We start from the raw sequence: 55,421 nt of genomic DNA, 5'->3' as shown, positions 1-55,421 counted from the left end.
CCGCCAGGAGCGCTCGGGTCTGGGCGAGCGCGAGCGCGCTCCCCCGGGTGCCGACGCGCAGCGTCACGGGGCCAGCCCGGCGGCGGCCGGCTTGAACCCCGCCCGCACGTTCTCGCAGCACCCCGGCCGGCACACGTCGAACCACGGCCCGAGCTCGGTCACCGCGGGCCGCTCGGCCGTCGGCGTGCCGTGCACGCGCTCGAGGACGAGGTCGACCAGGCCGCTCACGTAGACCGGGTCGACGCCCGGGGTCGGCGTGCGCACGGCCCGCAGGCCGTGCTCGGCGGCCGTCTCCATGGCCTCCTCGTCCAGGTCCCACATGACCTCCATGTGGTCCGAGACGAACCCGAGCGGCACGATGACGACGGCGCGCACGCCCTCGCCGGGCAGCTCGGCGATCCGGTCGTTGACGTCGGGCTCGAGCCACGGCTGGCTCGGGGGCCCGGAGCGGGACTGGTAGACGAGGTCCCACCCCGGCTCCAGCCCGGTCGCCGCGGTGACCTGCTCCACCACGTACGCCGCGACCGCGCGGTGCTGCGCGGCGTAGGAGCCGCCGTCGCCGTGGCCGAGCCGCTCGTTGAGGTCGGCGGGTCCGGACCGGAGGGCGTCCGCCGTCGGGATCGAGTGGGTCGCGAACAGCACCCGCACCGCCTCGACCGGCACGGCGTCCTCGCCCGTGGTGAGATCGAGCACTGCGTCACGCACACCGGCGACGAACGCGTGCACGAAGCCGGGGTGGTCGAAGAACGGGCGCACCTTGTCGATGGTGACGCTCTCGCCCAGGCCGGTCGCCTCGAGCACGCGCGCGAAGTCCTCGCGGTACTGGCGGCAGGAGGAGAAGCTCGAGTACGCGCTCGTCGCGATCGCGATGAGGCGGGTGTCCCCCGCGTCGGCGGCCTCGCGCACGGCCTCCTCGAGGTAGGGCGCCCAGTTCCGGTTGCCCCAGTAGACGGGCAGGTCCAGGCCGCGGGCGTCGAGCTCGGCCTGCAGCGCGGCACGCAGCTGGCGGTTGTGCTCGTTGATCGGGCTCACCCCGCCGAAGTGGCGGTAGTGGTGGGCCACCTCCTCGAGGCGCTCGTCCGGGATCCCGCGCCCGCGCGTGACGTTGCGCAGGAAGGGGATGACGTCGTCCTGCCCCTCGGGTCCGCCGAAGCCGGCGAGCAGGATCGCGTCGTAGGCGACGGGCTCCTCGACGTGCTCCGGACCGGCGGCGGCCGCGGGCGAGGCGTACGGCACGACGGCGGGGCGGCCCGCGTCATCGCGGCCTCCGGCCGGGCTGGCGCCGTCGTGGTGGGTGACCGTGGTCATGAGACGACCTCCTCGATCTCGTCGACCCGCAGGAGCCGACCGGTGAAGAAGGGGAGCTCCTCGCGCACGTGGCGCCGCGCCTCGGTGGCGCGCAGGTGGCGCATGAGGTCCACGAGGTGCACGGGGTCCTCGGCCTCGAGGGCGAGGAGCCACTCGTAGTCGCCGAGCGCGAAGCTCGCGACCGTGTTGGTCTGCACCTGCGGGTACTCCGAGCCCTTGCGGCCGTGCTGCGCGAGCATGCCGCGGCGCTCCTCCTCGGGCAGCACGTACCACTCGTAGCTGCGCACGAACGGGTAGACGGTGAGCCACTCCTTGGGCGGCAGGCCGCGCATGTAGGCCGGGGAGTGGTTGCGCGTGAACTCGGCGTCGCGGTGCACGCCGAGGGCGTTCCAGACCGGGGCCATGGACGCGAACGGCTCGAGCCGGCGCATCACGCGCAGCGCGGCCTGCAGGTCCGCGGCGTCCGCTCCGGTCAGCCACACGAGCAGGTCGGCGTCGGCGCGCAGGCCCGAGACGTCGTAGGTGCCGCGCAGCGTGACGCCGTCGGGCAGGGCGACGTCGGCGAGCGCAGCGTCCACGCCGTGGCTGCCGCGTCGGCCGAACACGGCCCACAGCGCGTAGCCGAGGCGGTCCGGGGCGCCGGACTCGACGGCGGTGCCGGGGCCGTCGCCGTACGTCGGCATCGGGTCGGCGGGCGCGGCGGTGTCGCGGGCCGAGCTGCCGGGGGTGGTCGGTTCGGGGAGGGTCGACTCCGTCATGACCGTCCTTCCTGGTGGGGACTGGTGACAAGGCTGGGTGTGGTGCCGCTCGTGGTGCCGCTCGTGGTGGCGGTCGTCGGGCCGCTCGCCGTGTCCGTCGTGGTGCCGGCGAGGCTCGCGGCGACGCTGCGCGCGTGAGCCACGATCGCGGCGAGACCCGTGCGGCCCGAGGCCTCCCCGACGAGGTGAGCGGCGCCGTCGTGCGCCTGCTCGGGTGGCGCCCCCACGGCGATCGTGCGTGTCCACGTGCGACGCACGACGGCGAGCACGCGCGCCTCGGGCGCGCCGGAGAGCAGCCGGACGTCACGCTCGACGTCGCCGTCCGTGGGCGGGGCGTCGTAGGACAGCCGGACCAGCGCGGCGTCGCCCGCGAGCCAGGGCCACTTGACGCTGGAGTGCGTGAGCGCGCGGGCGGTGACCCCGGGCGCGTCCGGCGCGACGAGCACGCCGGTGCCGCGGGGGGCGCCCGTGAGGCCCTCGACGGCCGCCGCGACGACGGTGAGCGTGCGGCTCGTCGTCGCGGTCGAGGCGAGGCCCACGGCGGCCACGACCACGGGACCGGCCACGCGGATCTCGGCGAGCTCACCGGCGGTGACCGGGTCGTCGGTGCGCAGCGCGGCGCCGTGGGCGCGCGCGTCGGCGGCGAGCGCGGCCACGACCGCGCCCAGGCCACCCCGCACGCAGGCGACCTGCGAGCCGGCTGGGGCGGCCGCGCGCACCTGACGAGCGGCCACGGCGAGCCGCCGGGTGCGGGTGAGGGCGGACGCGAGCGGCGGCGAGGCGGTCGCCAGCGCGAGGTCGTCGGCGCCGGTGGAGTACACCCCGCGGACCACCGGGTCGACCAGACCGCGCACGACGGCGTCGCCCATCCGGGCGCGGACCACCGCGCCGAGCGTGGGGTCGGGCAGGCGGCGGCTCCTGCGCGGGAGGACGGCGTCGCACGCCGCGCGGACCGCGGCGACCGAGCCGATGGCGCGCACGACGTCGCGCGCGAGCGGCCGGCTCGGGATGCCGAGGACGGCCGTGGCGGGCAGGGCGCACGCCGTGCCGTCGGCGCGGTGCACCCACGCCGGGGAGTCCAGGGGCGGAGTGACCTCGCCGTCGAGCCCGAGGTCGGCCAGGAGCGCCGCGACCGTGCCGCCGCGGGTGGCGAACGACTCGGCACCAATGTCGAGCAGGCGGCCCGCGAGCTCGACCTGCTCGATCTGCCCGCCCAGGCGCGGCGAGGCCTCGCGCAGGATGACCGGCACACCGGCCACGGCGAGGTCGCGCGCCACGACGAGGCCGGCGATCCCCCCGCCGACGACCGTGACGACCTCTGCGGTCATCGCGCGTCCTCGCCGGTGCTCGCCCCGGTGGCCGTGACCTCGTGGACGAGCGCGACGATCCGCGTGAGCACGTCCGGGTCGGTCTCGGGCGGCACGCCGTGGCCGAGGTTGAGCACGTGCGCGGAGGCGGCGCGGCCGCGCTCCAGCACGTCGAGGACGTGAGCCTCGATCACCGGCCAGGGCGCGCCGAGCACCGCGGGGTCGACGTTGCCCTGGAGCGGCCAGCCGGGAACCGCGCGCGCGGCGTCGTCCAGCGGGGTCCGCCAGTCCACACCGACGACGCCGGCGCCGTAGTGCGGCAGCAGGTCGAGGATCGGGCCGGTCCCGGTGCCGAAGTGGACGGTGGGCACGTCCAGGCCGTCGAGCGCGGCGAAAGTCCGGGCGGTGTGCCGGGCGACCCGGGTGCGCCAGGACTCCCGCGACAGCGAGCCGGCCCACGAGTCGAACACCTGCGCCGCCGAGGCCCCGGCCTCGACCTGGGCGCGGAGGAACGCGCCCGAGGTCCGGGCGCACCAGGACAGGAGCGCGTCGAACGCCTCGGGGTCGGCGACCGCGAGCGCGCGGGCGCGCAGCTGGTCCTTGGACGGCCCACCCTCCACGAGGTAGGACGCGAGCGTGAACGGCGCTCCTGCGAACGCGATGAGCGGCGTGGCACCGAGCGCCTCGACCGTGCGCGCGACGGCGTCCCGCACCGGGGCGAGGTCGGCCGGGTCCAGCTCGGGCAGGTCGGCGATGTCGCGCGGTGTCCGGACGGGGGTGCCCAGGACCGGGCCGCGGCCGGGCACGATGCGCACGTCGACGCCGGCGAGCAGCACCGGCACGACGATGTCGGAGAAGAAGATGGCGGCATCCACGCCGTGGCGACGCACCGGCTGCAGCGTGATCTCGCTCGCCGTTGCCGGGTCGAGGCATGCGGCGAGCATGTCCCCGCCCGCGCGCAGCTCGCGGTACTCCGGCAGCGAGCGGCCGGCCTGCCGCATGAACCAGACCGGGACGTGCGGCGCCAGGCTGCCTCGGTACGCGCGGACCAGGGCCGCGTCGCTGGTGCGGCCGTCGACCAGCGGGTGCGTGGGAGACAGGGTCACCTGTTCATCCTGACACTCCCCGGACGCGTGTCAGGACGTACTGACGGGCTGTCGTGACGTGGGGTGCCGGCGCCGCGTGCACGCGACCCAGGGGGGCGCGGGCGGCGTGCTGACGCCTCGTCATATCGCCGTGACCTGCACGTTCGCTCCCCGTCACGTCGCCGCCAGGTGAGGTCACCCTCGTTGGGGCGGCCGTCGAACCGGTCGTAGCATGACGCCCGTGCTCCTGGCTCTGTCGCTCACCCACGCCTCCGCGGGGTTCGACGTCCTCGAGCGGGCGACCGCCGCCGTCGCCGGTCTGTCCCGACGCGAGCTCGTGGAGAGCACGCTGGCGCGGGACGAGGTGAGCGGCGCCGTCGTGGTCTCCACCTGCAATCGGCTCGAGGCCTACCTCGACGTCCCCGCGGAGCACGCCGACGAGGCCGCGACCCACATCGTGCGCGCCCTCGCCCAGCGCTCGGGCCTGCCCGACCTCGGCCACGGCGTGCGCGCCCGCACCGACGGCGACGCCGTGCACCACCTGTTCGCCGTCGCCTCCGGGCTCGACTCGCTCGTCCTGGGCGAGAGCGAGATCACCGGCCAGGTCTCCCGCGCGTACGACGAGGCGCGCCGACTCGGCGCCACCACCCCGGCGCTGGACCAGGTGTTCCAGCGCGCGATCCGGACCTCGCGCGAGGTCCGCAGCCACGCCCCGGCGCAGCCGGACGCGTCCGTGGTCCACCTGGCGCTTGACCTCGCGGCGAGCCGGATCGCCGACTGGCGCGCCACCCGCGTCCTGCTCGTCGGGACGGGGGCGCACGCCCGCACCGCCGTGCGCGCGCTCGGCGAGCGCGGCGCGCTACGGGTCGCGGTGTGGTCGGGCACCGGCCGGGCCGAGGCGTTCGCGCTGCGCCACGGGCTTGCCCCCGCCGCGGGTGCGCTGGCCGACGCCGTGACTGAGGCCGACCTCGTCCTCACCTGCACGTCGCGCACGGCGCTCGGCCTGCGCGACGTCCCGGCTCGCCGGCTGCTCGTGATCGACCTGGGGCTGCCGCGCAACGTCGACCCCGCGGTGGGCGAGCTGCCCGGCGTCGAGCTGCTGGACCTGGCCACCATCGCGCGGCACGCGGACGTGCCCGGCCTCGGCGGCGGCGTGGAGCGCGACGGCGAGGAGCTCGCCAACGTGCGCGACGCCGTCGTGCGCTACGTCGCGGACGTGGACGCGGCGCCGGCCGTCGTCGCGCTGCGGCGGCACGTGGAGGAGCTGCTGGAGTCCGAGCTCGTGCGCGCCCGGCGTCGGGCGCACGACGAGCACGAGGCCGCCCGCACCGAGGCGGCGCTGCGCCACCTCGTCGGCGTGCTGCTGCACACGCCGTCGATCCGCGCGCGCGAGCTCGCGGCGGACGGCGAGCTGGGGGCGTTCGCGGCGGGCGTCGAGGCGGTGTTCGGGCTGTGTGCGGCGCGCGACGGCGACGGCGCGAGGCCTGCCGAGGGCGACGGCGAGCACGGGGGCATGTCCGAGGGCGTGGAGCAGGCGCGCGGCTGAGCCTGTGCGCCCAGCTGCGCACCACGTGGACACCGCAACCGCCACGTCCACCCCGCACCGGCTCAGCCTGAGAGCGCGATGACGGCGCTGACGATCGGCCCGATCACCACGAGGAACATCAGCCCGAGGAAGAGCGCCGCGATCAGCGTGAACCCGATCGCGTTGCCGAGGTTCGCGGGCACCCGCAGGTGCCGCCACACCTTCGCCACGAGGCGCCACGGCTTGCGCACGTCCCAGCTGTTGAGGCGCAGGTTGCGCCCGAGGTAGATGCCGAACGCCACGAGCAGGAGCACCCCGGCGATCGCCAGCCGGGCCTCGGCGTACTGCAGCGGCTCGAGCGCGTCGTACCGGATCACAACCCACGCGAGCACCACGAGGAACACGTTGACCACGGTGTTCAGCACACCCGACATCGCGAGCGTGAGGACGAGGAGGACGTCGTACCACTCGGGCACGCCGTCGCCCGGGCGACGGTGGGACAGGTTGAGCTCGGTGATGAGGTAGCCCGCGTTCGGCAGCAGCAGGAGCCACGCGAGCAGGATGAGCGCGACGAGGGAGACGACGAGCACGGTCGGCGCGCCCGTGCTCAGCATCACGAGCACCGGCAGGAGCCCGACGCCGAGCACCAGCACCGGTGCGATCGACAGCCCGATGTTGAGCAGCATCGGCCGGTACAGCTCGGTGTGGAAGTAGCGCGCGCGGCCCAGCACCAGCGCCAGTGCGAGGACGTTCATCCCCACGACGCCGTAGATCGTCGCGTTCAGCAGCACCGGGCTAACCCTTCGCCGGGGCGGCGGCGAGCACGCCGTCGGACTCGCGCAGGTAGCACTCGGCACACAGCGACTCGTACGTCACCTCGCCCTCGTGGGCCACGGGTCCGGCGTCGATCGCCACCTGGCTGCCCGCGAAGACGAAGCGTCCGTCCACGAGACGCCCGTTGAACAGCGCCTTGCGCCCGCAGCGGCAGATGGTCTTGAGCTCCTCGAGGCTGTGCGCGATCTCCAGGAGCCGGCGCGAGCCGGGGAAGGCCTCGGTGCGGAAGTCCGTCCGAATGCCGTAGGCGATCACGGGGATGCCGTCGAGCACCGCGATCCGCAGGAGGTCCTCGACCTGCTCGGCCGTGAGGAACTGGGCCTCGTCGACGAGGAAGCAGGCCACCGGGTGCGGACCGGCGGCCCGCTGGAACTCCGCCCGGAGCGACGCGTCCTCGGGGACCACGAGGTCGACCCGTCGGCGGACGCCGAGGCGGCTCTCGATGTGGTCGGCGCCCTTCGTGTCCACGCCCGGCTTGGCCAGCAGCACGCGCTGACCGCGCTCCTCGTAGTTGTACGCGGCCTGGAGCAGGGCCGTGGACTTGCCGGAGTTCATCGCCCCGTACCGGAAGTAGAGCTTCGCCACCGGGCGAGTGTACGAAGACCGGGCCCCGCCTCGGCGGCGCCGGGCCGTGGCCGGACGCCGAGGAGGTCCGTGCGGGAGCCACCGAGGGAGATCGCCGACGCCCGACGCCCGACGCCCGACGGCGAGCCTCAGCTCTCCGTGAGGTCCCGCCGGCGCACGGTGCGCGCCGCCCGCGCCGCGAGCCGCCCGGTCAGGCCGCTCCGACCCGCCCGCAGGCGCTGCCAGTCCTCGACCGGCGGGCCGCCGGCGACCCGCTTCGGCAGCCCGACGACCGCCACCAGCCACTCCGGCCAGCCGAGCAGCCGCGCGAGCGCCATGATCCGCTCGGACTCGTTCTCGCTCTCTCCGAGCTCCTCCCCCAGCAGCTCGACCGCGTCCTCGCCGGCGTCGGGTCGCCCGCTGAGCCGCGCGAGCGCCCGCCCGCCGTGCGCGCCCTCCGGCCCCCACGCGAACTCGTCGCCCGGCCGCGCCGCGTGCGCGTCGGAGAGGTAGTCGACCAGCTGCTGCTCGCCGTCGAAGGCCGCGATCGTGAGCAGGGTCTCGGCGCGCACGACGGCGCAGATCACCTCGGGCCGACCGCTCGCCCCCTCCGGGGCGAGGGTCTCGGCGGACTCGCGCTCGCCGTCGGGCACGTGCTCGGGCGAGGCGTCGTCCGGCGAGCCGGACCCCGGCGCGAGGTCCCGGGCGAGGTCGCGCGCGAGCTCGGGCAGCGTCCGTCGCTCGGAGGCGACGTGCCCGAGCGGGTCCTCGGCGACCGCGACGGTCCAGGGCTCCTCGCCGGTGGGCGCCGGGGACACCCAGCCGCTGAACCGCGCGACCGAGAGGGACTCCAGCACGGCGTCGCGGGCGCCCCGCGTCAGGACCAGGCCGTAGGACGGTCCGACGGCGCGGCCGCCGTCGATCGAGAACGGTGGCATCACCATGGCGTCAGTGTCGCACCGACGCCGTACGCTCGGCCGGACCGCACCCGGCGCGGTCGGCGAGGGCGCCAGATCGACACCAGGAGAGCGCGATGTACCCCACGAGCCCGATCGACGCGGCCAACCCGACCCGTCCCGCCGCACCGGCGCACCCCGCCGACGGCCACCACACCATCCGCGTGCTCGGCGCGCGCGAGAACAACCTCAAGAACGTCGACGTCGAGATCCCGAAGCGCCGCCTCACGGTGTTCACCGGGGTCTCGGGCTCGGGCAAGAGCTCGCTCGTGTTCGACACGATCGCCGCGGAGTCGCAGCGCCTCATCAACGAGACCTACCCCGCGTTCCTGCAGGGCTTCATGCCCTCCCAGTCGCGGCCGGACGTCGACGTGCTCGACGGCCTCACCACCGCGATCATCGTCGACCAGGAGCGGATGGGCGCGAACCCGCGCTCCACGCTCGGCACCGCGACCGACGTCAACGCGCTGCTGCGGATCCTGTACTCCCGGCTCGGTCAGCCGCACATCGGGGCCCCGAACGCGTTCTCCTTCAACGTCGCCAGCATGTCCGGCCAGGGGGCCGTCACGGTCGAGAAGGGCGAGACGACCGTGAAGCAGGTGCGCCGCTTCAGTATCCAGGGCGGCATGTGCGCGCCGTGCGAGGGTCGCGGCAGCGTGAGCGACATCGACCTCACCGCGCTGTTCGACGCCGACAGGTCGCTCAACGAGGGCGCGCTCACGATCCCGGGCTACTCGATGGAGGGCTGGTACGGGCGCATCTACCGCGGCGTCGGCTACTTCGACCCCGACAAGAAGCTGCGCGACTACGGCGAGCGCGAGCTGCACGACCTCCTCCACCGCGAGGCCACCAAGATCAAGGTCGACGGGATCAACCTCACCTACGTCGGCCTCATCCCGCAGATCCGCAAGTCGTTCCTCAGCAAGGACGTGGACGCGATGCAGCCGCACGTCCGCGCCTTCGTGGAGCGGGCCGTCACGTTCACGGCCTGTCCCGCCTGCCACGGCACCCGACTCAACGAGACTGCGCGGTCCTCGCTCATCGACGGCCGCAGCATCGCCGACGTGTGCGCGATGCAGATCAGCGACCTCGCGGCCTGGGTGCGCACGCTCGAGGCGCCGAACGTCGCGCCCCTGCTGGAGTCGCTGCGGGACACGCTCGACGCGTTCGTGTCGATCGGCCTCGGCTACCTCTCGCTGGACCGGGCCGCGGGCACGCTGTCCGGCGGCGAGGCGCAGCGCACCAAGATGATCCGGCACCTGGGCTCCTCGCTCACCGACGTGACCTACGTCTTCGACGAGCCCTCGATCGGGCTGCACCCGCACGACGTACAGCGCATGAACGACCTGCTGCTCCAGCTGCGCGACAAGGGCAACACGGTGCTCGTCGTCGAGCACAAGCCGGAGACGATCGCAATCGCCGACCACGTGATCGACCTCGGCCCGCTCGCGGGGTCCGCCGGGGGCGAGGTCGTGTTCCAGGGAACGCTCGACGGTCTGCGCGTCAGCGGCACGCTGACCGGGCGGCACCTCGACGATCGGGCGAGGCTGAAGGCGCAGGTGCGCTCGCCGTCGGGCCGGCTGGAGATCCGCGGTGCGCGCACGCACAACCTGCGCGACGTCGACGTCGACGTCCCGCTCGGCGCGCTGGTCGTGGTGACCGGCGTCGCGGGGTCGGGCAAGAGCTCGCTCGTGCACGGGTCGCTCGCGCGGCGCGAGGGCGTCGTGGTGGTGGACCAGGGCGCGATCCGCGGCTCCCGGCGCTCCAACCCCGCGACCTACACGGGCCTGCTCGAGCCGGTCCGGAAGGCGTTCGCGAAGTCGAACGGGGTGAAGCCGGCGCTGTTCAGCCCGAACTCGGAGGGTGCGTGCCCCACGTGCAACGGCGCCGGGGTCATCTTCACCGACCTGCCCACGATGGGCACCGTCTCCAGCCCGTGCGAGGACTGCGAGGGCCGACGCTTCCAGGCGGCAGTCCTGTCTTACCAGCTCGGCGGGCGCTCGATCGGCGACGTCTTCGAGATGTCGGTGACGGAGGCAGCGCAGTACTTCGCGGCTGGTGAGGCCCGTGTTCCGAGCGCGCACGCGATCCTCACCCGGCTGGCCGACGTCGGCCTGGGGTACCTCACGCTCGGTCAGCCGCTCACCACGCTCTCGGGCGGCGAGCGTCAGCGCCTCAAGCTCGCGACGCACATGGGTGAGACGGGCGGCGTGCTCGTCCTCGACGAGCCCACGACCGGCCTGCACCTCGCCGACGTCGAGCAGCTGCTCGCGCTGCTGGACCGCCTCGTCGACGGCGGGCGCTCCGTGATCGTGATCGAGCACCACCAGGCCGTGATGGCGCACGCGGACTGGATCATCGACCTGGGCCCCGGGGCGGGGCACGACGGCGGACGCGTCGTTTTCGAGGGACCGCCGGCCGAGCTCGTGGCCGCGCGGTCGACGCTCACCGGGGTGCACCTGGCGGCCTACGTCGGGGGGTGAGCGATCAGACGTGCGGGAGGTGCGGGAGGTAGAGCACCGTCGCGAACAGGAACAGCACCGCGATGCCCGCGAAGTCGTTGATCGTCGTGATGAAGACCCCCGTACCCGCGGCCGGGTCGAGTCGCACGCGGGTGAGCACGAGCGGGACGACGACGCCCACGACGGCAGCCTGCACGATGATGACGACGAGGGTGAGCGCCGCCGTCAGCGCGAGCCAGAGCGGCGCCTCGAGGTCGGTGAGCGCGCCGAGCACCGTGATCACCGTGGCGGCGACGAACGCGACGGCCAGGCCGTTGAGCAGCGCCCCGAGGAACGACCGTCACCGCCGCAGTCGGGATACATGCTGTCCGACATCAAGACGCGCATCGAGGTCGGGCGCTCCTTCGCGAGGTGCTCCGCTTCCCGGTTCACGTCGGCGGCAATATGGGCGTCCGCCGGCGACACCCCCTCGAGATGCTGCGCACGCCCGACCACCTCGCCGCCGCCGACAACCGGCTGTGGGTCTGAGGCCGCCACATCGCCGGCCCCGGGCGCGATCGCCCGGGGCCGACGACGTCACCGGATGATGGTGATGGTCGCGGTCACGGCCGGATCCGGCGTCTCGTGCGTGGTGAGGCCGTGTGCGGTCTTCTCCCAGTAGTGCGGCCGCACGATGAGCTGCCCCAGCGCCTTGTACGACGCCACCGAGTGCAGCACCCAGTAGAGCGGGTTCAGCATCGCCCACCAGATGAGCGAGAAGTCCCCGCGCTTCCAGGGGCCGAGCATGTTCAGGTAAACAATCAGACCGCTGCCGACGAGGAAGTTCAGCAGAACAAGCGCCAACACGGGTGTCGGGAACAGCGGCTCGACGATGTCCGTCGGCAGCGCCCAGGTGAACACCGTCAGCAGAACCAGGGGCAGCACGCCGAGGAACGTCAGCGGTGTTCCGGCGATCAGCATCAGGAAGCCCAGGAACCGCTTGACCCCGATGCGCCGGATCAGCTGCAGCGGCGAGCGCGCGTGAACGAGCGTCGTCTGCATGTAGCCCTTGATCCAGCGGCTGCGCTGACGCACGAAGTTCGGGATCGAGGTGTTCGCCTCCTCCATCGTGACCGAGTCGACGATGCCCACCTGATAGCCCTGGGCGCTTGCGCGGATGCCGAGGTCGGCGTCCTCGGTGACGTTGAACGGGTCCCATCCGCCGAGGGTGCGCAGCGCATCCGTGCGGAAGTGGTTCGAGGTGCCGCCGAGCGGGATCGGCAGCGAGTTTACGTCGAGCCCCGTGAGCATGTAGTCGAACCAGTACGAGTACTCGAGCGTGAACATGCGGGTCAGCAGGTTCTCACGCACGTTGAAGTAGTTGAGCGAGGCCTGCATGACCACGGTGTCCTCGGAGGCGTTGCGGAACGCGACGATCACCTTCTTGAGCTGCAGCGGATCCGGGGCGTCCTCCGCGTCGTAGATCACGAGATACTCGCCCGTCGCGATCGCTAGGCCCACGTTGCAGGCGCGCGGCTTGGTCTGCGGGTGCCCCTTCGGGACCACCACCACGGTGAAGTTGTCCGGGGTCGGCGAGGCCTCGATCGCGGCGCGCGTCTCGTCGTCCTCCTCTTCCACCAGGATCAGGATCTCGAGCTTGTGGGCCGGTAGTCGAGGGCGCCGAGATTGGTGACGAGCTGATGGACGATGTTCGCCTCGCGGAACACGGGCACCAGCACCGTGTAGGTGGGCAGTTCCTCGTCGGTCAGCGCCGCGAGCTCTGCCGGATCGATGCGATCAGCCAGGTCGTATCGCGCTCCCGCGAGGGACACATGGAACTTGAACGCCGTCGCGATGAGGAACAGCACACTCACCACCAGCAGCGTCACGATGACGGTCGGGCGCCACGCCGCCACCAGCGCGATCACGTACAGCACCGCCGCGACGACGAGACCGATCCCCTGGGGACGGGTCAGCACGGTGCGGGCAGACAGCAGCGGGTCACGCTCCCACAGGCCCATAGAGGCCTCATGCGCGATGTGCTCCGGGACCTCGATGGAGCGGACCGGCATCAGAACGGCCATCCCGTCAGCAGCGCCTGCATCCACTCATCCACCGGCCGGTAGATGAGTAGCGCCGACGTCCATCCTGTCACGAGCAGGACCACGGCACCAAGCCGCAGGGTCCATCGGGTGCGGAAGCCGCGGCCTCGCACCGACGCGATGACGACAATGCACAGAAGCACAAGCAGGAACGCGGCACCCGACGACTCGGCGGGCAGGACGCCGACGACGAACATGAGGACGATCGATCCCATCAGCAGAACCGGCGCGACAGCGGCCACGGGGTGGCGGCGCACGAGAGCGAGCGCCACACCGACCACCGCAGGAACGTAGTAGAGCCAGGCCCAGGGCTGCGCGAAGAACGTCCGTGTGCGCTCGACCCTCTCCGGCGCGAAGCCGACGTGGAGACCATCGACGGCGAGGAGGGGATCGGCCAGGAAGATCTCACCGAGCAGCGCGACCGAGGCGAACGCGGCGACGGTCGGAAAGGCCATCGTCAGCGCCGTGCCGACACGTGAGCCGTGCCGCGAGTGCGGCAGGAACGGGCCGACGCACGCGGCGATCAGGATGGAGAACGCGAATGTAGGCGCCGTCAGAGCGGCCGCGGCGAACAGCAGACCCGCGCGGAACCCGGCCTGGGTGTTCGCGAACACGACGAACCGGACGAGATCGATCAACCCCATCGTAAACAGGGTCAGGCCCAGGAAGACCTCGACGTTCGTCGTCGCGAGGAACGCGAACAGAGGAGTGCCTCCTACCACGATGGCGAGCAGGACCGGGTCGGCACCGGAGCGACCCTGACGCAGCGACCACTCGGCGAGCCGCTGCAGCAGAAAGCCCGCCGTCAGCGCGCCGACGATCCCCAGTCCGACCGCGCCCCCCGGCACGATGACCGCCAGAAGCGTTGCGATCGGTGGGTAGAGCATCCCGACCGTCTCGATCGAGACAGGTCGGGTGAGGACCTCATGGGCGGTCGTCACCAGGACGGCGTTCGCCGTGGAGTTCTGGAGGTAGCCGCCGCCGGCGGCGTCGAGAAGCAGAACGAGCAGGATGAAGGGCAGCGCGAGGGCTCCCCGAAGCAGCCACCGTTGCCAGGAGGACGCGGGGAACTTCGGGACGTGCCCGGTTCTCCCCTTCGCGGCGACGTGGACGGCTTTTCAGGGAGCTGCGCAACGAGGATCGGGACACCGCCGTAGTCACTGCCACACTGTAGGTGAGGCACACTAGGGTTTGGATATCCTGGCAAGATCTGTCGAACGGCGGGCGCCGCCCGCATCGCGATCTAGACCCTCGTCACCCTCGTCGGTGAGAGCGGCTTCCGCTTGGACTGCCCCGTCTCCGTGGTCACACTCGAGATGGACGCCGAGAGCCAGCGCGTGCGTGAGGCCTGCGCCTCGACCTCGTGTCTTGGATCACGCCGACGGCGGCACTGCTCGCCGGCAACGCTATCGACGCCGAGGAGGCTCACACCCTGCTCGTCCTGGAGAGATCGAGACGGTCCACATCCTCAACCTCGGTGTCTACGGCGCTAGGAAGGTCCACGCGCAGGTGAACCGGGAACGGGTCAAGAGCGGTGGTGGGCCAGTGGCGCGCTGCAGCGTGCAACGCCTCATGCGGGCCGCCGGGCTGCGGGGGATGTCGCGGGAGAAGACGGTCCGCACCACCCACCCCGCCCAGGCCACCCATGAGTCCATGAAAGGGGCCCGCGAGACGACCGGCTATGGCCACCTGAGATTCATGCTGCATCAGCCACTGCCGGTACTAGGCGTCCATCGACGATTCTCACCACTGCGTGCATACGGGGAAGGTGGACGAGGTCGTGCGTGACGAGGAGCGTAGACGTGTTCAGTTCGTCGGTGAGGCGGAGGATGAGGTCGATGATGCTCGCGCCTCGTGCCTGATCGAGTGCGCTGGTGGGTTCGTCGACGAGCAGGACGCTGGGGTCGTTCATGAGCGCTCGTGCGATGTTGATGCGTTGGCGTTGTCCGCCGGAGAGCTGGTGAGGTCGCTTGTCTTTGCTGTCGGCAAGGCCGACGGATTCGAGTAGCGCTTCGGCTCGTGCGGTGGCGGTGCGGCGGTTTCGGCGGGAGTGGCTGCCGCCGAGCTCGTTCATGAGGGCCAGCTGTTCGGTGGCGGTCAGGGAGGGGATGAGGTTGGGCTGTTGGAAGACGATGCCGATCTTCTCCCGCCGAAGGCTGGTCGCTTCGGTGGGGTCGAGCTGGGTGGCGTCGATGTCGTCGATAAGGACACGGCCCGAGTCGGGGTGGATGAGGGTGGCTGCGACGGCCAGCAGGCTGGACTTGCCGGATCCGCTGGGGCCGGTGATGCCGGTGACGGTTCCGGGTCGTGCGGTGAGGGCGACGTGGTCGACCGCGGTGAGGCGGCTGTCCCCATCAGGGAACGTGAGGGTGATGTCGTCGAGGCGGATCATCGGTTGCTCCCAAGGGCGGTGAGGGGGTCTGCGGAGGTGACTGAGCGGAGCGCGAAGGCGGCTCCCGCGAGCCCGAGCGCGATCATGATCGCGCCGGGCAGGAGGGTCGTGATGGGGCTGAGCATGAACGGCAGGGCGTTGCCGACGAGGGCGCCGAGGCCTGTGACGATGGCCAGCCCTCCTCCGATGCCGACCAGCAGCACGATGAGCGCTTGTCCGAGTGCGTCGCGCACGAGCGAGGGGGTGCTTGCGCCGAGGGCCTTGAGGACGGCGATGTCGCTCTTGCGCTGCATCGTCCAGACGGTGAAGAAGGCGCCGATGACGAGGCCGGAGATGCCGAACAGCATGCCCACCATCAGCAGCAGCGAGCCGATCTCGGACCGAAAGGCGCTGAGTGCGGTGAGAGACCCGAGAATGGTCTCTGACACCGTGGCCGCCTCGGCGTCGGCGGTGTCCCAGTCGGGTGTGCCGGTGACTGCGAGGACGGTGGCGTAGGCGTCGGGCGCCCCGGTCGCGGCAGAGTACCTCTGCCAGTCAGCCAGCGTCATCTGGATGACAGGCGTGTGGCTGTACCAGCCGTCTCCGGCGATGTTCTCGACGGTGTAGGTGGTGCCGGCGATCTGGATCTGCTCACCGACCGCGACGTCCAGGTCCGCCGCTGCAGGGTTGGAGAGGGTGACGGACCCGTCCTGGGTGGGAGCGGTGGCGGCGAAGCTGGGCTGCACGCCGAACACGGCGACGGCGATCCGGTTGCCGGCTGCTTCCGCGCGGGTCTGGCTGATGCCGATCGGCTCGACCGACGTGACCCCGTCCGCAGCTGACCATGTCTCGCTCTGCTGGTGGGTGACGGTGGAGTCGGTATAGCTGGCGGCCGAGGTGCCGTCGGTGGGGGCTGAAAAGACGATGCGGTCCCCGGGGATCGCGAGGACCCCGGAGATGTTCTGGGTGGCGAGCCCGCCGGTGAGTCCGCTGAGGAACCCGACGAGGATCGTGATGAGGGCGACGACGGAGCCGATCAGGATGAAGCGGCCTCGAGCGAATCGAAGATCGCGCAGCGCGACGAACATGGAGAAGTCCTTCCGTGTCTCCGGAGCGGTGACGTGTCCACTCTCGTGCGCAGGGGCGACCCGGTCATCGGCCGGTCGAACGGCGCTGGACGGCGGAATGGTGGGTCGAGGAGTCGTACTTTCGGACGATGACCGCTAGCTACTGACGCGTAGGGTCCGATGGGTGGCCCATTCCGCGCTGACCCCTGTGTTCGCCGGGCTGCGCACGGGGTTGCACGTCCTGCTCGTCGCTCTGACGGTCCTGGTCATGGCGCGTGCCGTGTTCGAACCCACAGCCTCCAGCGTCGCGATCATCGCGTTGGCGGCCCTTCTGCTCGGCACGTACGCGCTCGGTGGTCTCATCGTCGTGACGCGTGGTACGCCGACGCTGCGGATGCTCTGGCTCGGCACGCTCACGACGGAGTGGGTGTTGCTGCTGTGGCTGGCGTCCGAGGCGGCCTACCTGGTCTTCCCACTCTTCTTCCTGTTCTTGCATCTGCTTGGCCGGGCGTGGGGATCGGTCGCGATCGCTGGGGCGACGGCGGTAGCCGTGGCAGCGCTCGGCATCCATGACGGGTGGAGCTTGGCGGGTGTCGTGGGGCCGATCGTGGGCGCGGGTGTCGCCCTGCTCATCGGACTCGGCTATCAAGCGCTCGCACGCGAAGCCGCGCAACGAGAGAAGCTCATGCAGGAGCTTCTCGCCACCCAGGGACAGCTCGCGGCGACGGAGCGCGAAGCCGGTGTCGTCGCAGAGCGGTCCCGACTCGCTCGCGAGATCCACGATACCCTCGCGCAAGGGCTGTCCAGCATCCAGATGCTGCTGCACGCCGCCGAGCGAGCGGACCCCGAGCGGCCAGGCGTCGAGCACATCCGCTTGGCGCGCGAGACGGCCGCGGCCAACCTCGCCGAGGCACGCCGGTTCATCCGAGAGCTCACCCCGCCCAACCTCGATGACGAAGGTCTCGGCGGGGCGCTGCGCCGGCTCGCAGCCTCCCAGTGGCCATCGCAAGGCCTGAAGGTCGACGTCCGCGTCTCAGACACCGTCGAGCTGCCCATGCACCTGCAAACCGCACTGCTCCGGATCGCACAAGGCGCGATCGCCAACGTGATCCAGCATGCCGATGCCAGCAGGGCGACAATCACCCTCACCGTGCATCACGATCGGCTGTCATTCGAGATCACCGACGATGGTCGCGGGTTCGAAGACCCGTCGGAGGCCGCCACACCACCTGGTCGCTCTGACTCCTTCGGCATCCGCGCGACCAGAGAGCGCGTGGAACAGCTCGGCGGAACCGTCACCATCGACTCTGCACCGGGAAGGGGCACCACGCTCATGGTCGACCTCGCGCGCGAACCCGCCTCATGATCCGCCTCGTCATCGCCGACGACCACCCCGTCGTGCGAGCAGGACTGCGCGCAGTCTTCAGCCTGGAGGAGGACATCGAGGTCGTCGCCGAAGCGGCAACGCCCGACGAAGCAGCAGAGGCGGCCGAACGGGAGAACCCCGACATGGTGCTGATGGACCTCCAGTTCGGAGCTGCCGCAACGTCAACTGGTGCCGATGCGACGCGTCGCATCCGAGCGCTGGACGCGCCCCCATACGTCCTCGTGCTCACCAACTACGACTCTGACGCCGACATCCTCGGAGCTGTCGAGGCAGGCGCGAGCGGCTACCTCCTCAAGGACGCGCCGCCCCACGAGCTCATCGCTGCCGTTCGAGCCGCCGCAGTAGGCGAGAGCGCCCTCGCACCCGTCATCGCCTCACGGCTGATGAGCAGAATGCGGGCACCGCGGGTCAGCCTCAGCAGCCGCGAGATCGAGGTGCTCGAGCGCGTCGCCGCTGGGCAATCCAACACCGACGTCGCCACCAGCCTCTTCGTCAGCGAGACCACCGTGAAGTCGCATCTCGCCCACATCTACTCAAAACTCGGAGTCGCATCGCGCACAGCAGCCGTGGCCGCCGCCCGCCGCACGGGCATCCTGCGCTGACTATGGACCCACCGGAGGTCTGAAGCGCCTCGTTTCCGAGGTCAGGAGCCTCCAACAGACCCAGGGCGCTCACACCCGACTTCGCCCAGTGTGGTTGGCTGAGTCGGGTTGTAGGGCTGTGACCTGCGGGTTCGTGTGCTGGGTGTTGTCGGGGACGGCACTAAGTATTCGGCGGGTAGCGTCGTGGGGTGGTGTCGCGGCGGATCCGGGAGGTGCGCACGGCCTCGGGTGCGGTCGCCGTTCAGGTGGTCACGTCGCGCGGGGACGTGGTCGTGGAGATCGAGCACGTCGGCTCGGCGCACACCGATGCGGAGCTGGAGCTGTTGTGGTCCGTGGCCCGCGAACGCCTCCACCCCGGGCAGCAGGCGTTCGACCTGGGTGAGGTGCCGCGCGTGGCGGCACGGGTGGACCGGATCGCTGACTGGACGAGCTCTGGCAAGTCCGAGCGGTCGGCGACGGGTGAGCGGGGCAGGCCCCGTCATCACGCCGGTGATGCTCATACGGTCGCCACCACCGCGCAGGTGTTGTGGGACGCCCTGGGCTGGGTCTACACGCATCTCGGGTTCGACCAGGTCGCCGACGAGGCGTTCCGGGTGATGGTCCTGGCCCGGTTGATCGAGCCGACGAGCAAGGCCGACACGATCCGCGTCGTGAGGTCGCTGGGGGTGAAGCCGCCCGGGCTGAACACGCTCTACCGATCGTTGAAGCGCTGTCAGGCGCGTGACTACCGCGACCGGCTCGCGAAGGCGTGTCTGGCGTACTCCGCGCGCACCAGTGGGCGGGCGTGCCTGGTCTTGTACGACGTGACGACCCTGCACTTCGAGAACGAGCACGAGGACGAGCTGCGCAAGGTCGGGATGAGCAAGGAGCACCGCGTCGACCCGCAGATCCAGGTCGGGCTCCTGGTCGACCCGGCCGGCTTCCCCCTCGAGGTCCACCTGTTCGAGGGGAACAAGTCCGAGACCACCACGATCGTGCCCGTCCTCCAAGCGTTCCAGGCCCGCCACGGCGTCACGGACATGGTCGTCGTGGCCGACGCGGGGATGCTGTCGGCGGGGAACCTGAACGCCCTCGAGGACGCCGGGTTCTCCTTCATCGTCGGCTCCCGCCTGACGAAGGCGCCCTACGACCTGGCCGAGCACTTCGAACGCAAGGGCGACTACTTCACCGACGGGCAGATCCTGGAGTCGGTGCGGACCATGGGCACCGGGCGGCACGCCCGGGCGCGGCGGATCGTCTACCAGTGGTCGTTCAAGCGGAGCAAGCGTGATGACCGCACGATCAACGCGCAGATCGCGAAGGCCGAACGCGTCGCCGAAGGCACCGCCCCTCTGAAGCGGACCCGGTTCCTGAAGGTCACCGGTGCGACCAAGACCCTGGACGAGGCCACGATCGCCCGGGCCCGTCAGCTCGCCGGCCTGAAGGGGTACGTCACGAACCTGCCCCTCGAGACCATGACCAGCGCCGCGGTGATCACCGCGTATCACGACCTGTGGCAGGTCGAGGCCTCGTTCCGGATGACGAAGAACGACCTACGAGCCCGGCCCGTGTTCCACCACCAACGCGAGGCGATCGAAGCGCACCTGACCATCGTTTTCGCCGCCCTCGCCATGACGCGCTACCTCACCCGCGCGACCGGCCAATCCCTCAAGACGATCGTGAACCAGCTCCGCGAGACCCGCACCTCAATCATCGAGATCAACGGCGCCACCACCACAATCCCACCCAAGCTCACCCCCCAGACCACAGACCTGCTCGCCGCCATCCACGGCACTAAGCCCACTGGGTGAAGTCAGGTCACACTGCCCGGTCCGGCTCCAGGAGCTGGCCGACCACGACAAGGCCCAGCTCGTCGAGACGGCAGAACGTCGTCACATCAGGGGTCGCGGGGGTGGCGTCAAGCACGTCGAGGTCTTCCTGGATGGCGGCGAGAGAACTTCCATCCTGGGTAGACCTCGACCGCTACCCGGCCACCGACGCGCCGCCCGCTCCTCGCGCCGCCTGGCCGCTGGCCACACCTCAATGGGGAAGAGCCCATTTTGGACCTCATCTGTGATGAGCCCCTTTGCGCGCTTTCAGCAGGCGCTCCGCTCTCCAGGCCGGGCCACCGCTGGGATTCGCGATGCGGGTGCTGCGGCAGTCGTCGAGGCAACGCAAAGCCCCGACACCGTGTGGGTGTCGGGCCCTCGCATGAACTTGCGGTGAGTTCAGCGGTGACCTTGGTCCTATTCGGACCGATCTCACCGCCTCGGTGACCTCGTCTTCGCTGGTAAACCAACGGATTTGGTCGGGCTGACAGGATTTGAACCTGCGACCCCTTGACCCCCAGGCGTCCAAACGGCTCCGACGAGGCCAGATTCCGCATGATTCTGGGCGTCAGACCATGCAGAGCACGTCACGAGATGCATGGTTTGCATGATTCTGGTCCCCTTCTGGTCCCCTTGAATGAGGGCTCCGGACAGCTCCGCCTTGGCGTCAGCACACAGTCTCTGCCAGGAGACACCTACGCTCGGGCGCGCCTCGACCTTCACTGCGGTTCGCATGACGAGTTCCGCTCGCGCAATTTGCCACCGACATTGAGCAGGGACGAACGAGAGGTCCGCCCGTCGAAGGCGTGCTGAATCCAGGTCCGAAGGGAACTCTGGCTCGCGGGTGGTACGTAATAGTTCGCGTACCCCGTCTCGTTCTTCGGCGCAAGGTTGGCGGACAGTCGCGCGGGGAGGCTGGGGCTGGACCCGGCGACGGACGGCAGCTGAACTGCTAGCAGGCCGTTCGGAGTAGGGTCAGAGCGGAGGCTCGTGTATATTTCCCAGTCCACAAACTTTCGGGCCCAGGTGCATTCACCAATCGCTACGAGCGTTACGGTCGAGTCTCGCAGGTATTTGGTCTTAATCGTCTGACGAATGTACGCGACGTTCGTCGAATCTATGATGTCGGAGCCATCTTCTTCCATACCGATAGCGCGCGGTATGAAGACATCCGTATTCTCCTCAATAAACTGGAGGACCTCCACCGCGTCTACCGCGTGGTAGCTGACAAACACTTTGTGGCGACCAGGAGACGAGGCGGTTTTCCGATCTCCCTCCGCAACACTCTGGTACTGCCGTGTTATTGCAGCCAGTTCCCGCAGGGCGCTCTGAGTGCGCGAGCTGTACGTGACCATAGTTTCTCCTAACGCGCCTGTTCTATCACTGCTCTGAGTCGTTCGATCACGTCCTGTGGGTCGCCATACCTAGCTAAGAAGCCCAGCTGGTACTTGGTGGATCGGACCTGATCGGCGTTGCCATGCCGAGCCGCCTCTGCGTACTGTTCCGCAGCCTCATCAACCGAATCACTGTTCTCAAGACACTCATGCAGCGCGAGTTCAGCACGTGTTGCGAGCGCCCAATAGTTGGTGGGCTCGTCCGCGATCGCAAGCCTGTTGAGGAAACGGGAAACGGTCAGGACCTCGTTGAACTCCTCACGGAAGGGGTCGTCCCTTTCCCGTCCGCTGAGGCGGAGTGCCATAAGCAAGTTGACTCCGGTGTAGTAGCTGGGATCGCTTTCGAATCCTGCACGATACTTCTCTGCCATCTCACGGAAAAGGCTGGCCGCGACGGCTGGATCTCCGCTGTCGAGCCGATTCTCCAGCTCTCGTTTGATCAGCCCTCCCCAGCTGCCGTATGTTTCGGAGTCCGCGTAGCCTGCGCTCTCGGCATCTTCAAGGTACTGACGAGCCGTCCGCCAGAGTTCCTGCCGGACAACAGGGTCCTGCGCATCCTCCCCTAGACGCCGATAGACCATAACGCTCTCTTGAAGCCAGATCCGATGCAGCGGATCATCAAGATTTGGTTGAGCGACTTCTAGAAGTGCTCGCGCATCCTCGTAGGCTTCCTCCGCGTGCAGGCCGATAGCGAGTTCAATCCGAAGGCTACGTCGCAGCGCTTCGTGAACGTCGGCCGTAGAGCCTACCCAGCGGGCAGCGGCGTTCATCTCGTCGGCGTCAGATGACTTGACCGCCACACTGACCCGGTTGCGCGCCTCGTTCTCAGCGGTAAGCGCGTCGGTGACCTCTGACAACTGGGAGTAGGGCCTCTTCACTGTAGCCAAGTCAAACCAGCTATGCGCCGGGCTATCGACTTCAACCTCACTCGTTACTCGCTCGACGACAGGCCGCAACGCTCGTATCGCATCCTCGGCTTGCCTATCCGAGACTGCCTGGCCCCGGGTGAATGAATGAATCCGAATCATGTTGATATCGAAGGGTGGCGCGTGGCGCGCATGCCCCTCAATGTGCGGATTAACAAGAACTGTGGCTCGGTCTGCGAATATGTGTCTGACACCGAGTTCGTATGCAACATTAAAGTTCGTTGTCGTGAGGTCGACTAAAGCAAGATCGGAGTTAGCTAAGGCCGCCAGCATTCCCGAGTGTATGATGCCGCTGTCTGTCTCCAGGTCTGCCCTGTTCCAGCTAATATCAGCGTCTTCAAGTAATGGACGATAGATCTTGTGGAAGGCTGGATCGCAGTCCACCTTCTTACCGGTTCGAACATCCTTTTTCACTCCGTAAGGCATGACGATGAACGCCGAGACTTGATCATGAATAGGGGCTAGGTCGAGTGAAAAGTGACCCCTCTCCTCGGCCTGGAGGACCAGATTGTCGGTGACTGTTGGGACCCCCGGGTCGGGCGCCGGACGGATGGTGATGACCCAGACGCGTTCGTCCGTTCCTTCGACCAGTGCGCGCGCGTCGTCGAGCATCGTGAGGTTGTGTTCATTGAAAGCCTCCGCGGTCTCTTCGACGGGGCGATCTCCTTCAACTAGGTCGACAGCCGTGTTACCGACTACTCGGTCGAAATGCGTGAGCCAGCGTTCACCTCTTGGTTCGACGCTGGTTCTCCTAAAGTCTTCTTTCGCGAAGGGTAGGACGATCCGCAGCGGAATACCTTCCGAGAGCGCGGCACGGGCAAAGAGAATATCCGAGCCGGACGCGAGTGCTCCAACCATGCGACTTGGCTGAAGTGATTGTAGGAGTCCTTTGAGTCGAATCAGGAGGTCGTTCTCGGAGGTCTCCGGCAACCGAGGTGACGCTCGCCCGGCTTCGTCGGCTTGCACTCCGGCGTACAGAATGATCACTTAACCACCTCGAATAGTGAGCGCTTAGCTATGCGCAGTCCAGAAGCCATCGATTCGATTTCATCGCCCACAGGTGGTGGGCGTGTTCATGGGCATTCTCATGCCGCGGGAAGTGGCGGCGATCGCTCGCTCGATGGCATCGTCAAACTGATTGACATCGGCCGGCTTGTTCCAGTCGAGAATCTCCGCGCCGTACTCCGTCAACCCTTCGGGGACTGGGGCGTCGGGATCGATGCGGACACCAATGATGCCCTTTCCCTGTTCCTTGCTCCACTGGATCTCTTTCGCGACCCAGTCACTTTGAGAGGTCTCCTTCCCGATGAGCACGATCGTCGCCGATGACCCTTTGATCCGTTCCTTGATCTTTCGACTGATGTAGTCAGTGTCCTGGCTCTTCACGGGATCGAGCAGGTGCCGCCCCGTGAAGTCAACGTTGACGTTTTTGTTGTATGTCATCAGGTTCAAGCCACGGGCTTTCATCTGATCGGCATGCTGGTAACTGATAAAGACTCGACGTGTCATGAGCCCTCCTCGGCCGGAGCGAGCGTTGCCATCTGCTTGCACAACGGACACTTCTTCAGCAGCGCGCCGCTCTTAATGACATATCCGCACTCTCGGCATCGCCACTTGCGGTTCTTGGAGCTGTTGGGCACCTTCGAAAGCTCAGCGTCCGTCTGGTAGTAGTCGGGAGCGTCCGCCCAGCTAAATCCGTCCTCCCGCCCCCACGAGGGATATGCGTAGCCCGATCGAGCACGTGCGAACGTCTCGACGCGCGCGACTTCGCCGAGGTAATCGCCCGTGCGGTCGGGGCGGTCGTCGCAGATGCTGCGAAGCGCTGCCACCGTCTCAACGTCGATCGGCTTCATCGTGCGGAACTGCGTGGAACAGATGGCTGCGAGTGGCTCATCCAGATCGCTCGCAAGGATGGGGTCGATGAAGTGCATCTTGTCGGCAGCGAGGGCATAGTCACGGTTCACCGATCCCTGGGTACCTTCCGTGTACCAGCCAACGTGGTAGTACCCGGAGATCACCCTCCCCTGGTGCGGTTTGCGTGTCGTAAGGAAGAAAATGGTGGCCGCGCCATCTAGAACGATCCGGTTTCGCATGGACGGCTCGCAGGTGGAGAACAGGCCGTATGTTCCGGTCTCGATGTTTGGGTCGCTCTTGTTGTCCGCAGGTCGGGTGATCTCGCGGACTGGCCATCGCGCGAGGGGCTCGGAGAAGTAGACGGACAGGTAGCCGCGGCCAGCATCGGGGAGCTCGCGCCACGGGTCGCCAAGGCGACGCGCCGCTGCGCCTCCCTCGTGATCCCGGTTCTGTCGCATAGCTTGATGCTAGGGGTGACCTCTGACACATCCCGGGAGCCACGCTGGGCGAAGCGAAGGAGCTAGTGATGGCCAAGACTGATCTCACCATCCGCCGCGGTGCGGTCATCGTGTTCGAGGGCCTCGACCAGACCGGCAAGTCGACACAGTTGAACCGCCTCCGAGGCTCGGTCGACGCGGAGTCCACAGTGTTCGCTCACATGCCAACCGGCTTCACTAAGTTCACCGAACGGGTGTACAGAGCACTGGAGGGCGAGGTCCCTGACGAGAAGCCCGCGTCGGGCCTCGCCCAGCAACTAGCGCACCTCGCGTGCCACGCGGAGTCGGTGCCTGATCTCAAGCGAGCTGCGGAGACGCGATCTCTGATTCTGGATCGTTGGTGGTGGTCCACCCTCGCTTACGGCTGGTACGGCGGATCAGTGAAGCAGTCAGGATTCCCTGAGTCGAGCTTCAAGGAACTCATCGACACAATCTGGTCGCCAATCACGCCGTCTATCGTGTTCGTTTTCCTCGAACCCCACCACCTCGACCCAAACAACGCTCCGGGTGTGCAGGACGGCTATCGAGCGCTCTTGAAGGAACATGCCGAGTCCGCGGTTGTTGTCCCGATAGCGAACGAAGAAGAGACACACTCGTTCGTGACTAAGACGCTTCTGGATCGCGGACTTGCTGCCCGAGTCGAGAATCGATGAGCCACGGTGGCTGTCTATCGAAATGTGGAGCAGGCGTTCTTAGCCGAGTTGCATGCCGTTGTTGACTTTGGAGACCCTGTTGAGGTCCGCGGAGAGCGGACCCGGGAGTTGCGGGCGCGACTTATCGAGCTGTCTGATATTCGGTCTCGCTACGTTATGCTCCCCCACCGAAACAACAATGTTTTTGCCTCGATAGCGGAGAGTATGTGGGTGATCGCGGGCCGAAACGACTTAAGCTTCCTCAGCGCTTATCTAGAGCGCGCGGTCGACTTCTCGGACGACGGCCTTACATGGCGCGCTGGGTACGGTCCGCGGCTCCGGAATTGGAACGGCGTGGATCAACTTGCCGAGATCGTGAAGATTCTCCGGGAAGAACCACTCTCACGCCGTGCCGTCGCCAGCATTTACGATCCGGATCGCGACTTCGTCGAGAGTCGAGATATCCCTTGCAACAATTGGCTTCACTTCCTCATGAGGGATGGGCGTCTCAACCTCCACGTTGCCGCCCGCAGCACCGACATATGGTGGGGATTCTCGGGCATCAACGCCTTCGAGTGGACATTACTGCTTGAAGTGATGGCGCGGTGGCTCCGATGCGCGCCTGGGCGACTGGTTTTCTTTAGCTCTTCCCTACATCTCTACGAGCGCCACTTCGACAGGGCTTCGCGTCTCTTAGCCAGTCAACCGAACCGGGCGACGTCCGGCGAGGCGGAGCAGCCGCAGTTTGATACAGACTGGGAGGACGCGCCCGCCGTGTGGGACGAGTGGATGCGTCTGGAGGTCGGCATCCGCTCTGGCCAAGACCTCTCGACGCTCGACTGCAACCTCACCGACCCGCTCCTGCTCGCCTACATTCGAATGATTGATCTATATTGGTCCGCGCAAAGGGGAGTCGAATCCGGGGTCCTAGACGAGAAGCTAGCCGCACTTGGGGACGGCAGACTTGCTGCCGCCGCGCGCGAGTATCTTGAACGGCCTCAACAGTTGCAGCACTGAGCCCGACGGCCTAAATTACTGACGCGAGCGTGGTCGAACGGCCCGACACCCGCTGGTTGATGCCCCACTTTGGCGGAAAGAATGGCGTTGCCGGAGGGCCTTGAGGTACGAACTGCTGCTTGATTCTGTTACGGCTTCCGACTCCGCGCACATTGGGGTGCATCACTCGCGCGTACTTATCGGTTTCGCAAAACAGATTCTGGCAGTCGATGAGTGTCAAAGCCCTGCCGAACAGGTCGTCAAACTCGATGCCTTGCTCTTCGAACTGTGCCTCTTGCGTGTCGACCATCCAGCGGATGATGTCTTCCGGAGAAACGCCATTGAGCTGCGGAAAGCACTTCGCGATTCCACTGCGTGCGCCCGGCCCCGGCACGACATAGTCGTTCTCATCAAAGTCGATCATCGAGGTGTAGTTGAGGTCGATCGCCAGCTGATAAGAGAGGAAGGGACCGAGTGAAGGAAAAGCCGAAATTGTCTCAAAGACCTCGCGAAGAGACTTAGCACGCTCGATTTGCGCGGCTACCCCGGAACCCATCATGTGCTCGGCCAACAACAGATGGTTGCGGTGCTTCCGAACCGCGCCGAACGGCGGTGGTGGAACGATGTACGCCGCAGAGTAAACTCTTTCGCCGCTAGCAATTCTTGCGTCAAGAACCTTGCTGTAGGCATCGACATCGAAAGTCGATGTTGTGATCTGGCCGAATCTTGATTCCAGCGCGTCCCATGTCGATGGCTTGTTGAAGAAGCGAAATAGCAGAACGCGCAAGATGAGGTTTTCCGGGTACTGTGGACCGTCGTAGGCGATGCGTATCAGATCTTGTGACACGCGGTCGGCGGCGCGGTAGGCATTAGTGAAGCGATACTTCGACAGGACTGCGTCATCGGTCCACGGGCCAGGTTCGCCACGTAACCTCGCGTGATACACGTGCTGCCGTTCGGCCGCGAAGTGCCAGTAGGACGAAAGCACCTCTGAAACGCCGACGTCGCGCCGACCAACTCTCACGCGCCGCATCAGGCCCTCCTGTCGGTGCTTACCTCCGGCTCCCATGTGTGTCTAGGTTGTCACGAGGGGGCCGGCAATGCCCGGAGACGCGCCACCGTCGCTCGTGGTTCAGGCATGCGTTCTCCGCGCGCGAGCGGTTCGACCGGCCATGAGTAGGAGGCTGACTGGTCCGATCCAGAGGAACTTGAAGGCGTTCCAGACGAACAGCAGGACCAGCAGGTGGAGCCAGCCGGGGCCACCGTCGTTGATGATCGTGGTGCAGATCGCCGCGGCGTAGAAGTAGACCACCGCCAGGAGCATCGCGAGGGTGCCCCACTTGAGGCCGCGTCTGGTGCGGACGACGTTGAGCAGCAGGTTGGTGGGGGCATAGCGGAGCACGCCGTAGCCTCGCGCGCTGAGTGCCATAGATGAGCGGAGCATTGCGGGCCTCTTTCGTCGTCATAGCGCGACGGTGTTCCGTCGTGGAGGCGGCTATGAACCGAGTGCCCGCGAGGGGCCGTCCCGAAGGACCCGCGTAGTTTGCTGAACCTGCCTCTCTACGGAGTTTACGACTGTCTTGTGACAGAGGGAACCTCTCGGCAGATGGGCGTGTACCTCGTCGGTGACCTTGGAGCGAGAGGACACCGATCATGGCGACGTTGGCGGAGCAGGTGCAGGGTGAGCGGATGGCGCGGGTCGCGTTGTCGATGATCGCGGAACCGAACGACCCGACCACGGGGTACGTCCTCGCCCGTTATGGCGGGGTCGAGACGCTGCGGCTGATCGAGTCCGACGATGAGGTGCCTGGCCTGGCGCGCGCCGACTTGTTGATGTGGTGCGAACGACTGACGGCGCATGTCATGCCCGGCCTGCTGGATCAGGTAGCTCAGGCGGAGCGTCACGGGTTCGGCACGCTCATCCCGGCGGACAAGGAATGGCCCGCCGGCCTGAACGACTTGGGCGAGCGTGCGCCGTACCTGCTGTGGACGCGCGGCGCGGCCTCGTTCTTGACGACGCCGCTGAGTGATCGGGCCACGATCACGGGCGCTCGCGCCGCGACTGCCTATGGTGAGCAGGTCGCGGGCGAGCTGGCGACGGGTCTGGTGGATGAGGAACGGGTCGTCGTCTCCGGTGGTGCCTCCGGGATCGAAGGTGCCGCGCACAAGAGCGTGCTCGCTGCGAGCGGTCAGACGATCGCGGTGCTGGCCGGCGGGTTGGACCGCCCCTAGCCTGCCGGGCACAGCGAACTGCTGAGTCGCATTGGGGATGTCGGGCTGTTGGTGAGCGAGCTGCCGCCGGGCGCCGCACCGACCAGGCATAGGTTCCTGGCTCGCAACCGCCTGCTGGCGGCGCTCTCGGGTGTGACCGTGATCCCCGAGGCCAGTCCCCGGTCCGGGTCGATGACCACTGTGCTCGCCGCACGCGAACTCGGCCGGGGCGTGGGCGCGGTGCCCGGTCCGGTGACCAGCGTCACGAGTGCCGGGCCGAACAAACTCATCAAGCAAGGCTTCGCCTCCCTCGTCACTCAGCCCAGTGACGTGATCGGGCTGCTCGACGGCGATAGGAACTCAGGGCGGGCCGTGACACGGCCCGCCGGACGCGAGTTCGGGCACGGACACCCGTCACAGGGCACGCCCGGACGCTCTCTCTGACTGCCAGTCTCGCGGCGGCCGTCGTTCACAAACTCGGCGCGGGGCGAGCCGCGGCGCTCTGTCGCGCGGGCTCGGTCGTCGTGCCCTCGATGGTGGCGGCTTGGGCGCGGTTCAGGGCGGCGCGGGCGCGGATGGCGTCGATCTTCTGGCTGGTGCTCTCCGGCGGCGCCCCGAGCGGGGTGCGGTCGTCGGTGATGCCGTAGCGGTCGCGGTAGGCGGCGACGATGCGGGCAACGCGCCACCATGCCGCCTTCTGCTTCTCGCCCCTCGGTGCCGTGCCGAGGTCGGCCGTCCACGGTTCCTCATCGGTGAGAGCGCCACGGAGCACGGCGTCGACGCGGGCCTCGATCAGCTCGCGGCGCTCGTCCAGTGCTTGCCGCATGTCGTCTGCCATCTGCCCGCCGGCGTGCGGGATCAGGCCGACGATCAGTCTCGGGGGCTTGCGGGTGCGGCCTGATCCGGCGGGCCGAGCGGTGGCGCGCGCGACGCGGGCGTGGAGGACGGAGGCGATGTCGTCGGCGTCGTCCAGGCTCCGCGCGGCGACCAGCCGCGGGAGAAGCGCGTTGAGGTCGTGGTGGTTGGCTTCGGCGTGACGTAGCTCGGCCGACAGCGCGCCGTAGGCGTCGGAGGCGAGCACGTCTTCGATCTGCCCGGGGGTGAACCCGGTGGCTTGCAGGAGGGTGGCCCAGCGGTCGTGCTGGGCGGCTTGGGCGATGGTGTCGGAGTGTCAGTAGGGGACCAGAGGGCGGCGGCATCGCTAGAGAGGATGTGGAGGATGTCGAGCCACGATCATCATCACGGTGGGCACGAGGCGCCGTCTCATGCTCATCATCACCCGGCGCCGGACGCGGAGAACTTGGTGCACTGTCCGGTGATGCCGAACAATTTCGTGGACCCCGAGCAGGCTGAGCAACAGGGCCTGTACCGGGACTACGAGGGCAAGCGGTACTGGTTCTGCTGCGCTGAGTGCGGCCCGTTGTGGGATGCCGACCCGGCGCGGTACGCGCACGCCGCCTGACGGGCTGGGGTGTCGCTGCCACGGCGTTCAGGTGGCGTCGTGGCGCGATGCTCTACCGTAGTGAATAGGGATCGTGGGTGCTGGCAGCGTCAGGGACTCGGAGGTTGAAGGGAGGACGGCGATGGGTGCTCTTCGCTCGGTGATGACCGGCGGGTCGCCTCGTCGTCGTGGCCTGCTCCTGTTTGGCCTGCTGATGATGGTGATCGCTGGGCTGTTCGCGATGCACGTTCTGAGCATGTCCGGCCCGCAGGGGCATACCTCCCCGACCCTGACGATCGAGACCGACCACGCCGCCGCGGAGACGCTGCCGGACGGCGGCATGTCGGCCGATGTGGCAGATGAGATGGCCGGTGCCAGCATGAGCGATGCTGCCGCGGCCGGTGAGACGCACTGTGGTGATGGGTGCGGGGAACCGGCGCCGAGCCATTCGATGCTGATGATGGGGTGTGTGATCGCGCTCCTGATCGGCATGGTCCTCCTGATCGCCCCCGGCCTGTGGGGTCGCGGGTGGCTGACGCGGTTGCTTGCTGTTCGGGCGCTGCCGCTGCTGGGCGCGGTGCTGCCACGCCCGCGACCGCCTTCTCTCATCGTTCTTTCGATCAGTCGCACCTGAGTTGCGCTGCGGCGTCCCACGGACCATCGGGTCCGCGTGATGCCTGTCTGTCATGCCCCGGCCGGGGTGTGGATGGACCGCGACTCTTCATTCGACTGACGAAAGGACAACTTCATCATGCGTATGCGCATGCTTGCGCTGGCTTCGACCGCGCTCATCACGACTCTGGTGCTCGCCGGGTGCGGGCAGAACAACGACCCCGGCATGTCCGGGATGGATCACGGCTCGTCAAGCTCCAGCCCCTCCTCGTCGGAGGCCAGTGCGGACTTCAATGCTGCGGACGAGATGTTCGTGACGATGATGATCCCGCACCATCAGCAGGCCATCGAGATGGCCGATCTGATCCTCGGCAAGGACGGGATCGATGAGCGGGTGGTGACACTGGCTCAGCAGATCAAGGACGCCCAGGGGCCCGAGATCGAGACCATGCAGGGCTGGCTGCAGGAGTGGGGTCTGCCTTCGCCCGACCCGTCCGCGGGCGGCATGGAGGGCATGGACCACGGCGACGGCATGATGTCCGAGGAAGACATGGCCGCGTTGGAGTCCGCGACCGGTGTCGAGGCGACCCGGCTGTTCCTGCAGGGCATGATCGAGCACCACAACGGCGCGATCATGATGGCCGAGACCGAGCTGTCCAACGGACAGAACCCGGATGCGCTGGAGCTGGCGCAGCAGGTCATCGACGGCCAGAGCGCCGAGGTCACGACGATGCAAGAGATTCTGGACAGCCTCTAGCCGTCCTCGGCAGGTGCGGCGTGGGAGCCCGACCACCCATGGTGCGGGCTCCCACCGTCCTGCCGCTGCTCTTGACACCGGTCTCCCCGTTTTCGCGGCCGGTTCCTTCTGCCGACCTACCGGCGGCCTCTGTCGTCGTCCTGCTCTCCCGAAAGGCCCGTTTGATGTTCTCTCGTCTCCGTTCCTCGCCTCGCCGCGCGCTCGCCGCGCTCGCCGCCGCCGTGGCTGCTGTCACTGTCCTGGCTGGCTGCGGCGCCTCGTCCGCACCGTCCTCCTCGGCGCAGACTCCGGTCGAGTTCGGGCACATCCACGCGGTGGTGCCCGAGGCCGATGCCACGATCCTGGTCGGCACGCACACCGGTCTGTACCGCGTCGATGCCGAAGGCTCCGTGGAAGGCCCGTTGGGTGGCTACGACTTTGACCTGATGGGCCTGACCGTCACCGACGGCATGCTGATCGCCTCCGGGCATCCCGGCCTGGACACGCCGTCGGAGTTGGGGTCACCGAATCTCGGCATCATCCGCAGCGAGGACGGCGGGCGGAGCTGGGAACCGGTCGCGTTCACGGGCGAGGAGGACTTCCACATCCTGACCGCCGGTCCCGATGGGCAGGTGTACGGGATCGGGTCGAGCAGTCCCGCGGTACAGATCAGCGGCGACTCCGGCAGCACCTGGACTGCTGGCAGCGAGGTGACCGCCGCTGATCTTGCGGTCACCGCAGACGGCGTGATCTATGCGGCCACCCAAAGCGGGCTGTTCGCCAGCCAGGACGACGCGGCCACCTTCGGACTGGTCGCTGATGCACCCACGCTGTACCTGCTCGATGCGGCCGGAGACGAGCTGGTCGGTATCGATACCGATGGGCAGCTCTGGCGGCGCAGCGGCCAAGCCGCCTGGACACCGATCGGCACCGCCCAGGGGACCGTCGCCGCCCTCGGTCTTGCCCCGTCCGGTGTCGTCTACGTCGTGGACGACCGCGGCATCGTCGCGCTCGACGGCGACCAGGCCACCACCATCCTGCCCGCCCTGTAGGGCTGGGCCGAACAGTCATAGGAAACGCCATGAACAAGAAGATGAACACCGTCGTCCTACAGGTGGCCGGTCTGCATTGGGCCTCCTCCTCACAGCTCGCCGAGAAGACCCTGGGGCGACGGCCCGGAGTGGTCGCCGTCGAGGTCAACCCGGTCGCGCAGACCGCCAATGTCACCTACGACCCCGACGCCACGACGGTCCAGCAGCTCCGCGCATGGGTCACCGAGTGCGGATTCCACTGTGCCGGACAGTCCGTGCCGCAACACATCTGCCACCCCAGCGACGAGCCGCACGCCTCGCATTCGACGGGTCCTCACTCCCACCACGACAGCGCGCCACAGCACCACCACGGAGCAACCGGTGACACCGAGCACGACCACTCCGCCCATGCCGGCCACGACATGGCGCCGGCCTCGCCAGGGCCGGCTCACGCGCATGGCGACTCGGCACCGGCGACCGCGCAGGAGGTGATGGGGCACGGCGGCCACCACGGCGGCATGTCGATGGACGCAATGATCCGTGACATGCGCAACCGTTTCCTGGTCGCGCTGATCCTGTCCATCCCGATCACCTTGTGGTCTCCGATCGGCCGCGAGGTCATCGGGTTCACCGTCCCGGCACCGTTCGGGCTGCGCGACGACGTGTTCTCGCTGATCTTGTCGCTGCCGGTGATCTTCTACGCAGCCTGGATCTTCTTCGACGGCGCCTACCGGGCACTGCGCGCGAAGACGCTGGACATGATGGTGCTGGTCGCGGTCGGTGTCGGCGCGGGCTGGCTCTACAGCCTCGCCATCACCCTGACCGGCGGCGGTGAGGTGTTCTACGAGGCCGCCAGCGTGCTCGCCACCTTCGTGCTGCTCGGCCACTGGGTGGAGATGCGCGCCCGCGGCGGCGCGAACGACGCCATCCGCCGGCTGCTGGAACTCGCACCGGCCCGCGCGGTGGTGATCCGCGACGGCAACGAGGTCGAAATCCCCACCGCCGAGGTCGTTCCCGGTGATCTGCTGCTCGTCCGGCCCGGCGCGAAGGTCCCGACCGATGGGGAGGTCATAGACGGCACGTCGGAGGTCGATGAGTCAATGGTCACCGGCGAATCGATGCCAGTCGAGAAGACCCCCGGCTCAGCGGTGATCGGCGCGACGGTGAACACGGTCGGCACGCTTCGGGTCAGGGCGACGAAGGTCGGTGCCGACACGGCGCTGGCGCAGATCGTGAAACTGGTGCAGGAAGCGCAGAACTCCAAGGCTCCCGGTCAGCGGCTCGCGGACCGAGCAGCATTCTGGCTGGTGCTGGTCGCCCTGATCGGCGGCAGCCTCACGTTCCTGGTCTGGTTCCTCGCCGGAGCGGATGTGCCGATGGCGATCCTGTTCGCGATCACCGTGGTCGTCATCACCTGCCCCGACGCGCTCGGCCTCGCCACCCCGACCGCGATCATGGTCGGTACCGGGCTGGGCGCCAAACGCGGGGTGCTGTTCAAGAACGCCACCGGCATCGAGACCGCCGCCCGGATCGACACCGTGGTGTTCGACAAGACCGGCACCCTCACCAAGGGCGAGCCCGAAGTCACCGACTATCTCGCGGTCGGCACCGACGACTTGGACCTGCTGTCCTTCGTCGTGGCCGCCGAACGAGAATCCGAGCACCCGCTGGCGAAAGCGATCGTCGCCTACGCCGACGCCCGCGACATCCCACGCCGCACCGCGACCGCGTTCCGCAACATCACCGGGCAAGGCGCGATCGCCACCGTCGACGGGCATCGGGTCGTGCTCGGCAACACCCGGCTGATGGTCCAGGAAAGGATCGACACCAGCCAGATCGACGCCGCACGCGAAGCCCTTGCGGCGAGCGGGCGCACCGCGATCATGTTCGCCGTCGACGGCACCATCGGCGGAGTCATCGCATTGGCCGACGCACCCCGCGAGACCGCGAAAGCCGCGATCGACGCCCTCCACGAGACCGGTGTCGAAGCCGTCATGCTCACCGGCGACAACCAGCCCACCGCGCAACGGATCGCCTCCCTGCTGGGCATCGACACCGTAATCGCCGACGTGCTGCCCGAAGACAAGTCCGCCAAGATCACGGAGCTGCAAGCGGCCGGGAAAAAGGTCGCGATGGTCGGCGATGGCGTCAACGACGCCCCCGCTCTCGCCCAAGCCGACCTCGGCATCGCGATCGGCGCCGGCACCGACGTCGCGATCGAAACCGCCGACGTGGTGCTGATGCGCTCCGACCCGCTCGACGTTCCCGTCGCGCTGCGGATCGGCAAGGGCACCCTGCGCAAGATGCGGCAAAACCTCGGCTGGGCCATCGGCTACAACGCCATCGCGCTGCCCATCGCCGCCGGCGTGTTCTACCCGGCGTTCGGGATCATGCTGTCCCCGGAAATCGCGGCGATCAGCATGTCCGGCTCCAGCGTCATCGTCGCAGTCAATGCCCTGCTCCTCAAACGACTCCGCCTTCCCGACCAAGCACCCGCACCAGGCAGCGCCACCGCGAGCGAGCCGGCCGGGCCGGTGGAGCCTTCCCCGAACGGAGCACTCCGATGAGCCCGGCCAGCCAGCTCCCCATCCGTCATGATGCCGGCCTCGGCATGGAGCGGCTGTGGAGCAGACGCGCGTTCCTCGGCCTCGGACTCGGCGTGGGCGCGGCGGCGACACTCGCGCTCGCCGGCTGCACCTCCTCCGCCGCCTGGGTGAACCCGGACAGCGCCGCCGTACGAGACCGCGAACGGCAACGCGGCGGCACCGGAAAGACCACCGCAGTCACCCTCACCGCCGCATCGGCCAGCCTGGACCTCGCCGGCACCACGGCACAGACCTTCGCCTACGGCGCCGTACCCGCCCCGATCATCCGCCTCAGCGCCGGCGACACCCTCAAAGCGACCATCCGCAACCAGCTCCCCGTCGAGACCTCCGTGCACTGGCACGGGCTCGCGCTGCGCAACGACATGGACGGCGTGCCACCGCTCACCCAGCAACCCATCGCCGCCGGTAGCAGCTTCGACTACGAGTTCATCGCGCCCGATCCCGGCACCTACTGGTTCCACCCCCACGTCGGCGCGCAGCTCGACAGCGGACTGTACGGGGCGCTCATCGTCGAGGACCCGAACGAGCCCCTGGCCTACGACGACGAGTGGGTCATCGTCTTAGACGACTGGCTCGACGGCGTCACCGCCACCCCCGACGAAGTTCTCGCTGAGCTGTCACGCGGGATGGGTGATATGGGCGGGATGGACGACATGTCCATGCGGATGGGCAACACCCTCATGGGCGCCACCTCCGACCTACTCGGCGGCGACGCCGGAGACGTCTACTACCCGCACTACCTCATCAACGGCAAACCCGCCGCCGACCCGGCCCAGTTCACCGGCACACCGGGCAGCCGAGTGCGGATACGACTCATCAACGCCGGCGGGGACACCGCCTTTCGATTCGCGGTCGGCGGGCACCGCCTCACCGTCACCCACACCGACGGGTTCCCCGTCGAACCCGTCGAGGTGGACAGCGTTCTGCTCGGCATGGGTGAACGCTACGACCTTCTCGTCACCCTCGGCGACGGCGCGTTCCCGCTCGTCGCGCTGGCCGAAGGCAAACGCGAACGCGCCGTCGCCGTAGTGCGCACCGGTGTCGGCAACACACCGCCGCAGGACGCGGTGCTCTCCGAGCTGGACACGGCCCGTGTCGCGACTGCCGCGATCCTCACCGCCGCGACCGATGTCGCTCTCGACACCAAGACCCCTGACCGGGAGGTCACGCTGACGCTCACCGGCTCAATGGCCGACTACGACTGGGGCATCAACAACAAGCGGTTCGACCCGACCCAGCCGCTGCGCGACGCGCACGCGGTCCGGGCCGGTGAGCGAGTGCGCCTCCGCATGGTCAACGAGACCGAGATGTGGCATCCCTTCCACCTACACGGGCACACCTACCAGCACTCAGACGGTGGGCCACGCAAAGACACTTCGATCATCCTGCCGAAGCAGACCCTCACCGTGGATTTCGACGCCGACAACCCCGGCCAATGGGCCGCACACTGTCACAACATCTACCACGCCGAAACCGGCATGATGACCGTCATCGGCTACCAGACCTGACGCACGTCGTACGAATCGTCGGGCACGGGCGACAGTCTCCACCGGTTGATCTTGAACGCGCGATGGCACGGTCATGGTGAACGGATCAACGCCAGGGCCAGGCATGACAGCCTACGCACCTTTGTTGGCCCGCACCCGTACCATTGGGCCCTACCCCCGGATGTTGGACACGGGGTGTGATTACGCGGCGGTCGGCAGCGTAGCGGCCCGGCGGGCCTCGTAGGTGGACGGGGACAGGTAGCCGCACCAGGTGTGACGGCGGCGGGTGTTGTAGCGCACGAGCCAGTGGAAGACCTGCCGGCGGCAGGTCGGCTCGTCACTCCAGCATGCGGCGTCCTGGAGGACCTCGCGCTTCATCGTGGCGTTGAACGACTCCGCCAAGGCGTTGTCGGCCGAGGACCCGACGGCACCCATCGACTGGGTGACACCGAGCTTGCGGCACAGCTTGGCGTAGTCCTTCGAGCAGTAGACCGACCCGTGGTCGCTGTGGAAGATCGCACCCTTGAGGCTGCCCCGGGTCGCGGCGGCAGCCTTGAGCGCGTCTTCGACGAGCTCGGTGCGCATGTGGTCGGCGATCGCCCACCCGGCGAGTCGTCGGCTGTAGCAGTCGATGACGCTCGCCAGGTACAGGTTCGTGCCATCGGCCAGCGGCAGGTAGGTGATGTCCCCGACGTAGCGCTCATTGGGGCGCTCGGCGGTGAAGTCGCGCCTGAGCAGGTCGGGGTACTTCTGTCCCGACGGCTCGGGGATCGTGGTCCGCACCCGGCGCTTCTTCACGTAGCCGCGGATGCCCTCAAGCCGCATCACTCGAGCGACGCGCTTGTGGTTGACCCGCTCACCGGCAGCCGTGTTGTCGTTGAGCTCGGCGGTGATCCGGGGCGCTCCGCAGGTGTTGTCCTCGGCGTGCACGGCCCTGATCCGCTCCGCCAGCTCGGCGTCCGCAGCTGCTCTGGCTTCTCGGGCCGGGGCTGCCTTGAGCCAGGCGTAGTAGGACGAGCGCTCGATCTCCACGAGCTCGCACAGTCGCTTCACCTCGAAGGTGGCAGAGTTGTCGGCGACGAACTGGAAGCGACTCACCAGCGCGTCTCCCCGGCGAAATACTTGGCCGCCCGCTGGAGGATCTCCCGCTCGGTGGTCAGCTTGGTGGTCTCGTTCTCGAGCTCGTCGACCCTCGCTTCGAGTCGGGCGATCTTCTGCTCCGGGGTCTCACCGGCCGGCGCCGACGAGCTCGCGGACGAGGGCTTCTTGGACTGCAGTGGGCTAGAGGTCAGTGTCCCGTCAGCGGCGGTCTTCTTGCCGGTCCCGTAGACCTCGAGCCAGTGCCGCAGCGTGCCGCGCACGATGCCGAGGTCCTCGGCGATGCCGCCGACCGTGGCGCCCGGGGTGGACTCGTACAAGTCGACGGCCTGACGACGGAACTCCTCCGAGTAGTTCTTCCTGGCCATGATTCTCGGATCATCTCGCTTCCCCAGCACCAGGTGCCGGATTCAGCGTGTCCAAGATCCGGGGTCAGGCCCCGTCTGCTGGGCGTTCGGCGCGTCGCACGGCAACCCCGCCCTCGCCTCCAAAGGCCGGGTCGGGGTGCTCGTCGGCATCGGCGCCGCCGCACTCGCCGGCGCGGGGGTTGCGTGGGTGAACTGGCTCATCGCCCTCGGCAACCAGCTCTGACCCGCACCGAGTGAAGGCCCGCCTGCGGGCGGGCCTTTCCCGTGCCTTCACCCGATCGCCGGAGTCCAGTCGCTCTCCGGCCTACCTCGCCGCCACAAGCCATCCGTTCAGCGAGGGAGTAACCGCCGTGATCGACATCGACCCCAACAGCAACGGCCTTCCGGGCATCGAACAGCTCCGCACCATCGTCGGCGCCGTGATGACGGTCGGCCTGATCCTGTCCGTGCTCGCGCTGATCGTGAGCGCGATCGTGTGGGCCTACGGCGCCAACAGCTCGAACCCGCACCTCTCGGGCAGGGGCAAGCTGGGCGTCCTCATCTCCTGCGGTGCCGCGGTGATCTGTGGCGCGGCGGTGACGCTCGTGAACTTCTTCTGGAACGTCGGCCAGGGCGTCTGAGCCGGCCCGCCACCACAGCAGGAGATTCGTGATGGGTGTCTGCGACGTTCCCGTGATCTCGACCGTCTGCGATGTGGCCGGCGAGGCCGCCGCGACGGTCGTGGCCGCCCCGTTCGACTGGCTCGCGCAGGCGATGGGCGGCGCGGCCGGCTGGCTGATCGAGGCGATGTGGTCGGTGTTCGACACGACCACGCTGGTCGATGTCCAGACGGACGGGTTCACCAGCGTCTACAACCTGATCTTCGGCATCGGGGTCTTCCTCGTCCTGATCTTCTTCTGCCTGCAACTCATCACCGGGCTGATACGCCGAGACCCGACCGCGCTGTCCCGCGCCGCGCTCGGCGCGGCGAAATCGGTGCTGGGTGCGTTCGTGGTCGTCACGCTGACTGCGCTCGCGCTGGAGATCGTGGACCAGCTCTGCATCGGCATCATCCAGGCGTCCGGCGAGACCACCGGGACGATGGGCGACAAGATCATCCTGCTCGCCGCCGGACTGACCGGCATCAACATCACCGCTCCCGGCGTCGGCGCGATCGTGACGATCTTCCTGGCCGGGCTGATGATCGCCGCCGTCGCGATCGTCTGGTCCTCGCTGTTGATCCGCAAGGCACTGCTGCTGGTCGGCGTGGTGCTGGCTCCCATCGCGTTCGCCGGCGCGTCCTGGGACGCGACCAAAGGGTGGATCGGGAAATGGGCGGCGTTCGTGATCGCCCTCATCATCAGCAAGCTCGTGCTCGTCGTCATCTTCCTGCTGGCGATCACGCAGATGGCCACCCCGATCGAGCTGGACATCGCCGCGGTCACCGAACCGATCACCGGCATCGTCCTCTTGGGCATCGCCGCGTTCGCGCCGTACATGGTCTACCGCTTCGTGTCGTTCGTGGGCTTCGACCTGTACCAGCAGATGGGCACCGAGCAGGAGGCCAAGAACGCCCTCAACCGCCCGGTCCCGATCCCGTCCAAGCCCCAAGGCGGAGGCGAGCCCAAGCAGGTTCTCGAAGACCCCAATGGCGGCGGGTCGGACGCAGGATCAGGTGGCACGTCTCCGCCGTCGCCCGCCCCGGCGCAGGCACCTGCCGTGGCCGGCAGCGAAACCGTGGGCGCTGAGGCCGGCGCTTCGGCGGCGGGCGCGGGACCGGCGGCAGCCGTCGTGGTCGGAGCGAAGGTCGCCAAGGATGCCGCCGAGGCCGGGCCGAAGGCCGGGCACGCGCTGGCCGGTCAGGCCGAGACCGCCGCGGACGCCGCGAGCGGGCAGAACGGCGGCACCCCGCCGCCGTCGCAGACACCGCCGCCGTCCACGCCGCAGCCGCGGACTCCCACCGAGCCGCCCAACCCCACAGCATCGCCATCGGGCAAGGAGTGACCGGCCATGCCCGCCGCGGAACAGAAGACACCCGGTAGCGAGCTGACGCCGATGAAGTTCAGCCGGCTCACCCGCCGCGGGGTGCTGCTCGGCCTCTCGGTCTCTCAGCTCGTCACCCTCGGCATCGGCGGCCTGGCGCTGCTGGCCGCGTTCTACGGCGGTGCCGGGATGCTGCTGGCCTACACCGCCCCTGTCTGGGTGCTCGCCGTCGTGCTGACCGGGGTGCCGGTCGCCGGGAGGCCGATGGTCGAATGGCTCCCGGTCGCCTGCTGGTGGCTGTGGCGCTCCACCGGCGGGCAACTGCTCTACCGGCGTCGGATCGTCAAGCCCCGCCCGGCCGGGAACCTCGCGCTGCCCGGCGACATGGCCCGGCTGCGGGAGCACCTGGACCCCGAGACCGGCGCGTGCATGATCCACGACCCCCGCCAGGCGACCTTGACGGTCGTGACGGAAGTGACGCATCCGGCCTTCATCTTGCTGGACCCCGGCGAGCAGGAGCGCCGGGTCACCTCCTGGGGTCGGGTGCTCGCCACGGTCTGCCGTTCCGGGAGGATCGCGACCCTGCAAGTGCTGGAACGGACCCTGCCGGACTCCGGTAGCGGGCTGGCCGAGTGGTGGGCGGAGCACGGCACCGACGACGGCTCCTGGGCGGCGACCACCTACCGCGAGCTGATCGAGCGGGCCGGCCCCGCCGGGGAACGGCACGCCACGACGGTCAGCCTCTCGCTGGACATGAAGGTCGCCGCCCGGCAGATCAGGACCGCCGGCGGCGGCATCCGTGGTGCCGCCGCAGTGCTCCGTCAAGAGATGGCGACGCTCGTCGCCGCGCTGCGGTCTGCGGACCTGACCCCCTCGGGGTGGCTCGGCCCCGGTCAGGTCGCGGTCATCCTCCGCTCGGCGTATGACCCGGCCGTGGCCGCGACCTTGGAGCGCCACGGGCGGCTCGGGCAGGAACTCGCCGCCGCCGGCCCGGTCGCGGTCACCGAGACCTGGGGCAACCTGCGCACCGACTCCGCGTGGCACACCGTGCTGTGGGTCTCGGAGTGGCCCCGCAGCCTCGTCTATCCGGGGTTCCTCGCGCCGGTGCTGCTCTCGACCGGCATCCAACGGTCGGTGTCGCTGATCTACACCCCGATGCGCTCGGACCAGGCGGCCCGCGACATCCGCAAGAAGAAGGTCGAACACATCTCGGATGCGGCCCAGCGCGCCCGGATCGGCCAGATCGAGGACGCCGCCCAGACCGCCGAGTACCAAGACGTGCTGCAACAGGAAGCCGACCTGACCGCCGGCCACGGCGTGCTGCGCGTCTCCGGCCTCATCTCCGTCTCCGCCCCCAGCATCGACGAGCTGGAAGCCGCGGTCGCCGCGATCGAACAAGCCGCGATCCAAGCCTCCTGCGAGACCCGAAGGCTCGTCGGCCAGCAAGCGGTCGCGTTCACGGCGGCCGCGCTGCCGCTGTGCCGCACGGTGTGCAACGGCGCGCTCACCTGGCAGGCATCCCACCCTCGTTGAAGGAGCCCGTGATGCCCACGTTCACCAACCCGACCAGCGACGCCGACGACGCCTCCGAGGCGCTGCGCGGCCTCGCCCACGCCACCCGCACCTTCGAGAACCCGGCCGACACCTACCCGGTGATCGGAGACCTGCTGGCCGGGCTGCGATCGCTGCGGCAGGTCATGGATCAGCTCGCTACCGTCCACCTGGCCCATCAGCAACGGGTGACCGACGACGACCACAACCCGACCGCCGGTGCCACTGCGGCGCTGGCGGCAGCCGACGAGCTGCACCAGGCCGCCACCCTCATCGACCAGACCCACGACCGCCTCAACGACGCAATGGCGCACTCCGGGCGGATCGTGTGGAATCCCGAGGACCGGCTAGTGGAGCGGTGGATCGGGGTCGTGTTCCTCCAAGGCAACGAGGCCGACACGGTGCTCGACCTCATCGACAACGAGGGCGTCGAGGCCGGGATCGACCATCTGTCCGCTTGGGATTGGGGCAACGAGACCACCGAGGCGGCGATGGAGAACGGCGACGTTCACGACACCGCGCCGGTCTATGCCGGGGACCGGCAGGCCGAGACGGGCGACTACGCGATGACCTACAACGTGCAGGCCGGGCACGTCGCGCTCTACCGAAGGCACCTCATCCGCGCCAAAGACGCCATCGACCCGGCCGCGGAAGCGCACGTCCCCGCCCGGCACTCAACTCCCGCCCGCGAGACGACGGGTCGACGTAGCACCGTGCGCGAAGGTGGCTGGTTCGAGCATCCTGGCGTCGCCGCGGTGAAGCAAGCCCGCAGCCTGTCGATGTAGGTCGCGTGCACTCCGGGACGGGCGGACGAGCACCTGGCAGCCATGAACGCCAAAGAGCCCGCCCATCCCACGACCACGCAAGCCGGCGCACTCGTGCTCACGGTCTGGCCCGATACGCCATTGGGCGAGCACCAGAGGTACGCCTATCGCATCGAGGATTCCGCGACCGGGCAGGTGCTCGAAGGCCGGGACCTGTTCACCGGGGTCGGCGCCGCTGTCACCCCGGACCGGGCGATGCGTGACCTCGCCGCGTACCTGAGCGCGGCCGGCGACGCCCGCCAGTACGCCATCGACAACCCCGGCGGCAGGCCCGAGCATGAGGGGCTGTTCCCTGTGTGGACCGCCGAGGCAGCCCGTCAGAACGCCGACGCGCTGACTCTGCTGGCCGAGGAAGAACCGCCTGCTGACCGGCCGCCGCCACGATCGCGCACCGCGCCAGAGTCGTCATGGTTCGACCGTTCCGCCGGCGGCTGGGTCTCCGGGACACGAGGACGGTCGTTGTGAGCCGGGGCGAGAAGCTGCATACCGCTGTCCTCGTCGCCCCCGCATCGGAGCGGCGCCGGCTGCGCAAGCAGCGGCGGCAAGCGGCCGCCCGGCTCGTCGCCGAGCAACGCCAGGTCGAGAAGGAAGCGGCCCAGGCCAAGGCCGCCGCCGAACGGGCCGAACGCCGCGCCACGGTCTATCTCCCCGCCGCGGGCGAGCCCGGCCCGGCGGCGCTGAGGACGCCGGGCCGGTTCCGGGTGCCCCGGCATCAGGACACCAGCGCGGTGCTCGCTGGGCAGTACCCGTTCCTGGCCGAAGCCGGGCTCGGAGCCGCGGGAATCTTCATCGGCCAAGACCTCTACAGCGGCTCGTCGTTCGTGTACGACCCGTGGGAGTTGTACCGCAGGGGCATCATCACCGCGCCGAATCTGATCTTGGCCGGGATCGTCGGCTCCGGGAAATCGTCGCTCGCCAAGAGCCTCTACACCCGCAGCCTGCCCTTCGGATACAGGGTCTATGTCCCCGGCGACCCCAAGGGCGAGCACTCCGGGGTCGCGGAAGCAGTCGGCGGGAAAGCGATCATCCTCGGACACGGGATGGGCAACAGGCTCAACCCACTCGATGAGGGCTACCGGCCCGGTGGTCTGTCCGACCAGGAGTGGGCCACCACCCTCGCCGCGCGGCGCCGCGATCTGCTCGGAGCCTTGACGGAGACGGTGCTGGATCGACGGTTGGCGCCGTTGGAACACACCGCGAACGACACCGCCCTGGCCGGGGCGGTGCGGGACGCCGACGTGCCGATCCTGCCGATGGTGGTCGAGCGGCTGCTGCGCCCCGACCCTGCCGACGACCCGGACGGCCGGCTCACCGAGGACGGCCGTCAGGTCGGCCACGCGCTGCGCCGGTTGGTGGCCGGGGACTTGGCCGGTCTGTTCGACGGGCCGAGCACGGTCAGGTTCGACCCGTCGTTGCCGATGGTCAGTCTCGATCTTTCGCGCGTCACGGAGAACAGCACGCTGATTTCGGTGCTGATGACCTGCTCGTCGGCATGGATGGAAGCTGCCCTGCTCGACCCCCACGGCGGCCGCAGATGGGTCATCTATGACGAGGCATGGCGGCTTATGTCCCACCCGGCGCTGCTGCGGAGGATGGATGCGCACTGGCGGCTGGCGAGGCACTACGGGCTGGCGAATCTGCTCGTGTTCCACAAGTTGACCGACTTGGAGAACGTCGGCGATGCGGGGTCGGCGAACCGGGCGCTGGCGAACAGCCTGCTGGCGAACGCGGAGACGAGGATCGTCTACCGGCAGGAGACCGATCAGCTCGGCCCCACCGCCCTCGCGCTCGGGCTGACCGGCACCGAACGCCGCCTGCTGCCTGGCCTCGGCACCGGGCAAGGGCTCTGGCGGATCAAGGACCGGGCGTTCGTGGTGCAGCACCAGCTCCACCCCGCCGAGCTGGCCGCGTTCGACACCACCGCCCGCATGACCGGAAACCCGTAAGTTCACGAATCCTGACCGGAACCGCGCGGCCCATGCGCGTAGTCGGGCTCGGGCTCACCTCGCGGCATGAGGAAACCCGAGCCTGAGCCCGTCCCGGTCTCCATCCCGCTGGTCGTGCTCGACGTGCACGAGGACGGCACCGTGACCGTCACCGTCGACGGGAAACGGCTGGACCCCGAACCTTTCGCGCCGCCGTGGCGACGATCCTCGTTCGGGCAGATCATCGACCGCGCCACGAACGATCGGACGACACCGGCCAGGGTCGAGGTCCGCGAGGCGGACGGCACGATCTTCACCGACATCATCGCCGCGCGTCGCCGGCGTTCCCGCCCCGAGCCCGAACCGGAACCGAAGGCGCCGGCCGGGCCGGCGTTCCACACCGTCGAGGGCGCGGGGTTCGTTCCCGGCGAGGACGTGGCGGTCGCCGTCGTCACCGGGCACACCGACGCCGCCCACACCGGCACCGCGCGCGCCCTCATCGACCCGGCCGGGGTCGGCGTCGATCAGACCGGCGGGGTCATCGAGGTCATCCTGTTCGGCCGGGTCTCCGGGACCGCGATCATCCGGCGCCTGCCGTGAACGAGCAGGGCCGGCAGACCGGCTCGTTCGGAGACGAGCTGACCAACGCCGCCATGATCGGGCTGGTCGTCCTGTTCGGCGTCGCGCTGATCCTGCGCGCCGCTGGATCGGTGGCCGCGTTCCTGACCGGCACACCGCAGCCGGCCGGCGATGCCGCCTCCGGGGTCGGAGTGCTGTTCCGCCCCGGTGATCCCGGCTCGGCGCTCGACGCGGACGGCCTGAACCCGGTCGTCTACTGGCTCGCGGCCGGGGTGCTGCTCGCCGGCCTCGTCACCGGCGGCCTATGGGCGTGGCTGCGTCTGCGCCGCCACACCCACCGGATCGAGACCGATCCGCGCCGCATGGCCGGGATCGCCACCCGGCACGAGGTCGCCGCCGCGGCGTCTGACAGGGCGCTGCTGCGCCGCGCGGGAAGCCTGCGCCCCGACCTGAGCGACCCGAAGCCGCAGGACGTGGGCTACCGGCTCGGCACCTCCAAGGGCACCGGCGTGTGGGCGTCGGTCGAGGACTCGATCATGGTCATCGGCCCGCCGCGCTCCGGGAAGGGCCTGCATCTGGTGATCCCGGCGATCCTCGATGCCCCCGGTGCCGTCGTCGTCACGTCGACCAGGCCGGACAACCTCACCGCGACCATGCGTACACGCCGCAGGATCGGCCCTGTCGCGATCTTCGACCCCCAGCACTTGGCCGAGGGTCTGCCCGCCGGTCTGCGCTGGTCACCGATCCGGGGCTGTGAGTCACCGCAGACGGCGATGATCCGCGCCACCGGGCTTGCCGCCGGCACCGGCCTGTCCGCGGGCGGTGTCGATGGCGGAGGCTTCTGGGAGGGCAAGACGCGGGCGGCGCTCCAAGCCCTGCTGCACGCGGCGGCGATCGACAACCGGCCGCCCGCCGAACTGTTCCGGTGGACTCTCGATCCGATCGCGGCCGCTGACGCGGTGGCGATCCTGACCGGCTCCACCCAGGCCGCGACCGGATGGGCCGAGTCCCTGGAAGCGATGATCGACTCCGACCCCCGCACCCTCGACTCGATCTGGCAGGGCGTCTCCCTGGCTCTCGGCTCGCTGGCCGACCCGCGTGTGCTCGACGCCGTATCACCCGGCCCCGGCGAGGGCTTCGACCCCGAGGCGTTCATCCGCGACCGCGGCACGTTGTTCCTGCTGGCAACCGGCTCCGGTGCCGGAGCCAGCGCCGCGCTGGTCGCCGCGCTCGTGGAAGACCTCATCGAGACCGCCCGCCGCCTGGCCGCACGATCGGCCGGTGCCCGGCTCGATCCGCCGATGCTGCTCGCGCTCGATGAGATAGCCAACCTCTCGCCGCTCCCCAGCCTGCCGACGCTGATGGCCGAAGGCGGCGGGTCGGGGATCACGACGATGCCGGTGCTCCAATCGCTCGCGCAGGCGCGGGACAAGTGGAACGAGCACCAGGCGAACGCGATCTGGGACGCCTCGATCGTCAAGGTGATCCTCGGCGGGGCTTCCAACAGCCGGGACCTGCAAGACCTGAGCGCCCTGGTCGGGGAACGCGACGAATACACCGACTCCGTGACGCTGGGCGACCACGGCACCCGCTCCAACCAGCGGTCCGTGCGCCGGGTGCCGATCTTCCCGCCCGACAAGATCAGGCGCCTCCCGTTCGGGACCGGGATCGTGCTGCTGCGCTCCGCACCACCGATCGTCACCGACCTGCACCCCTGGCCCAAGCGGCCCGACGCCGGCCAGCTCACGGCCGACCGCACCGAGATCGAAGCCCTGCTGCGCCGCTCTGACACCTGAACGCCGGTCGCGGCAAGGAGCACCTGCCCGCCACAACCGCCCGGCACCACCGGGGCCGGAGAGCAGACAGGAGCCCAGCATGTCCGACGAACCTCACGGCGACGCCACGACGAACGACGTTCCCGACTCGGATGTTGACGAGATGGACGACGACGGCTACGACGAGCCGCTTATCGCCGAGCCACCGCACCCGATCAACTGGAACCTGCTGAGTGCCGAGGACGCCGAGGCCGAGTGGCTGGAACTCAACCGCTGGGTGGACTGGCTGCGCCACACCTACGGGCTCCCCGCCTCCGTGATCCCGCCCGCCTGGCACATGCACCCCGAGCTGCTGTGGGAGCTGAGCGCGCTGCACCTTCACTGGCTCTGCGCCTACGACCCCGACCAGAACGGCAGCGCACCGCTCGGCTGGCACCGCGACTTCGCCGACGCCCGCCAGCGGCTCCGCGAATGGGTCGCCGCCTGCGGCACCCGACTCGACCACGACCGCCCCACCAGACAGACCGTCTGGCCCGGCGAGGAACCCGGCGACCTAATCGAGGACATCCCGATCACCGACCGCGACGCCGAGTTCGTGGAGTTCGTCATGGCCGACGTCCAAGCCCGCCGCGACGCCGAGGAAGCCTTCTACCGCCTTCTCGACCCCGACACCGGAGAACTGTCGTGAGCGACAAGACCGAGGCAGTGGTCGTCTCGCCGCTGCTGGACAGCCGCGAGGTCGCCGCGTACTTGAAGGTCTCGGAATCCACCCTGTCGCGGTGGCGGTCCGCGAGCACGGGGCCGCCGTTCCTGCGCCTCGGCGGGATCGCCCGGTACCGGCTCGATGCCGTGGACCGCTGGCTGGGCGAGCTGGAACACGACCATGCCCCGGAGAGCTGAGCCGCAGCCGACCGCCGAGCCGAAGCCGGTCCCGCCGATCGGCGTGAAGGTCTCCACGGACATGGAGCGCCGCTCCTACGGCATTCGCGCCCGCGCCCGGTGGACCGACCCGACCACCAAGCGCCGCGTGATCCGCTCGGAGATCGTGCGGGACGAAGCCGCCGCACACGCGTTCTTCGACCAGCTCCGCAACTCCTCGACCAAGGGCATGGACGTGTCCATGACGCTGCTGGAGTTCGTCACCTCCATCGGCGACCGGTGGGCGCGGGGCCTGGACCCGACCTCGACGGGCGAGACCTACGGGTATGGGCTGAAACTGCGGGTGCTGCCCGCGCTCGGGCACCTGCCGGTCACCCAGATCACCGCCGGCATCATCGACCGCACCATTGACGAGTGGGAACAGCGCCACGGCGCCTCGACCATCAAGAACACCATCGCGCCGCTCGTGCGGGTGCTCGATGAAGCCGTGCGGGACGGGCTGATCCAGATCAACCCCGCGAAGAACCGCGCCCAGCGGAGCCTGAACCGCAACGCCTTCCGCGGGCAGGCGGCCGAACACGCCTACCCACGGGCGCACGCGATCCCGGACATGAAGACCCTCAACCGCCTCGCGCGCGCATGCGGGAAGGTGCACCAGTCCTACAGCGACTTCGTGATGCTCGCCGCGCTGCTCGCGGCCCGGTCCTCGGAGGTGTCCGGGTTGCAGGTCGGGGACGTGGACTTCGATAAGAACCTCGTGGTGATCCGCAGGCAGGTGTTCCCCGGCAAGGGCGGACTGGTCACCAAGCCGACCAAGAGCCGCAAGGAACGCCGCGTGCCGATCCTGGAACCGCTCCGTCCAGTGCTGGAACGCCTCACCGCAGGCAAGGAGCCCGAGGACTCGCTGCTGGTCGGGCCGAAAGGCGGCTACCTCACCACCGCGACCGTCCGCGACGCCACCAACTGGGACGGCATCGTGGCGAAGCTCGGACTGCCCGACCTCACCCGGCACGGGCTGCGCCACACCGGGGCGACCTGGATGGCCGACGCAGGCATCCCGCTGCACGTCCTCCAAGACATCCTCGGGCACGCCTCGATGGAGACCACCCGCGGCTACCTGCACCCCGGCGACCGCCACCTCGCCTCCGCCGCAGAGCAGGCCAACGCCTTCCTCTCCGCCGCCGGACAGCGCAAGCACGCCCGGCGCAGCAGCCCCGTGACCAGGAGCCTGTGATGCGCTCCGATCCCTTCGGGAGTGCTCCCGGAAGCGTTCTGGTCCCCTTTTGGTCCCCTTATCCACAGGAGCCGGGTTCGAGGCGCCCCGTTCGTCCACAGGCGACCGCCCGCGAGAGCGCCGGGGGGACCAGAGGGGGACCACAGAAAACGACCCCCGGACACGAAGAAGCCCAGGCGAGAAACCTACTCTCACCTGGGCCTTAACGTCGGGCTGACAGGATTTGAACCTGCGACCCCCTGACCCCCAGTCAGGTGCGCTACCAAGCTGCGCCACAGCCCGTGGCATGGATTTTCAGTTGTTCTGGGCCGCCCGGGAGGGGTAAACCCCTTGACCCCCAGTCAAGTGCGCTACCAAGCTGCGCCACAGCCCGCTGGCCCGCAGCGCCGGAGCGTTCTGGGCCTCGGACAGTCTACACAGACCGAGGCACCCACCGTGACGCCACGCGTCGAGAGGCAGGTCTCAGGCCGCGCGCCTCACGGCAGCAGCGGCCCGTCACTGTCGGTCAGCGCGTCGGACTCGTTGACGCCGGGAGCGGCGTCGCTCACGCCCCGCGCCGCCTGCAGGTCGACGTCCCGCCCGTGCCACAGGTGCGCCACCTCGACCCGCTCGACCCCGGCTCGCGCGAGGTACGCACCTGCGCCCTTGTCACCCGTCACGGCCGCCGCGGTCGGCGCCCAGCTGTCTCGCCCGAGCAGCACCGGGTGCCCGGGCTCGCCCTCGTAGACCGCACGGCGCAGGACGTGGGAGTCCACGCCGTCGTGCATCACGGCGGTGACCACCGCCGGCGGCATGCCGACGAGGTCGGCGAGCGTCACCACGAGCGCGTGGACGGCCGCGGGCAGGTCCGCGGCCCAGGCGAGCCCGGCGCGCAGCGACGCGGAGACGCCCGCCTCCCAGTCGGGCGCGCAGACGACGGCGGCGCCCTCGGGCACGAGCGCGCCCACCTCCTCCCCGCGCGCGCCGACCACCACGCCGATCCGCCCCACGCCGGCGAGCCGCAGTGTGACGCAGGCCGACACGATCCACGGCACGCCCGTCTCGTCGCGCGCGAGGCCCTTCGGCCCGCCGAACCGGGTTCCCGCACCCGCCGCGAGCACGAGGCCGGCCACCTCGCGCTCGCCGTCGGTCATGCCGCCCCGCTCTCCGCGAGCCCGACCGCGGGATCGACCGCGGGCTCGAGTCGGCGCCCGCGCACCACGACCCCGCTGATCGCCGCCTCGTGCAGCCCCAGCAGCAGCGCGAAGAGCGTCTGGCGCTGCGCCGTCGCCTCGTCGTCGGCACGGATGCCGTACCGCAGCGTCATGTCGAGGGCGTGCACGCGGGTGGGGTCCACGAGCACGAGGTCCGCGTCCTTGCCCACGTCGAGGTTGCCGAAGACGCCCTCGCAGTCCAGGGCACGCGCGCCGGCGAGCGTGCCGGAGAACAGCAGCTCCGCGGGGGCGATCGCGACGGACTCCTCCCCCGGCTCGGACAGGTGCACCCCGTAGCTGGCCGCGAGCACGCCGGGGATCGACCACTCGTCGCCTGCCCCGACGTCGGTGCCCATCGCGACTGTGACGCCCGAGCGCACGGTGCGCCGCCACGGCATCGTGCCGGAGCCGAGGAACAGCTGCGACGTGGGGCAGTGCGCCACGGACGTGCCGGCGTCGCGCATCCGGGCGAGCTCGTCGTCGTGGCAGTGCACGGCGTGCGCCATGATCGTGCGCCGCCCCAGGAGGCTCTCGCCGCCGCGCCGTGAGCCGGGCAGGAACCGGCCGTCGTAGGTGTCGAGGTAGCGCTCGACCCCGTACGTGCCGAGCACCGCGGCGATCTCGCCCGTGCCGGCGCGGTTGTTCTCGCTCAGGTGGGTGTGCACGTAGACGCCCTGGTCCTTCACGGATGCGTAGAGCTCGCCGAGCGCGGCCAGCGTGTGCGCCGTGGTCGACAGGCTGAACCGCGGCACGATCGCGACCTGCACGAGGGCGGACCGGCCGTCCGACCCCGCGCCGTGCCAGCGGGTGATCTCGCGAGCGGTGAGGTCGACGGCGTCGCGCTCGCTCGTGATCAGCGGCGCGGCCGCCGGCGGTCCCACCGTCTGGATGCCGCGGCCGCTCACGGTGCGCAGGCCAGCGGCCAACGAGGTCCGGTAGAGCGCGTCCTGCGCCGCGGCGAAGGCGGACCCGAAGACCATCGCGGCCGTCGTGCCGGTCGCGATCCGGCGGGCCACGAAGTCGCGGGCCACGAGCTCGGCGAACGCGGGGTCGACCAGGCGCGCCTCGGCCGGGAAGATGCACTGCTCGAGCCACTCGAGCAGCTGTCCGCCGCCGTGGGCCGCCTGGGAGTAGGTCTGCGGAAAGTGCGCGTGGGCGTCGACGAAGCCCGGCAGGACGAAGCCCGCGCGGGTGACGCGCCACGACGTGTACTCGATCGGGAGATCGCGCCACTGCCCCACCCAGGCGATCTGGCCGTCCGCGCCCACCGCGACCGCGCCGTCGGTGATCGCCACGAGGTGCGCGTCCGCCTCCTGCACGCGCGGGGAGCCGGCGACGTGGAAGACGTGTCCGCGGTAGACGTGGCCCGGGCGCGTCTCGACGCGGTCGAGCGGGCGTGTCGGGGCGTGCTCGCGCACGTGCTCCGAGCCCGTCCCCCGGGCGGCCTCGCCCACGTCGTCACCCCGCTTCGTGTGCGCCATGCCGCCCATCGTGGCCCCGCCACAAGAGACTTCTGGCCATTTCTGCAAGCTTTCACCTGCTCGTAACAGACGCTCATCTCGCCGAAACACGCAGGGCGCGGCTCACGAAACGACCCGGACGTAGCGTCGCGGCGATCAGGGGCCCGACGCGCCCCCACGACCCCGCTGAAAGGGCCTTCCATGACCGCACCCTCCCGCCGTCGCACCCTGACCGGCCGCGTGGCGCTCGCCGCCACCGGCGCCCTCGCCGCCCTCGCCCTCACCGCCTGCGGCAGCGGCGACAGCAGCGACGCGGCCAGCGGTGGGGACGCGGACTACGGCGACCTGACCGTGCAGCTCTCCTGGATCAAGAACATCGAGTTCCTCGGCGAGTACATGGCCGACACGAACGGCTACTACACCGACGCCGGCTTCTCCTCGGTGAACCTCGTCGCCGGGCCGTCCACCGGTGTGGCCGAGCTCGTCTCGGGCTCGGCCGACGTCGCGCTGTCCGACGCCGTGTCGGTGGGCACCGCCGTCGCGAACGAGGACGCGCCGGTCAAGATCGTCGGCACCACGTTCCAGAAGAACCCGTTCACGATCCTGTCCCTCACCGACGGCGGCAACATCACGACGCCGGAGGACCTGGTCGGCAAGAAGATCGGCGTCCAGGACTCCAACACGAGCCTGTTCCAGGCGCTGCTGGCCGCCAACGGCATCGACCCGAGCAGCGTCGAGGTCGTGCCCGTGCAGTACGACGCGTCCGTGCTGACCAACGGCGAGGTCGACGGCTACGTCGCCTACCTCACCAACGAGTCCGTGATCGTCGAGCACCAGGGCTTCTCGGTGGCGAACCTGCCGTTCGCCGACAACGGCCTGCCGTTCGTGGCCGAGACGTTCACCGTGACCGACGACGCGATCGCCAACGACCGCGACCGGATCAAGGCGTTCCTCGTGGCCGAGATCAAGGGCTGGACCGACGCACTCAAGGACCAGGACACCGCGGTCGGCCTCGCCGTCGACACCTACGGCGCCGACCTCGGCCTGGACGCCGAGACCGAGGGACTGTCGGCAACCGCGCAGGCCGGGCTCATCGTCTCGCCCGAGACCGAGGCCAACGGCCTGTTCACGATCTCCGACGAGCTGCAGTCCGAGACCGTCGCCAGCCTCGCGGGCGCCGGGCTCGACGTCCAGGCGAGCGACATCTTCGACCTCTCGCTCCTGCAGGAGGTCTACGAGGAGAACCCCGACCTCAAGGCGTACGCAGAGTGAGCGCGGACGCCTCGATGGAGCCGGTGCCGCCCTTCGCGGGCGGCACCGGCGTCCAGATCAACGGGTTGTCCAAGACCTTCGCGCTCGGCACCAAGGCCGTGCAGGCGCTCCAGGAGGCCCACCTGCACACCGAGAAGGGGTCCTTCCTCTCCCTCCTCGGCCCGTCCGGGTGCGGCAAGTCCACGATCCTGCGCATCCTCGCGGGGCTCGAGGAGCCGACGTCGGGCTCGATCCTCGTGGACGGCAAGTCGCCGACCGAGCTGCGCCGCGGCCACGAGCTCGGCATCGCGTTCCAGGACTCGGCTCTGCTGCCGTGGCGCAGCGTCCGGTCCAACATCATGCTGCCGTTCGAGGTCGCCAGGGCTGAGCCGGACAAGGACTACGTCGCCGAGATGATTCACCTCGTCGGCCTCACCGGGTTCGAGAAGGCCAAGCCCGCGCAGCTGTCCGGTGGCATGCGCCAGCGCGTCTCGATCGCGCGCTCGCTCATCCTGCAGCCCTCGGTGCTGCTGCTCGACGAGCCGTTCGGCGCGCTCGACGACATGACGCGCCAGCGCCTCAACCTCGAGCTGCTGCGGATCTGGACGGAGAAGCCCGCCACCACGCTCATGGTCACCCACGGCATCTCCGAGGCGATCTTCCTGTCCGACCAGGTCGCCGTGATGTCCGCGCGGCCTGGCCGGGTCAAGGAGGTCATGACGATCGACCTGCCCCGCCCGCGGCTGCCCGAGATGCAGCGCACGCCCGAGTTCCACGCCCACGTCGACCACGCCTCCGAGCTCCTCTTCGGGAAGGTCGCCGCCGATGTCCACTGAGCTCGCGCCCCCCGGCAGCCCGCCCTCGCCGGGCACGACGACCACCGGCGGGACGCCCGACGGCGCAGCCTCGCCCCCACGCCCCGCTCGCCCGAGCGGGGGCGCCGTCCGCTCGGTGCTCACGGGCCTCGCCGGCGCCGTCGTGCTGGTCGGCGTCTGGTGGCTCGTGGCCGCCGTCGTGCTCACTGGAGTCGGCCCGGGCGAGGCCGCCCCGATCCCGACCCCGCCCGAGGTCGTGGCCGGCTGGGCGAGCGACGGCTGGTCCTTCTACGCGCGCAACTTCTCGGTCACGCTGCAGGAGGCGGCGATCGGCTTCCTGTGGGGCAACGGCCTCGCGCTCGCGGCGGCCGCGCTCGTGCTCGTCGCGCCGCGACTCGAGGGCGCGGTCATGCAGCTCGCGACCCTCACCTACTGCATCCCGATCGTCGCGATCGGCGGGCTCGTCGTGATCATCCTCGGCGCACCGCCGAGCGGGCAGCCCTCCCCCACGGCGATCTTCCTCGCAGCGCTCTCGGTGTTCTTCACCACCGTGGTGGGCAGCCTGCTGGGACTGAAGGCGGCCGACCAGGCCGCGCTCGACGTCGTGACCGTGTACGGCGGGTCGCGCTTCACCCAGCTCGTGAAGGTCCGCGTCATCGCGGCCCTGCCGCACATCCTCACGGCGCTGCAGATCGCCGTGCCGGCCGCGTTCCTCGGCGCGATCCTCGGGGAGTACTTCGGCAAGGTCGACCTCGGTATCGGCCCGGCGATGATCAACGCGCAGAACACGCTCGACGCCGCGCGGCTGTGGGGACTGGCCCTCGCGTCCGGCGCGGTCGCGATGGTCGGCTACCTGCTGTTCGGCCTCGTCCAGCGGTTCGTCGCCCCGTGGTCGAGGGGGCGGGCAGCATGACGACGACGAGCCCGCCGGGCGCCGCGGCGCAGCCGACGCGCGTCCCCGAGCCGCGGCCGCGTCCCAGCGACCCGGAGCCCGCCCAGTCCGCCGCTCGTCGCGCCCTGCTGCGCGCGATCGGCCGCAGCCTCCTGACGTTCCTCGGCACGCTCGTGACGGTCGTGGTGATCTGGTGGGGCGCGATCGTGCTGCTCGACCTCAGCTCCTACGTCGCGAAGTCGCCCCTGGACGTGGTCCAGTTCCTGTTCACCGAACCCGACGCCGCCGAGAACCGCGCCGTCGTGATGGACGCGCTCGGGATCACGCTCAACCACGCCTTCATCGGGTTCGTCACGGGTCTCGTCGCGGCCGTCGTGGGCGCCGTGCTGTTCGTCCTGTTCCGGCCCGTGGAGCAGACGCTCATGCCGGTCGCGATGCTGCTGCGCTCCGTGCCGCTCATCGCGATGGCGCCGGTCATCATCATGATCTTCGGCCGCGGCGTGGCGACGGTGGCCGTGATCGGCGGGATCGTCGTGGTGTTCCCGGCACTCGTCAACGTGGTCGCCGGGCTCAAGGCCGCACCGCCCGCGCTGCACGACGTCGTCGAGGTCTACGGCGGCTCGAGCTGGGCCATGGTGCGCAAGGTGTCGATCCCGGCCGCGATGCCGTCGCTGTTCGCGTCGATCCGGATCTCGGTGCCGGGTGCCATCACGGGCGCACTGCTCGCGGAGTGGCTCGCCACCGGGGACGGCCTCGGCGGCACGATCAACCGCGCTGCGAGCCAGGTGCAGTTCGACCTGCTCTGGGCCGGCGTCGTGGTCGTCACCCTCGCGGCGCTCGCGCTCTACGCGCTCGCGCAGGTCGTGGAGAACCTCGTCCTGGCCCAGCTCGGCATGCTGCGACCCGGGCGCTGACGTGCTCGACCACGCGGCGCGGGTCCTCGCCGAGCTGGACGCCGGGCGCAGCCTCGCGCTCGCCGTCGTGATCGGGGTGGACGGGAGCGCGCCGCACCCGGTCGGGACGTCGATGCTCGTGCTGCCACCGGTGGAGTACGCGGCGCGCGCCGCGACGGCGAGC

General features: G+C 69.2%; 54 protein-coding genes, 2 tRNA genes and 2 pseudogenes (2 of these 58 cut by a window edge). 32 read left to right on the top strand and 26 right to left on the bottom strand.

Translation table 11 applies throughout. The features are described 5' to 3' along the window. From hemC to hemE, 5 genes are all read right to left on the bottom strand, one after another. Positions 1-67, bottom strand: partial view of a hydroxymethylbilane synthase gene (gene hemC, locus AC3AQ1_RS00535; protein ID WP_108717388.1) — the 5' end (the start) only. Its footprint begins 872 nt before the window's first position; the window shows 67 of its 939 coding nt (coding positions 1-67); it begins with the start codon at positions 65-67; its stop codon lies off the left edge, out of view. After that, positions 64-1,308: a ferrochelatase gene (locus AC3AQ1_RS00530; RefSeq protein WP_108717387.1), complete on the bottom strand. Its 1,245-nt coding sequence runs from the start codon at positions 1,306-1,308 to the stop codon at positions 64-66. Before AC3AQ1_RS00530 ends, hemC begins: the two co-directional genes overlap by 4 nt. Continuing rightward, complete coding sequence (hemQ, locus tag AC3AQ1_RS00525) at positions 1,305-1,991, bottom strand: hydrogen peroxide-dependent heme synthase (RefSeq protein WP_108719857.1); 687 nt, start codon at positions 1,989-1,991, stop codon at positions 1,305-1,307. Before hemQ ends, AC3AQ1_RS00530 begins: the two co-directional genes overlap by 4 nt. Before the next feature lie 71 nt (positions 1,992-2,062). Then, a complete protein-coding gene (locus AC3AQ1_RS00520) occupies positions 2,063-3,394 on the bottom strand; it encodes a protoporphyrinogen/coproporphyrinogen oxidase (protein ID WP_108717386.1) in 1,332 nt (443 codons plus the stop codon). After that, the gene (hemE, locus tag AC3AQ1_RS00515; RefSeq protein ID WP_108717385.1) at positions 3,391-4,479 is read right to left on the bottom strand and encodes a uroporphyrinogen decarboxylase; all 1,089 of its coding nucleotides are present in this window, start codon (positions 4,477-4,479) and stop codon (positions 3,391-3,393) included. The genes AC3AQ1_RS00520 and hemE overlap by 4 nt, the downstream gene beginning before the upstream one ends. Before the next feature lie 220 nt (positions 4,480-4,699). On the opposite strand from hemE, the gene AC3AQ1_RS00510 reads away from it, so the two are divergent. Then, positions 4,700-6,004, top strand: a complete 1,305-nt coding sequence (locus AC3AQ1_RS00510) for a glutamyl-tRNA reductase (RefSeq protein ID WP_159096309.1) — start codon at positions 4,700-4,702, stop codon at positions 6,002-6,004. Between the two features lie 62 nt (positions 6,005-6,066). On the opposite strand, the gene AC3AQ1_RS00505 is transcribed toward AC3AQ1_RS00510, so the two are convergent. The 3 genes from AC3AQ1_RS00505 to AC3AQ1_RS00495 form a co-directional block, all read right to left on the bottom strand. Further along, positions 6,067-6,774, bottom strand: coding sequence for a DUF1361 domain-containing protein (locus AC3AQ1_RS00505; RefSeq protein WP_108717383.1), 708 nt, complete (start codon positions 6,772-6,774; stop codon positions 6,067-6,069). Between the two features lie 4 nt (positions 6,775-6,778). Further along, the gene (locus AC3AQ1_RS00500; RefSeq protein WP_108717382.1) at positions 6,779-7,402 is read right to left on the bottom strand and encodes a thymidine kinase; all 624 of its coding nucleotides are present in this window, start codon (positions 7,400-7,402) and stop codon (positions 6,779-6,781) included. Between the two features lie 128 nt (positions 7,403-7,530). Further along, entirely contained in the window at positions 7,531-8,325 is a 795-nt protein-coding gene (locus AC3AQ1_RS00495) for a hypothetical protein (protein ID WP_108717381.1), read from the bottom strand. An 89-nt stretch (positions 8,326-8,414) separates the two neighbouring features. Here AC3AQ1_RS00495 and AC3AQ1_RS00490 point away from each other — a divergent pair, with 89 nt between their 5' ends. Then, positions 8,415-10,820, top strand: a complete 2,406-nt coding sequence (locus AC3AQ1_RS00490) for an ATP-binding cassette domain-containing protein (protein ID WP_108717380.1) — start codon at positions 8,415-8,417, stop codon at positions 10,818-10,820. A 4-nt stretch (positions 10,821-10,824) separates the two neighbouring features. Here AC3AQ1_RS00490 and AC3AQ1_RS00485 read toward each other — a convergent pair whose 3' ends face one another. The 4 genes from AC3AQ1_RS00485 to AC3AQ1_RS00470 form a co-directional block, all read right to left on the bottom strand. Next, the gene (locus tag AC3AQ1_RS00485) at positions 10,825-11,073 is read right to left on the bottom strand and encodes a magnesium transporter (RefSeq protein WP_234417611.1); all 249 of its coding nucleotides are present in this window, start codon (positions 11,071-11,073) and stop codon (positions 10,825-10,827) included. Positions 11,074-11,375: 302 nt separating this feature from the next. Continuing rightward, positions 11,376-12,416: a glycosyltransferase family 2 protein gene (locus tag AC3AQ1_RS00480; protein WP_234417609.1), complete on the bottom strand. Its 1,041-nt coding sequence runs from the start codon at positions 12,414-12,416 to the stop codon at positions 11,376-11,378. Positions 12,417-12,421: 5 nt separating this feature from the next. After that, entirely contained in the window at positions 12,422-12,862 is a 441-nt protein-coding gene (locus tag AC3AQ1_RS00475) for a hypothetical protein (RefSeq protein WP_234417607.1), read from the bottom strand. Next, positions 12,850-13,767 (bottom strand): hypothetical protein, encoded by a 918-nt coding sequence (locus AC3AQ1_RS00470; RefSeq protein ID WP_139986732.1) that lies wholly within the window; start codon positions 13,765-13,767, stop codon positions 12,850-12,852. Before AC3AQ1_RS00470 ends, AC3AQ1_RS00475 begins: the two co-directional genes overlap by 13 nt. Positions 13,768-14,326: 559 nt before the next feature. Between AC3AQ1_RS00470 and AC3AQ1_RS00465 the strand changes: the two are divergent. After that, positions 14,327-14,506 (top strand): annotated as a pseudogene (locus tag AC3AQ1_RS00465) (IS3 family transposase); the annotation flags it as partial. Positions 14,507-14,576: 70 nt separating this feature from the next. Here AC3AQ1_RS00465 and AC3AQ1_RS00460 read toward each other — a convergent pair. Together AC3AQ1_RS00460 and AC3AQ1_RS00455 are read right to left on the bottom strand one after the other, a co-directional pair. After that, positions 14,577-15,272, bottom strand: a complete 696-nt coding sequence (locus AC3AQ1_RS00460; RefSeq protein WP_108717376.1) for an ABC transporter ATP-binding protein — start codon at positions 15,270-15,272, stop codon at positions 14,577-14,579. Further along, positions 15,269-16,339 (bottom strand): ABC transporter permease, encoded by a 1,071-nt coding sequence (locus AC3AQ1_RS00455; protein WP_108717375.1) that lies wholly within the window; start codon positions 16,337-16,339, stop codon positions 15,269-15,271. Before AC3AQ1_RS00455 ends, AC3AQ1_RS00460 begins: the two co-directional genes overlap by 4 nt. Positions 16,340-16,502: 163 nt before the next feature. On the opposite strand from AC3AQ1_RS00455, the gene AC3AQ1_RS00450 reads away from it, so the two are divergent. The 3 genes from AC3AQ1_RS00450 to AC3AQ1_RS00440 all read left to right on the top strand — a co-directional run bounded on the left by AC3AQ1_RS00450 (position 16,503) and on the right by AC3AQ1_RS00440 (position 20,097). After that, a complete protein-coding gene (locus AC3AQ1_RS00450) occupies positions 16,503-17,684 on the top strand; it encodes a sensor histidine kinase (protein ID WP_108717374.1) in 1,182 nt (393 codons plus the stop codon). Further along, complete coding sequence (locus tag AC3AQ1_RS00445; RefSeq protein ID WP_108717373.1) at positions 17,681-18,307, top strand: response regulator; 627 nt, start codon at positions 17,681-17,683, stop codon at positions 18,305-18,307. The genes AC3AQ1_RS00450 and AC3AQ1_RS00445 overlap by 4 nt, the downstream gene beginning before the upstream one ends. Before the next feature lie 191 nt (positions 18,308-18,498). Next, positions 18,499-20,097: an IS1634 family transposase gene (locus tag AC3AQ1_RS00440; protein ID WP_234418000.1), complete on the top strand. Its 1,599-nt coding sequence runs from the start codon at positions 18,499-18,501 to the stop codon at positions 20,095-20,097. Positions 20,098-20,834: 737 nt separating this feature from the next. Here AC3AQ1_RS00440 and AC3AQ1_RS00435 read toward each other — a convergent pair. The 4 genes from AC3AQ1_RS00435 to AC3AQ1_RS00420 form a co-directional block, all read right to left on the bottom strand. After that, positions 20,835-21,470, bottom strand: coding sequence for a TIR domain-containing protein (locus AC3AQ1_RS00435; RefSeq protein ID WP_108717372.1), 636 nt, complete (start codon positions 21,468-21,470; stop codon positions 20,835-20,837). Positions 21,471-21,478: 8 nt separating this feature from the next. Beyond that, complete coding sequence (locus AC3AQ1_RS00430; protein WP_108717371.1) at positions 21,479-23,293, bottom strand: tetratricopeptide repeat-containing protein; 1,815 nt, start codon at positions 23,291-23,293, stop codon at positions 21,479-21,481. Positions 23,294-23,482: 189 nt separating this feature from the next. Further along, positions 23,483-23,944: a TIR domain-containing protein gene (locus tag AC3AQ1_RS00425; RefSeq protein WP_108717370.1), complete on the bottom strand. Its 462-nt coding sequence runs from the start codon at positions 23,942-23,944 to the stop codon at positions 23,483-23,485. Then, a complete protein-coding gene (locus AC3AQ1_RS00420; protein ID WP_108717369.1) occupies positions 23,941-24,747 on the bottom strand; it encodes a rubredoxin-like domain-containing protein in 807 nt (268 codons plus the stop codon). The genes AC3AQ1_RS00425 and AC3AQ1_RS00420 overlap by 4 nt, the downstream gene beginning before the upstream one ends. 68 nt (positions 24,748-24,815) lie before the next feature. Here AC3AQ1_RS00420 and AC3AQ1_RS00415 point away from each other — a divergent pair, with 68 nt between their 5' ends. Then, the gene (locus AC3AQ1_RS00415; protein ID WP_108717368.1) at positions 24,816-25,439 is read left to right on the top strand and encodes a dTMP kinase; all 624 of its coding nucleotides are present in this window, start codon (positions 24,816-24,818) and stop codon (positions 25,437-25,439) included. A 6-nt stretch (positions 25,440-25,445) separates the two neighbouring features. Next, a complete protein-coding gene (locus AC3AQ1_RS00410; protein WP_108717367.1) occupies positions 25,446-26,435 on the top strand; it encodes a thymidylate synthase in 990 nt (329 codons plus the stop codon). Between the two features lie 10 nt (positions 26,436-26,445). Here the strand turns inward: AC3AQ1_RS00410 and AC3AQ1_RS00405 are convergent, their stop codons facing one another. Both AC3AQ1_RS00405 and AC3AQ1_RS00400 read right to left on the bottom strand, forming a co-directional pair. Continuing rightward, positions 26,446-27,447 carry a nucleotide kinase domain-containing protein gene (locus AC3AQ1_RS00405; protein WP_159096307.1) on the bottom strand — a complete coding sequence of 334 codons (1,002 nt, stop codon included), beginning with the start codon at positions 27,445-27,447 and terminating at the stop codon, positions 26,446-26,448. Between the two features lie 99 nt (positions 27,448-27,546). Beyond that, complete coding sequence (locus AC3AQ1_RS00400; protein ID WP_370445303.1) at positions 27,547-27,816, bottom strand: hypothetical protein; 270 nt, start codon at positions 27,814-27,816, stop codon at positions 27,547-27,549. A gap of 251 nt (positions 27,817-28,067) precedes the next feature. On the opposite strand from AC3AQ1_RS00400, the pseudogene AC3AQ1_RS00395 reads away from it, so the two are divergent. Further along, positions 28,068-29,069, top strand: a pseudogene (locus AC3AQ1_RS00395) (DNA-processing protein DprA). Between the two features lie 25 nt (positions 29,070-29,094). Here AC3AQ1_RS00395 and AC3AQ1_RS00390 read toward each other — a convergent pair. Then, positions 29,095-29,706, bottom strand: coding sequence for a hypothetical protein (locus tag AC3AQ1_RS00390; RefSeq protein ID WP_199916494.1), 612 nt, complete (start codon positions 29,704-29,706; stop codon positions 29,095-29,097). Between the two features lie 237 nt (positions 29,707-29,943). Between AC3AQ1_RS00390 and AC3AQ1_RS00385 the strand changes: the two genes are divergently transcribed. From AC3AQ1_RS00385 to AC3AQ1_RS00360, 6 genes are all read left to right on the top strand, one after another. Further along, a complete protein-coding gene (locus AC3AQ1_RS00385; RefSeq protein WP_231935871.1) occupies positions 29,944-30,087 on the top strand; it encodes a YHS domain-containing protein in 144 nt (47 codons plus the stop codon). A 121-nt stretch (positions 30,088-30,208) separates the two neighbouring features. Beyond that, complete coding sequence (locus AC3AQ1_RS00380; protein ID WP_108717364.1) at positions 30,209-30,700, top strand: DUF6153 family protein; 492 nt, start codon at positions 30,209-30,211, stop codon at positions 30,698-30,700. Between the two features lie 117 nt (positions 30,701-30,817). After that, complete coding sequence (locus AC3AQ1_RS00375; protein ID WP_105185408.1) at positions 30,818-31,435, top strand: DUF305 domain-containing protein; 618 nt, start codon at positions 30,818-30,820, stop codon at positions 31,433-31,435. 38 nt (positions 31,436-31,473) lie between these two features. Next, positions 31,474-32,466: a F510_1955 family glycosylhydrolase gene (locus AC3AQ1_RS00370; RefSeq protein ID WP_199916493.1), complete on the top strand. Its 993-nt coding sequence runs from the start codon at positions 31,474-31,476 to the stop codon at positions 32,464-32,466. 29 nt (positions 32,467-32,495) lie between these two features. Then, a complete protein-coding gene (locus AC3AQ1_RS00365; protein WP_234417602.1) occupies positions 32,496-35,012 on the top strand; it encodes a heavy metal translocating P-type ATPase in 2,517 nt (838 codons plus the stop codon). 44 nt (positions 35,013-35,056) lie between these two features. Further along, positions 35,057-36,559: a multicopper oxidase family protein gene (locus AC3AQ1_RS00360; RefSeq protein ID WP_108717363.1), complete on the top strand. Its 1,503-nt coding sequence runs from the start codon at positions 35,057-35,059 to the stop codon at positions 36,557-36,559. A gap of 180 nt (positions 36,560-36,739) precedes the next feature. Here AC3AQ1_RS00360 and AC3AQ1_RS00355 read toward each other — a convergent pair. Then, a protein-coding gene (locus tag AC3AQ1_RS00355) for an IS3 family transposase (protein ID WP_108717362.1) occupies positions 36,740-38,004 on the bottom strand; the annotation gives its coding sequence in 2 pieces (ribosomal slippage) (positions 36,740-37,653 and positions 37,653-38,004; 1,266 coding nt in all). On the opposite strand from AC3AQ1_RS00355, the gene AC3AQ1_RS00350 reads away from it, so the two are divergent. The 12 genes from AC3AQ1_RS00350 to AC3AQ1_RS00295 all read left to right on the top strand — a co-directional run bounded on the left by AC3AQ1_RS00350 (position 38,003) and on the right by AC3AQ1_RS00295 (position 48,733). Next, positions 38,003-38,227: a DUF6112 family protein gene (locus AC3AQ1_RS00350; protein WP_108717361.1), complete on the top strand. Its 225-nt coding sequence runs from the start codon at positions 38,003-38,005 to the stop codon at positions 38,225-38,227. The two genes, AC3AQ1_RS00355 and AC3AQ1_RS00350, sit on opposite strands and share 2 nt — an antisense overlap. A 127-nt stretch (positions 38,228-38,354) precedes the next feature. Continuing rightward, complete coding sequence (locus AC3AQ1_RS00345; RefSeq protein WP_108717360.1) at positions 38,355-38,624, top strand: DUF6112 family protein; 270 nt, start codon at positions 38,355-38,357, stop codon at positions 38,622-38,624. Between the two features lie 31 nt (positions 38,625-38,655). Then, positions 38,656-39,987: a conjugal transfer protein TrbL gene (locus AC3AQ1_RS00340; RefSeq protein ID WP_108717359.1), complete on the top strand. Its 1,332-nt coding sequence runs from the start codon at positions 38,656-38,658 to the stop codon at positions 39,985-39,987. Positions 39,988-39,993: 6 nt separating this feature from the next. Further along, positions 39,994-41,499, top strand: a complete 1,506-nt coding sequence (locus AC3AQ1_RS00335; RefSeq protein ID WP_108717358.1) for an SCO6880 family protein — start codon at positions 39,994-39,996, stop codon at positions 41,497-41,499. Positions 41,500-41,510: 11 nt separating this feature from the next. After that, positions 41,511-42,302, top strand: a complete 792-nt coding sequence (locus AC3AQ1_RS00330) for a hypothetical protein (RefSeq protein WP_108717357.1) — start codon at positions 41,511-41,513, stop codon at positions 42,300-42,302. 42 nt (positions 42,303-42,344) lie between these two features. Continuing rightward, on the top strand, positions 42,345-42,806 hold the full coding sequence (locus AC3AQ1_RS00325; RefSeq protein WP_108717356.1) for a hypothetical protein: 462 nt from the start codon (positions 42,345-42,347) through the stop codon (positions 42,804-42,806). Next, complete coding sequence (locus tag AC3AQ1_RS00320) at positions 42,803-44,287, top strand: ATP-binding protein (protein ID WP_108717355.1); 1,485 nt, start codon at positions 42,803-42,805, stop codon at positions 44,285-44,287. Before AC3AQ1_RS00325 ends, AC3AQ1_RS00320 begins: the two co-directional genes overlap by 4 nt. A gap of 66 nt (positions 44,288-44,353) precedes the next feature. Continuing rightward, complete coding sequence (locus AC3AQ1_RS00315) at positions 44,354-44,866, top strand: hypothetical protein (RefSeq protein WP_108717354.1); 513 nt, start codon at positions 44,354-44,356, stop codon at positions 44,864-44,866. 53 nt (positions 44,867-44,919) lie between these two features. Then, positions 44,920-46,641: a type IV secretory system conjugative DNA transfer family protein gene (locus tag AC3AQ1_RS00310; protein ID WP_108719854.1), complete on the top strand. Its 1,722-nt coding sequence runs from the start codon at positions 44,920-44,922 to the stop codon at positions 46,639-46,641. Positions 46,642-46,720: 79 nt separating this feature from the next. Beyond that, the gene (locus AC3AQ1_RS00305; protein ID WP_108717353.1) at positions 46,721-47,308 is read left to right on the top strand and encodes a hypothetical protein; all 588 of its coding nucleotides are present in this window, start codon (positions 46,721-46,723) and stop codon (positions 47,306-47,308) included. Beyond that, positions 47,305-47,520, top strand: a complete 216-nt coding sequence (locus tag AC3AQ1_RS00300; protein WP_108717352.1) for a helix-turn-helix transcriptional regulator — start codon at positions 47,305-47,307, stop codon at positions 47,518-47,520. The genes AC3AQ1_RS00305 and AC3AQ1_RS00300 overlap by 4 nt, the downstream gene beginning before the upstream one ends. Further along, positions 47,504-48,733 (top strand): tyrosine-type recombinase/integrase, encoded by a 1,230-nt coding sequence (locus AC3AQ1_RS00295; protein ID WP_108717351.1) that lies wholly within the window; start codon positions 47,504-47,506, stop codon positions 48,731-48,733. Before AC3AQ1_RS00300 ends, AC3AQ1_RS00295 begins: the two co-directional genes overlap by 17 nt. Positions 48,734-48,941: 208 nt before the next feature. Here the strand turns inward: AC3AQ1_RS00295 and AC3AQ1_RS00290 are convergent. The 4 genes from AC3AQ1_RS00290 to AC3AQ1_RS00275 form a co-directional block, all read right to left on the bottom strand. Continuing rightward, positions 48,942-49,015 (bottom strand) — tRNA-Pro (locus AC3AQ1_RS00290). Positions 49,016-49,036: 21 nt separating this feature from the next. Further along, a tRNA-Pro gene (locus AC3AQ1_RS00285) sits at positions 49,037-49,106 on the bottom strand. A 103-nt stretch (positions 49,107-49,209) separates the two neighbouring features. Further along, positions 49,210-49,866 carry a nucleotidyltransferase family protein gene (locus AC3AQ1_RS00280; RefSeq protein ID WP_108717350.1) on the bottom strand — a complete coding sequence of 219 codons (657 nt, stop codon included), beginning with the start codon at positions 49,864-49,866 and terminating at the stop codon, positions 49,210-49,212. Continuing rightward, positions 49,863-51,407 carry an amidohydrolase family protein gene (locus tag AC3AQ1_RS00275; protein WP_108717349.1) on the bottom strand — a complete coding sequence of 515 codons (1,545 nt, stop codon included), beginning with the start codon at positions 51,405-51,407 and terminating at the stop codon, positions 49,863-49,865. Before AC3AQ1_RS00275 ends, AC3AQ1_RS00280 begins: the two co-directional genes overlap by 4 nt. A gap of 180 nt (positions 51,408-51,587) precedes the next feature. Between AC3AQ1_RS00275 and AC3AQ1_RS00270 the strand changes: the two genes are divergently transcribed. The 5 genes in view from AC3AQ1_RS00270 to AC3AQ1_RS00250 are tightly spaced (at most 14 nt apart) and all read left to right on the top strand, a layout consistent with a single transcriptional unit that may run on beyond the window. After that, entirely contained in the window at positions 51,588-52,658 is a 1,071-nt protein-coding gene (locus tag AC3AQ1_RS00270) for an ABC transporter substrate-binding protein (RefSeq protein WP_108717348.1), read from the top strand. Between the two features lie 14 nt (positions 52,659-52,672). Further along, positions 52,673-53,473: an ABC transporter ATP-binding protein gene (locus tag AC3AQ1_RS00265; protein ID WP_108719853.1), complete on the top strand. Its 801-nt coding sequence runs from the start codon at positions 52,673-52,675 to the stop codon at positions 53,471-53,473. Then, entirely contained in the window at positions 53,463-54,365 is a 903-nt protein-coding gene (locus AC3AQ1_RS00260; protein ID WP_108717347.1) for an ABC transporter permease, read from the top strand. Before AC3AQ1_RS00265 ends, AC3AQ1_RS00260 begins: the two co-directional genes overlap by 11 nt. Beyond that, positions 54,362-55,258 (top strand): ABC transporter permease, encoded by an 897-nt coding sequence (locus AC3AQ1_RS00255; RefSeq protein WP_108719852.1) that lies wholly within the window; start codon positions 54,362-54,364, stop codon positions 55,256-55,258. The genes AC3AQ1_RS00260 and AC3AQ1_RS00255 overlap by 4 nt, the downstream gene beginning before the upstream one ends. A 1-nt stretch (position 55,259) precedes the next feature. Beyond that, positions 55,260-55,421: the 5' end (the start) of an XdhC family protein gene (locus tag AC3AQ1_RS00250; protein WP_199916492.1), read on the top strand. Its footprint extends 951 nt past the window's final position; only the first 162 of its 1,113 coding nucleotides appear in the window; the start codon lies at positions 55,260-55,262; its stop codon lies beyond the right edge, outside the window.

This window comes from Miniimonas sp. S16, assembly GCF_057748195.1.
Note: the sequence above shows the minus strand (reverse complement) of the source record. Positions and strands in the feature narration are given on the sequence as shown.

What these genes read in the sequence shown, in the direction of transcription:
- AC3AQ1_RS00530 (WP_108717387.1), bottom strand. Translation starts at nt 1,308, where the DNA reads ATGACCACGGTCACCCACCACGACGGCGCCAGCCCGGCCGGAGGCCGC.
- hemQ (WP_108719857.1), bottom strand. Translation starts at nt 1,991, where the DNA reads ATGCCGACGTACGGCGACGGCCCCGGCACCGCCGTCGAGTCCGGCGCC.
- AC3AQ1_RS00520 (WP_108717386.1), bottom strand. Translation starts at nt 3,394, where the DNA reads ATGACCGCAGAGGTCGTCACGGTCGTCGGCGGGGGGATCGCCGGCCTC.
- AC3AQ1_RS00495 (WP_108717381.1), bottom strand. Translation starts at nt 8,325, where the DNA reads ATGGTGATGCCACCGTTCTCGATCGACGGCGGCCGCGCCGTCGGACCG.
- AC3AQ1_RS00490 (WP_108717380.1), top strand. Translation starts at nt 8,415, where the DNA reads ATGTACCCCACGAGCCCGATCGACGCGGCCAACCCGACCCGTCCCGCC.
- AC3AQ1_RS00475 (WP_234417607.1), bottom strand. Translation starts at nt 12,862, where the DNA reads ATGGCCGTTCTGATGCCGGTCCGCTCCATCGAGGTCCCGGAGCACATC.
- AC3AQ1_RS00470 (WP_139986732.1), bottom strand. Translation starts at nt 13,767, where the DNA reads ATGCTCTACCCACCGATCGCAACGCTTCTGGCGGTCATCGTGCCGGGG.
- AC3AQ1_RS00460 (WP_108717376.1), bottom strand. Translation starts at nt 15,272, where the DNA reads ATGATCCGCCTCGACGACATCACCCTCACGTTCCCTGATGGGGACAGC.
- AC3AQ1_RS00455 (WP_108717375.1), bottom strand. Translation starts at nt 16,339, where the DNA reads ATGTTCGTCGCGCTGCGCGATCTTCGATTCGCTCGAGGCCGCTTCATC.
- AC3AQ1_RS00445 (WP_108717373.1), top strand. Translation starts at nt 17,681, where the DNA reads ATGATCCGCCTCGTCATCGCCGACGACCACCCCGTCGTGCGAGCAGGA.
- AC3AQ1_RS00435 (WP_108717372.1), bottom strand. Translation starts at nt 21,470, where the DNA reads ATGGTCACGTACAGCTCGCGCACTCAGAGCGCCCTGCGGGAACTGGCT.
- AC3AQ1_RS00430 (WP_108717371.1), bottom strand. Translation starts at nt 23,293, where the DNA reads ATGGTTGGAGCACTCGCGTCCGGCTCGGATATTCTCTTTGCCCGTGCC.
- AC3AQ1_RS00425 (WP_108717370.1), bottom strand. Translation starts at nt 23,944, where the DNA reads ATGACACGTCGAGTCTTTATCAGTTACCAGCATGCCGATCAGATGAAA.
- AC3AQ1_RS00420 (WP_108717369.1), bottom strand. Translation starts at nt 24,747, where the DNA reads ATGCGACAGAACCGGGATCACGAGGGAGGCGCAGCGGCGCGTCGCCTT.
- AC3AQ1_RS00415 (WP_108717368.1), top strand. Translation starts at nt 24,816, where the DNA reads ATGGCCAAGACTGATCTCACCATCCGCCGCGGTGCGGTCATCGTGTTC.
- AC3AQ1_RS00405 (WP_159096307.1), bottom strand. Translation starts at nt 27,447, where the DNA reads ATGCGGCGCGTGAGAGTTGGTCGGCGCGACGTCGGCGTTTCAGAGGTG.
- AC3AQ1_RS00385 (WP_231935871.1), top strand. Translation starts at nt 29,944, where the DNA reads ATGCCGAACAATTTCGTGGACCCCGAGCAGGCTGAGCAACAGGGCCTG.
- AC3AQ1_RS00380 (WP_108717364.1), top strand. Translation starts at nt 30,209, where the DNA reads ATGGGTGCTCTTCGCTCGGTGATGACCGGCGGGTCGCCTCGTCGTCGT.
- AC3AQ1_RS00375 (WP_105185408.1), top strand. Translation starts at nt 30,818, where the DNA reads ATGCGTATGCGCATGCTTGCGCTGGCTTCGACCGCGCTCATCACGACT.
- AC3AQ1_RS00370 (WP_199916493.1), top strand. Translation starts at nt 31,474, where the DNA reads ATGGTGCGGGCTCCCACCGTCCTGCCGCTGCTCTTGACACCGGTCTCC.
- AC3AQ1_RS00365 (WP_234417602.1), top strand. Translation starts at nt 32,496, where the DNA reads ATGAACAAGAAGATGAACACCGTCGTCCTACAGGTGGCCGGTCTGCAT.
- AC3AQ1_RS00360 (WP_108717363.1), top strand. Translation starts at nt 35,057, where the DNA reads ATGGAGCGGCTGTGGAGCAGACGCGCGTTCCTCGGCCTCGGACTCGGC.
- AC3AQ1_RS00350 (WP_108717361.1), top strand. Translation starts at nt 38,003, where the DNA reads ATGATTCTCGGATCATCTCGCTTCCCCAGCACCAGGTGCCGGATTCAG.
- AC3AQ1_RS00340 (WP_108717359.1), top strand. Translation starts at nt 38,656, where the DNA reads ATGGGTGTCTGCGACGTTCCCGTGATCTCGACCGTCTGCGATGTGGCC.
- AC3AQ1_RS00335 (WP_108717358.1), top strand. Translation starts at nt 39,994, where the DNA reads ATGCCCGCCGCGGAACAGAAGACACCCGGTAGCGAGCTGACGCCGATG.
- AC3AQ1_RS00330 (WP_108717357.1), top strand. Translation starts at nt 41,511, where the DNA reads ATGCCCACGTTCACCAACCCGACCAGCGACGCCGACGACGCCTCCGAG.
- AC3AQ1_RS00325 (WP_108717356.1), top strand. Translation starts at nt 42,345, where the DNA reads ATGAACGCCAAAGAGCCCGCCCATCCCACGACCACGCAAGCCGGCGCA.
- AC3AQ1_RS00315 (WP_108717354.1), top strand. Translation starts at nt 44,354, where the DNA reads ATGAGGAAACCCGAGCCTGAGCCCGTCCCGGTCTCCATCCCGCTGGTC.
- AC3AQ1_RS00310 (WP_108719854.1), top strand. Translation starts at nt 44,920, where the DNA reads ATGATCGGGCTGGTCGTCCTGTTCGGCGTCGCGCTGATCCTGCGCGCC.
- AC3AQ1_RS00305 (WP_108717353.1), top strand. Translation starts at nt 46,721, where the DNA reads ATGTCCGACGAACCTCACGGCGACGCCACGACGAACGACGTTCCCGAC.
- AC3AQ1_RS00295 (WP_108717351.1), top strand. Translation starts at nt 47,504, where the DNA reads ATGCCCCGGAGAGCTGAGCCGCAGCCGACCGCCGAGCCGAAGCCGGTC.
- AC3AQ1_RS00280 (WP_108717350.1), bottom strand. Translation starts at nt 49,866, where the DNA reads ATGACCGACGGCGAGCGCGAGGTGGCCGGCCTCGTGCTCGCGGCGGGT.
- AC3AQ1_RS00275 (WP_108717349.1), bottom strand. Translation starts at nt 51,407, where the DNA reads ATGGCGCACACGAAGCGGGGTGACGACGTGGGCGAGGCCGCCCGGGGG.
- AC3AQ1_RS00270 (WP_108717348.1), top strand. Translation starts at nt 51,588, where the DNA reads ATGACCGCACCCTCCCGCCGTCGCACCCTGACCGGCCGCGTGGCGCTC.
- AC3AQ1_RS00265 (WP_108719853.1), top strand. Translation starts at nt 52,673, where the DNA reads ATGGAGCCGGTGCCGCCCTTCGCGGGCGGCACCGGCGTCCAGATCAAC.
- AC3AQ1_RS00260 (WP_108717347.1), top strand. Translation starts at nt 53,463, where the DNA reads ATGTCCACTGAGCTCGCGCCCCCCGGCAGCCCGCCCTCGCCGGGCACG.
- AC3AQ1_RS00255 (WP_108719852.1), top strand. Translation starts at nt 54,362, where the DNA reads ATGACGACGACGAGCCCGCCGGGCGCCGCGGCGCAGCCGACGCGCGTC.